Raw genomic sequence first — 56,902 nt, 5'->3', positions numbered from 1 at the left:
TGAACAGCCCGCCGCGATCGGCGGCATGTGCCATTTGATACGCGTCCGCGATGTCATGCATATTGAGGGCAAAATTGCGGTGGTTGTTTTCCAGCGCCATCATTCGGGCATTTGCCGGCAGGTAAAACGCCAGCATGAGAATCAGCGCTGTCAGGCCAATCTGGATGATCATGCCGGCATCCTTTGCCGGTGCCTCGCCAAATCCGGCCTGCATCGAGAGCCAGGGCAATACGCCAAAAGCGGATAACAGTGTGGCTGAAACGGCCAATAAGGCCGCCAAAAAGATCAGGAAAAAAGTCAGTCTTAAAAAGGCATTCTGAAATTGCAATGTAATACTGTGGAGGGCGGCCATGATCGTCGAACTCCTTCTCAAACCGGTACACACCGGGCCAAAGCGGAAGGTAACCTAACGATTGCGTACGATCCGCTGCGGACCCGAAAACTACAAAACACTGCTGCTCGAAATATAAAGATGATACTTAGATTTGTGTTTTCAATCAATTAGGTCTGAGCTTTTCGTGAAGTGGATGTCATCTCTGTAATATGGCCAAGCACGATCGACGCCAAAATGCAGGCCGTGAACAGGTAGAGACCCCATGCGGTCTCAACGGTGGCGTATGAGATGCCCTTGGCCAAAGTGATGTAAAGCGCGATCAGGAAAATGTCGGCCATGGCCAGCTTGCCGAGGATGTTGAGCGCAGGTTGGACGCGGGCATCCAGCAGGTTCCATTGGATCAGCGCGGTGCCGATGGTTTTGATGTAGGGCGCGAAGAGGGCGAAGATGGTGACGATCAGCGCGAGGAAGACGTCGGATTTCCACAAGGATTGCAGCCCGGTGATGACACTGATTTCGCTGAGGCCGAAGATCGGCAGGAATCCTGCGCGCATTAGTGGGGCGAACCACGCGATGGGGTAGAGGATCAGGAGGGAGAGGGTGGCGAGGCGGAGGGGCATGACTGGGCGTCTAGGTAAGATTTCGAAATTTGCGGCGATGATTTGATATGGTTACCTTAAACCAGCACTCGCCACTGAGTTATTTTTAGACGGGGAGGAATGATGTCGGGTTTTGTGGCCTTCAAGTCAATTGTCGATCCATCGGACTGTGATTTTCTGGGGCATATGAACGTGTCCAAGTATTTTGCGGCATGTTCGGATTCCGTTTTTGCGTTGCAGGCAGAGTTGGGGCTGACGTCCGAAGACATGCGGTCGGGAAGAAAGCTATCCTTTGCGGTGGTCTATGCAGAAAGCAATTTCCTTGCGGAATTGAGTGCCGGCGAGGCGATCCAAATGGAAAGCGAAATCCTGAAAGTAGGAACGAAGTCCATGACTTTCAGCCACAAATTAGTTCGAGTGATGGACGGTGAAACGACATTTTCGACGGTTTTCAAATGCGTCTTGCTCAACCTGCAGACAAGGCGCGCCGAAGCTATTCCTCAGGACGTTATCGAACGCTCGGCAAAGTGGCTGGCAAAGAGCGAAGATTAACGCACCGCCTCAATCGGCCCTTCTGCGCTCCCGCTGATGAACTGCTCCACGTAGGGATCACCAGACGCATCCATCTGGCCCACCGGGCCGGTCCACTGGATCACGCCTCCGTGCAGCATGGCGACGTTGTCGGCAATCGCGCGGACGGAACTCATGTCGTGGGTGATGGTCATCGCGGTGGCGCCCATCTCGGTCACGATTTCGCGGATCAGATCATTGATGACGCCGGACATGATCGGGTCAAGACCGGTGGTGGGTTCGTCGAAAAAGATGATCTCGGGCTCGGCGGCGATGGCGCGGGCAAGGCCCACGCGTTTTTGCATGCCGCCTGACAGTTCCGCCGGAAAGCGGTCGGCCACGTCGGATTTCAGGCCCACGCGGCGCAGTTTTTCGATGGCGATTTCGCGGGCTTCCTCAGTGGGACGTTTCAGAGAACCACGCAGCAGGCGGAAGGCGACGTTCTGCCAGACGGTCAGTGAATCAAACAGGGCCGCGCCCTGAAACAACATCCCGAACCGGGCCAGAAAGGCATCACGGTCGCCCTTGCTGGCGTCTTTACCGTCCACATAGATCATGCCGCTGTCGGGCTTGATCAGGCCCAGAATGCATTTCAACGCGACCGATTTTCCGGTGCCCGAACCGCCGATGATGACCATCGAGGTGCCCTTGGGGATCTCAAGGTTCATGCCTTGCAGCACGTGGTTGTCGCCAAAGGCCTTATGTACGTTCTCCATCCGGATCATAGTGAGAAGAATACCCCTGTGAGAACGAAGTTTGCGGCCAGGATCAGCACCGCCGCGGCCTCGACCGAACCCTTGGTGGCGCGTCCCACGCCCTGTGCACCACGCCCGGAATTCATGCCGTAGTAACAGCCCATGATGGCCGCGATCAGGCCAAAGGCCGCGCCTTTGACCAGCGACGAGACGATGTCGCGGGCTTCAAGGAAATCGACCGTGTTTTTCAGATAGGCGGCCGGGTTGAAGCCCAGATTTTGCGTGGCGACGGTGTAACCCCCGGCAATTCCGATGATGTCACCCACTGCCACCAAAGCCGGCACCGTGATCAGGGCGGCCAGAACGCGCGGGACGGTGAGGTATTTCATCGGATGCGTGGACAGCGTGACCAGCGCGTCGATCTGTTCGGTCACTTTCATCGTGGCGATTTCGGCCGCGATGGATGAGGTCACGCGCGCAGCAATCATAAGGCCGACCAGAACCGGGCCGAGCTCTCGCACCATGCCGATGGCGACGATCTGGGGCACCACCGCTTCGGCGTTGAAACGCGCGCCGCCAGCGTAGATCTGCAACGCCAGCGCACCGCCGGTGAAAATCGCGGTCAGGCCGACGACCGGCAGAGACAGCCAGCCGATGTTCAGCAGGGCCATGCCAAATTCGCGCGGATAGAAGGGGGGGCGCAGAATGTGCGAAATCGCATCAAGCGCGAACAGTGCCACCCGGCCAAAGGCCGCAAGCAGGCTAAGAACTGTGCGGCCCAGACCTCCGAGCGCGGTGAGCGGGTTCATTCCACATAGCCCCGCGAATAGCGATTGCCCATTGATGTGAGGATTTCATAGCCAATTGTCCCGGCAGCTTCGGCCAGATCATCGACGGTCTGATGGCCATTCAGGATACGCAGGCGTTCCGGGTCTTTGGGCAGGTCCGTGACGTCCACCGTGATCAGGTCCATCGAGATACGGCCAACAACCGGGCAGGGCTGATTGCCAGCGAAGGCGTCGATGCCGCCCCCGATGGCGCGATGCAGGCCGTCCGCATACCCGGCCGCGACGGTGGCGATACGGGACGGCCGGCGCGCTACCCAACTGTTGCCGTAACCAACGGTTTCGCCCACGGCCAATCTGCGCACTTGAATGACAGGCAGGTCGACGGTGACAACGGGTTTGGCATCCGCAAAGGGCAGGCCGCCATACAGGCCGATGCCCGGGCGGCAGAAATCGAAATGGAACTCGGGCCCCAAAAGCAAACCGCCGGTCGCAGCCAGAGAACGCGGCGCGGCGATACCGTCGGTCATCTCGCGGAAGGTTTTCAGCTGCTGCCGGTTCATCGGATGGTCCGGCTCGTCCGAGCAGGCCAGATGAGACATGACAACGGCTGGGTTCAGGGCCTCAGCCCTTGGGCGCAGTTCGGCCCAGTCGGCGGGTTCCAGACCCAGCCGGTTCATGCCACTGTCCAGCTGAATGCCAAAGGGATGGTCGGGTAGGGCCTCCATATGGCGCTGATACTGCTCGCCCGAGTTGATCAGCGGCGTCAGGTCGTTGGCGCGCAGAAGGTCTGTGTCGCCCTCCATATGGCCGGAAAAGACAAAGATCATCGGGCCGGGGCCGACCGCCTTGCGGACAGCGGCGCCTTCTTCTGCGGCCGCCACAAAAAACTTGTGAACGCCTTCCTCGGCCAGCGTATCGCTGACGGGCCCGGCACCCAGCCCATAGGCATCGGCCTTGACCACGGCGCCGGTTTCGACCCCGGTTTTCGCGTCGAGCGCCCGCCAATTCCTGGCGAGCGCCTGAAGATTGATCGTCAAACGTGCAGTACTCATGGCACTGTTCATGACATTGCGCCGTCCAAGGTCAAGAGGGAATGGCGCATTTACCTGTCGGTTTATGTTGGTGTTTGGTTTGTTGTTACGGAAAACTCCAAAAAACCAGAAGAAATGGCAGCATTCCGCCATGGTTGCATGTTTTGGGGATTGTCTTCACATCAACGTTAAAGCGATCCTGGGAACCGGATCGTTCGGTTCCGGTAAAGACCGGGCGCAACGTCAACTCATGAGGGAGCCATGGATTTTTCTACCGGTTTGACCCGGGACCCGTCAGAGATCATCCGTCTTTTTGCAGACGTTTTTTCCGCATCGGAAGGGCCAGAGGAGGGGGCGGCAATAGGTGAATTCGTACGTGAATTGCTCAACAGCACGCCGCCTGAAGATATCCTGGTGTGCACGGCTCAACACGATCACGAGCTGCTTGGCTGTGCCATCTTTTCCCGGATGACGTTTTCGCAGGATACGCGCAATGTGTTCATCCTGTCGCCGATGGCCGTGCAAACGGGCAGGCAAAAAACAGGTATTGGACAGGCGCTGATTTCCCATGGTCTGGATCGCTTGCGGGCCGCAGGTGTGGACGTGGCACTGACCTATGGCGACCCGGCCTATTATTGCAAATCGGGTTTTGTGCAGATCACCGAGGATACTGCCCAGCCACCGCTGAAACTCAGCCATCCGCACGGCTGGTTGGGACAGGCGCTGGACGGTTTTGACCTGAAACCGCTGAAAGGCCCGTCGCGATGCGTTTCCGCGCTGAACAATCCATTGCTGTGGTAGGCGGGATCGGTTTTTTCGCTTTGGTCGATGGCCTCGGATCTAGAGCCTAGAACAGAGCCTCATCTATGATCGCCTTGCTGTTCCGGACATGTCGGGCCACCAGCTTTTTCTGTCGCCTTCCGCTGGGGATATAAAAGGCAGGGTCCATATCCTTATTGCAGTCGAGACCCGGAAAAATCTGCAACAGCTCGTGCAACGCTTCGGGCGGAAGGGATTTGAGGGCTTCGGGGCCGGTGAACAGGCTTTCACTTGGCGCGCCTTCGGCAAAAAGAACCACGTGACGGTCACAGACAACGTGATGATAAACCACCTGCGTCGCATCGTAATCCACGTAAACGCCCGGCAGGTCTGTCAGCCGTATGGCCGAGACCAAAACGTCCCTTGTGTCGAACATGCGCTGCGCGATGTCCGATCGGACCAGCATTCGGTGCTGTCGCGAAACCGTCAGGTCTCGGCGGGGCAGGCCGTGCCCCAGGGCGCCGGCCGTGATGCGGACTGGGCGCAGTTCGGGTGACTTCAACAGATCGGCCTGGCGCAGGGACCGGGACAGAACAAGCCGAACGGTGGCCGCGCTGCCTCCGGTCGTCATCACTTTGTCACCGGGGCGGATATCCTGAACGCTGATTTCGCCACGGTCCGTCAGGATCAGGGTGTCCGAAACAAAACAGGGTGCGCCGGGGCTGGGATTGGGATCTTCAACAAAGTTCACCCCGTCCTTCGATGACAGAGACGCGGTATCGTCCGTGCCGTTGCTGCCGATCTGGGTCGAGGTCTGGCCGCTGGCCGGTCCCTGTGTCGCAGTAACCTGCGAGTCAAAGGATACAAAGCTGAGAACCGAACCATTGTCCGAAAGTGAGACCGCCCCAAACCGGTTGATGCGCGCCGAAATCACGTAATAGTCGAACCCGCCCACGGTGGTCATCGTTCCGTTGTCGACATCCGTCGAACTGCGCACCGAGCCATTGGGGTTGTAAACATCGACCTGCAAGCCGGTGACGTCGGTTCCGGTCGGAACCCGGATTTCAATGAAATCTCCGTCCGGAGCAAAGTTCGGGCCGTTGCGATATCTTATTTCCGATATGATCGCGGGCAAATCAGTGGGTCTCCGGGCGGGTTTGGCGCGTTGGGTTGAACGTCACCGTCACGTTAATACCGGGCAGGAAAAACACCAAAGGGCTTGGCGTTTCATATCTGGGGGAGGTGTTTTGTCCGCGATCAATAACCCTCGATTTCACCACCGTGTTGCCAGGGCTTGACCAGATTGCCAAAGCGGGTGAATTGGGCTTCGAACGACAACTCGACCGTACCGATGGGTCCGTGACGCTGTTTGCCGACAATGACTTCGGCCTTGCCGTGCAGACGTTCCATCGCCTGCTTCCACTCTTCCATCTTTTCCAGTTCGTGATCGCCGGGCTTTTCGCGCTCTTTGTAGTATTCCTCGCGGAACACAAACATCACAACGTCGGCGTCCTGCTCGATCGAGCCGGATTCGCGCAGGTCGGACAGCTGCGGGCGCTTGTCGTCGCGGTTTTCCACCTGGCGCGACAGCTGTGAAAGCGCAATGACCGGGATGTTCAGTTCCTTGGCGATGGCTTTCATGCCCATCGAAATCTCGGCGATTTCGTTTACCCGGTTGTCGGCCATGCCCCGGCAAAGCTGTAGATAGTCGATGACCAGCAAGTCCAGCCCGTGGGTCCGTTTCAACCGTCGTGCCCGGGCGGCGAGTTGCGAGATCGGCAAGGCAGGGGTGTCGTCAATAAACAGAGGACAGGCTTCCAGCTCTTTCGCCGCATCCACAAAACGACGGAACTCGGCCTCGGTCATGTCGCCCTGACGGATTTTGTGGCTGGAGATCTCCGAGGCTTCCGCCAGAACCCGGCCCGCAAGCTGTTCCGCGCTCATCTCGAGTGAGAAGAAGCCAACAACACCGCCATCGACCGCGCCTTCGCTGCCGTCGGGCTTTGTGCCACGCTTGTAGGCCTTGGCAACGTTGAAGGCGATGTTGGTCGCCAGCGAGGTTTTACCCATGGATGGCCGCCCGGCCAGAATGATCAGGTCGGACGGGTGCAAGCCACCCAATTGCTTGTCCAGATCGGCCAGACCGGTGGAAATCCCGGCCATGCCGCCGCCGCGTTGGTAGGCCTCGTTGGTGACGTTGACGGCTTCGGTAACTGCCTTGAGGAATGATTGGAAGCCTTGCTCGGTCTGGCCCTGCTCGGACAGCTGATACAGCTGCTGCTCGGCCTCGACGATCTGTTCTTTCGGCTCGCTCGAGACATCGACCCGCGCCGCCTTGTCCGAGATGTCGCGGCCCAGCCGGATCAGCTCGCGCCGGATGGCAAGGTCATAGATCATCTGGGCATAGTCGTGCACCGCGAATGCGCTGATCGAAGCGCCGGCCAGTTTGACCAGATAGGCGGGACCGCCCAGTTCCTTCAGGCCCTCATCCTCGGCCATGAATGATTTGAGCGTCACGGGCGAGGCGAGCGCATTCTTTGCAATACGGGCCGAGGCCACCTCGTAGATACGGGCATGGACCGGATCATAGAAATGTTCAGCCCCGATAATCGAGGCGACCCGGTCGTACAGGTCGTTATTGGTCAGGATCGCACCCAGAAGCTGTTGTTCGGCCTCAATGGAATGCGGCATGGTTTCGGCGTTCTGAATCTGTGCCGCTGCCTGCTCGATACTGCTGATCTCGTTCATTTTGTCCCCGCTGCCCGTTCCGAGGTTCTACACGCGAAACGTCACCGCAAGCTATCTGGAAATACCTGTGACTAACTTGGGGTAAAGCCTAGGGATAACTTTCCAGACCGCTTGGATGCCTGCATATGCATCGCTTATTATGTAGGAATTGTCGGAAAAGTCACCATATATCGTGGCGACCTGCCCGATTCTTTCGGGTTTATCCCCAATCCTTCCACAAGAGGTTTATGCTGGTTTATTGGCCTCTTGCCATCCGCGCGGGTCGTTCAGGAAAGCTTCGACACCCTCAAGTGTTTCCTGATCAAAGGCTTTTTGTGCCTTGGCCTCGGCCAGAACATCCCACCATGTGCAGAGCGAGTGGAGCTTGACGCCATGATCACCCAGCGTTTTCTCGGTCTCGGGGAAGATGCCGTAGTAGAAGATGACGGCTGTGTGCCCGCAGGTGGCACCGGTTTCGCGGATCGCATCGACAAAGGACAGTTTCGAGCCGCCATCAGTGGTCAGGTCTTCAACCAGCAACACACGCTCACCTTCGCTCATCGCCCCCTCGATTCGGGCGTTGCGGCCATAGCCCTTGGGTTTCTTGCGCACGTAGGTCATGGGCAGAGCCATGCGCTCGGCGACCATGGCGGCAAAGGGGATGCCCGCCGTTTCCCCGCCTGCGATGTTGTCGAATGCCTCAAAGCCAGCCTCCCGCATTACCGTGACGGTCAGGAAATCCATCAGGGTCGAGCGGATGCGCGGGTACGAGATCAGTTTGCGGCAGTCGATATAGGTCGGGCTGGGCAGCCCGCTGGCCAGCGTGAACGGTTCCCGCGAGTTGAAATGCACGGCCTTGATCTCCAGCAGCATCCGTGCAGTCAGGCGGGCGATTTCGGTGCTGTCGGGAAAAGAACTGGGGATCATGGCGCAAACCTCGGGGCTGAAAACACGTTGCGGGCTGATAGCCCGACCCTTGGGCCGGAGTCGAGAGGGATTGGACAAAAGAAAAGCGGACCCCCAAGAGGTCCGCTTTTGCCCATACGGGCGATGGGCAGCCAAGGTGGGCTTAACTGCTCATGTCATAGGCCCGCTCGCCATGTACCGAGAGGTCGAGGCCATTTGTCTCGGTCTCGGCGTCTACGCGAAGTGGCGTGATCTGTGCAACCAGTTTGACCAACACAAACGTGACAACTGCCGTAAAGGAACCCACGATAACGAGCCCGCCCAACTGAGCGGTCCAGGTTCCAAGGCCAAACAGGGCGATCATGAGCGTGCCGAAAATACCGCCGACACCATGCACGGCGAAGACATCCAGCGTGTCGTCGATATTCAGCTTGTTACGCACGATGCTGACGGCTTCCTGACACAGAACACCGGCCACCGCGCCAATGATCAGGGCCTGAACCGGACCGACGAAACCCGATGCAGGCGTGATCGAGGCCAGACCCGCGATTGTGCCGGTGACCAGACCGACCATCGAGGCCTTGCCAAAGCGGATACGCTCCCACAGGGCCCAGCTTAGCGATGCCGTAGCCGCGGACAGGTGCGTGACGGTCATGGCCATCGCCGCTCCGCCATCGGCGGCCAGTTGCGAACCACCGTTGAAACCGAACCAGCCGACCCACAGCATTGCGGCGCCGACCATGACATAACCGGGGTTGTGCGGCGGAGTGGTGCGGTTGCGACGCGGCCCGAGGATGATCGCAACAATCAGCGCTGCCAGACCAGCGGTTTCATGCACCACGATGCCGCCTGCAAAGTCGCGCACACCGATCTCGCCCAGAATGCCGCCATCAGCCAGCATCCCGCCACCCCAGATCCAGTGCACCACGGGCGCATAGCACAGCAGCATCCACAGCGCCGAAAAGGTCAGGACAAAGCCAAAGCCCACACGTTCGACATAAGCGCCCACGATCAACGCAGGGGTTATGATGGCAAAGGTCATCTGGAAGGCGAAGAACAGGATCTCGGGCAGGGTTCCGGCAAGGCTGTCCACATCGACGCCGTTGAGAAAGGCCTTGCCCAAACCACCCCAAAGCCCGCTTTCACCGGGTCCGAACGCGATGGAATACCCCGCGACCAGCCACAGGACGCTCATCAAACAGGCAATGGCAAAGCAATGCATGAAAACGCTGAGGACATTTCGGGCACGCACGAGCCCGCCATAGAACAGGGCGAGGCCTGGCAATGTCATGAAAAGGACCAAAGCGGTTGCTACGATGATCCAGGCTGTATCGGCTCCGTTCATGGGCCATTCTCCCTTCCGAATGAGTGCGCGGATCCGTGGAAACTGGGCACGGATCGGCGCTGCGTGAGCGGTGTGGGCTGTTTCAAGCCACCGTCGGTTGGAGAAAAAAGAGGCAAAGCGAAAAAAAGTGCCTGTTTTGGCAGCCTTTTTTCAACTGACTTCAAAAGAAGCGGTTTTTTTGGCCATGTGCTGAAAGTTTAGGCGTCTGCGGAAAGGGCCGTGTACAGCAGGGTCAAGGCGTGGTCACGCGCCGCGCGCCGCACGGCATCGCGACCGGGTGCGCCGAATTCGACGGTTTCAACATGCGTCGGCCGTCCCTTGACGGCCAAGCCGAAACAAACACGCCCTTCGGGTTTGAATTCGGACCCGCCCGGCCCGGCAATTCCCGTGATCGAGACGGCAAGTTGCGCCAGCGAGTTGCGCAGTGCGCCATCTGCCATTTCACGGGCCACCTGTTCGGAAACCGCACCGTGCGCGTTCAGCGTTTCGGCCCGAACGCCCAGCATGTCCTGTTTGGCCTCGTTGGTGTAGGTGACGAAACCCCGATCTACGACCGCAGAGCTGCCGGGAATATCGGTCAGGGCCGCAGCGACCATGCCTCCGGTGCAGCTTTCGGCGGTGGCGATTATCACGCCCTGCGCCTTGGCGCGGTCCAGCAGGTCTGTCACGTTCATAACCCCAGAACTCCGTGTGCGATACCTGCCAGAACCATCACTCCGATGGCTGCAAATATACCCGCAATCACGTCATCCAGCATCACGCCCATCGGATCGCCGCGGCGATCGGCCCAGCCGACAGGGCCGGGTTTGGTGATGTCGAACAGACGAAACAGGATGAACCCAGCAACCCAGCCGGGCCAGAGCGCGGTAATGTCGATTCCATGCGCCCAGGACGGATAGGAAATTGCCCAAAGCGCAATGAACTGGCCTGCGACCTCATCGATGACGATTTCAGATGGGTCGTGGTCATCCTGACCTTCGGTCATCACGCGTGTGGCCCACAGGCCGCCGACAAAAACCGCAACCGTTGCCAGGGCCAGCAACGGGAAACCACCCAGCATGTGCAATACCCAGGCCATTGGCAGGGCCACCAGCGATCCCCAGGTGCCCGGGGCAGGGCGCAAATAGCCAACGCCACCGACAGTCCCGATCATCTGTGCCGCGTTCATGCTTTCACCAGACATGCCGTGGCCAAAGAGGCGATGCCCTCGCTGCGGCCGGTGAAGCCCAGACGCTCGGACGTTGTCGCCTTGACCGAAACCTGATCTGCACGCAGGTCCATGATTTCAGACATTTTTTCTCGCATGGCTGGTGCATGAGGGCCAATCTTTGGATATTCGCAGACCAGCGTGCAATCGACGTTCGAGATACGGTATCCCATCTGCCCCGCCAGCTCGACCGCGTGGCGCAGGAAAATCTCGCTGGCGGCGCCTTTCCATTGCGGATCCGAAGGCGGGAAATGTTGCCCGATATCCCCCTGCGCCAGTGCGCCATAGATCGCATCGGTGACCGCGTGCATTCCGACATCGGCATCCGAATGGCCTTGCAGTCCGCGGTCATGTGGCACTTTCACACCGCAAAGGATCACATGATCCCCATCGCCAAAACGGTGCACATCGTACCCGTTGCCCAGCCTTACATCCATTTCCGTTCCCATTATGCGTTCCGCCCGGGCAAAATCCTCGGGTCGGGTGATTTTCAGATTGTCCGCATCGCCCGGTACGATGCAGACATCAAGCCCGGCGGCGCGGGCCACTTCGACATCATCCGCAGCGCCGCCCGGATGGGCGGCGTGGGCGGCGGTGACGGCGTCATAGTGAAACCCCTGCGGAGTTTGCGCGGCGAACAGGTTGCTGCGATCCTGCGTACCGGTCACGGCCTGTTCATGCCCAACCCACAGCGCATCGGTCACCGCCAGCCCGGGCGCCGCCGCCGGACATGTTTCCAGGGCGTTCAGAACGTCGGTGATGATGCGGGGTGTGACGCAAGGCCTTGCAACGTCGTGGATCAAAACGCGCTGTACGTTCCGGTCGGCCAGTGCAGCCAATCCATTGCGCACCGATCCCGCGCGATCCGTTCCGCCCGCAGCCAGGATCAGGTCGGTTTCACGGAATTCTTCCCATGCGACGCTGTCTTCGTCGGACAACACCAGAACAATGTGATCCACCTGTCCGCGAAAGCGCTCGATCGTCCAATCGGCCACCCGCCGGCCCGCAAGGCTGCGCCATTGCTTTGGCACGCCACCCCCGGCGCGCGACCCGCGACCGGCGGCAACTATGATGGCGGCAGTTGTCATATGTGCGCGCTCTCCTCGTGATGGGCATTGTTTAGGCGGCGGTGAATGCAGAGGCAATCACCCATGGCCATGTGATTAAAAAATGGGCAAATGATGATTTTGCGGGCTTGCTGCATGCCGATTTGTTGTTCATATGCGCAGAAACCGATATCAAATCCACAACTGCCCAAGGATTAAGCACGTTGACATTGCACCTTGCCGACAAAGAAATAGCACCGCCTGTTTTGCTGGCCCCCATGGCCGGAATCACCGACCGCCCGTTTCGCGATCTGGTGATGCGTTTCGGTGCGGGTATGGTCGTCAGTGAAATGGTCGCCAGTCAAGAGATGGTACAGGCCAAGCCCGGCGTGCGGGAACGGGCGGAACTGTCCGCGGATGTGGAAAACACCGCCGTGCAACTGGCCGGGCGCGAGGCCCATTGGATGGCCGAGGCGGCCCGTCAGTTGGCCGACCGTGGCGCGCGGGTGATCGACATCAACATGGGGTGCCCCGCCAAGAAGGTAACAAACGGTTATTCCGGCTCGGCCCTACTGAAAACGCCGGACCACGCGCTGGCACTGATCGAGGCCGTTGTGGGCGCGGTCGATCTGCCGGTGACGCTGAAAACCCGGCTGGGATGGGACGATAGTCTGTTGAACGCGCCCGACGTGGCACGCCGCGCTCAGGACGCGGGTATTCAGATGGTCACGATCCATGGCCGCACACGCTGTCAGTTCTACAAGGGTCACGCCGATTGGCAGGCGATCCGGGCGGTGAAAGAGGCCGTATCGATCCCGGTCATCGCGAACGGAGACATCGTGGACACTGACGCCGCCCGAACCGCGTTGCGCCAATCCGGCGCGGATGGGGTGATGGTCGGTCGTGGCGCCCAGGGCAAGCCCTGGGTGTTGGCGCAAATCTGTCACGACCTGTACGGGGCCGAGGCGCCCGAGATTCCGACCGGTCATGATCTGGTTGATATGGTTTGCGCGCATTATCAGTCGATGCTGGATTTCTATGGCGCTGATCTGGGTCTGCGTGTCGCCCGCAAGCACTTGGGATGGTACATGGACGAAGCCGCAACGCCTGCGCCCTTGCGCCGGGCGGTCCTGACGTCACGTGATCCGGCGGAAGTTCTGCGTCTGTTGGCAGATGCGCTCAGCGACACGGACGAGGTGGCGGCATGAATTCCGATGCCAGCATCTGGAACTCGCTGCCGGTTCCGGCGTTCATTATTGATGAACAGGATCGGATATCCGATGTGAATGCTGCGGGTGAGGGGTTTCTGAACGCGTCGCGCAAATCGGTGATCGGCCATCCGGTGTGGGATCAGATCGCCGTGGACGCGCCTTTGGAAGAGGCGTTCGAGCGCGCCCGCTGGCAGGGCACGCCATTGTTCGTGAATGATGTGGATGTGGGGTCGGGTAGCCGGGCGCCACTGCAATGCGCGTTGCAGATTGCGCCTTTGGTCGGGCATCCGGGCTCTATGATCATGATCATCTCGCCTCGTGAATTGGCAGGTCGGATGACGCGGGGGAATACGGTCAAATCCGCGGCACAATCCGCCATCGGCATGGCGGAAATGCTGGCGCACGAGATCAAGAATCCGCTGGCCGGGATCACCGGTGCGGCGCAGTTGCTCAGCATGAATATACCGCCACAAGACCTTGAACTGACTGACCTTATTGTTGCCGAAAGCCGCCGGATCGTGAAGTTGCTGGAACAGGTCGAGCAATTCGGGAACCTTCAGAAACCTGACTTCAAGCCGGTCAACATCCACGATGTGCTGGATCGCGCAAGACGGTCGGCATTGTTGGGATTTGGCGCTGACATGACGATCGTCGAAGACTATGACCCGTCGCTGCCGCTGGCTTACGGAGACCCGGATCAGATTCTGCAGGTGATCCTGAATCTGCTCAGGAACGCGTCCGAAGCGGCAGGACCGCAGGGCGGAACGATCCGCCTGCGGACCTATTTCGAACATTCCTTCCGGTTACGTCGCAGTGACGGGTCAGGGCATTCGCTGCCCTTGCAGATCGAGATCATCGATGATGGTCCGGGCCTGCCAGAAGACATCCGCGGCGACATTTTTGATCCCTTCGTATCCGGCAAGGAAAACGGCACCGGCCTGGGGCTGGCGCTGGTCAGCAAGATCATCTCGGACCATGACGGCTGGATTTCGGCCGAATCCGTGCCCGGGCGAACGGTATTCAAACTGTCGCTGCGCCGCGCGCCGCGAGACGCAATCGAGGACAAGAAGGAGAGCACCTGATGGATGGCACCGTACTGGTCGCGGACGACGATCGCACGATCCGCACTGTTCTGACACAGGCCCTGACGCGTGCCGGGTGCAAGGTGCATGCGACCTCATCACTGACCACGTTGATGCGCTGGGTCGGCGAGGGGAAAGGGGACGTGGTGATTTCCGACGTGGTCATGCCTGATGGAAACGGTCTTGAGATGCTGCCGAAGATTGCCGAAGACCGCCCCGGTTTGCCGGTGATCGTGATTTCCGCACAAAACACCATCATGACGGCGATTCAGGCGACAGAGGCGGATGCGTACGATTATCTGCCAAAACCCTTCGACCTGCCGGATCTGATGAAACGGACGGCGCGGGCGCTGGATCAGAAGCAACGCGCCCAGCCAGAGCCGGCCGTGGGCACAAGCGAGCGCCCAGAAGAGCTGCCACTGGTCGGGCGAACACCGGTGATGCAGGCCCTTTACCGGTTGGTCGCCCGGGTGATGAACACGGATCTCTCGGTCATGATTTCCGGGGAAAGCGGCACGGGCAAGTCACTGATTGCGCGAGCCATTCACGATTTTTCCGACCGTCGAACCTTGCCTTTTGTCACTGTCACCGCTGCCGAACTGCGCGATCTGGAAGGCCCGGCCCGTGTGATGGCGCGGGTTCGCGGCGGCACGCTGTTGATAGACGAAATCGCAGATATCGAAGATGAGGTTCAGGCGCGCATCGTCCGCATGATGGACACGCCGGGCGATCACGTTCCCCGTTTCATGGCCACCAGCCAGTCGGACCTGACCGAAGGGATGGAGAACGGGCGCATCCGTCAGGACCTTTACTATCGCTTGTGCGGGGCGACGATCCACGTTCCATCACTGCGCGAGAGGGTGGATGACATTCCGCTGCTGGCCGAGCATTTCCTGGCGCGGGAAGAGCGGGAAAACGGCACCAAGCGCTGGCTTAGCCCCGAGGCGGTGGAACTGGTGCGGCGCTATTCCTGGCCCGGGAACGTGCGGCAACTGGAAAATGCCGTGCGCCGGTTGGGTCTGACCAGCCGTGCTGATGAAATCACGAAAGCCGAAGTGGAAACGGTGCTTGGCAGCCAGCCAGAGGCGGAACCGGTCCTGAGCGGCGGTGAACGCGAAAAGCTTTCGACCTCGGTCGAGCGGCATCTGCGGAGGTATTTTGACCTGCACGGCAACATTCTGCCGCCCCCGGGCCTGTATCAACGCATATTGCGGGAAGTTGAGGCCCCACTGATCGAAATCGCGTTGGATGCAACTGGCGGAAATCAGGCGAAATGTGCCGATTTGCTGGGAATCAACCGAAATACGTTGCGAAAAAAGATTACGGATCTCGATATTCAGGTGACACGTCGACGCAAACTGATGTAATATCGCCACACAAACCGTGGCATCCCGGCATCTGTAGGGAAAAGATCACGATATATGGCGGTAAGCCGCGCAAGCGGCACATCAGGATGAGGGCAGACAGTGGCAACCCGAGCACAGAGCGGGATGATCCCATCGATCAGTCGATGGCGTAAATCACGGAAACTGCGCAATTTTGGCACGTTTGGCCTGGTTCTCATGGGGCCTGTTCTGGCGCTGGCCACTTACCTTGTCATCGGTCCTTTCGATCTTGGCGCGACGGCACCGACCTTGCGGCTGATTCTGTTGGCCGATCTCGTATACGTTCTGGTTGTTGCTGCACTTGTGCTTGGGCAGGTTGGCAGCTTGATTGCCGCACGTCGGGCCAAGTCGGCGGGTTCGCGCCTGCATTTGCGCCTGATCGGGGCGTTTACTCTGCTGGCGCTGGTTCCAACCGTGACCGTGGCGATTTTCGCCGGATTGACCGTCAATATCGGGCTTGAGGGCTGGTTTTCCGACCGCGTTCGCCAGGTTGTGGGATCTTCGCTGACGGCGGCAGAAGCGTATGAACAGGAACACCGCCGAGGGTTAACGCAAGACGCGTCTGTTCTTGCGCGATATCTGGACAACGCCCGATCGCTGGACTTCTATATCTCGGACGCTGAACTGCGCGAAGTTCTGGCGCAGGGGCAAGCTCAGATTCAACGGGGGCTGCGCGAAGCCTATGTCATCGACGGTGGTGGCGAAATCAAATCGCGCGGGGACCGGTCCTACCTGTTCAACTACGAAGCCCCAACCCCCGAGCAGATTGCAGAAGCCACCGACAAGGGCCTGCTGATCATCGCCGACTGGCCCAACAACGAGTTCCGCGCGCTGGTTCCTCTGAAGGCTTATCTGGATCGCTATCTCTATGTCAGCCGCGAGGTGGATGGGCAGTTGTTGACGCTGCTCGACGATACCAAGGAAACGGCACAGTTCTATCAGCAACTGGAAAGCGAACGGGGCAGGGTGCTGTTTGAGTTCGGCCTGTTGTATCTGGGCTTTGCGTTGATCCTGATCCTTGCGGCTATGTCCCTGGGCATGTGGTTTGCGGAACGGCTGTCGCGTCCCGTGGGGCGGTTGACCACCGCGGCGCAGCGGGTTGGGGCCGGTGATCTGAGCGTCCAGGTGATTGAAGAGGCCAGCGACGACGAAATCGCGATGCTGGGCCGGTATTTCAACCAGATGACCCGGCAGTTGAAAGGACAGCGCGATACGCTGTTGGAGAACACGCGGCAAATTGAAAGCCGGCGCCGTCTGTTCGATTCGGTGCTCAGTTCGGTCACTTCGGGTGTCGTTGGGGTGGACCCGGAAGGATGCATTACCTTCGTGAACCGTTCGGCCGAGCGGTTGCTGGATTGGACCGGGGGCGAGCAGCATCTGGCCATCGGCATTGCGGTGCCGGAATTTCTGCCCCTGTTTGAAAGTCTGAAGGACAGCGGGCAAGAGGCCGTTCAGGGCGAAATCAAAGTGACCCGCAAGGGACGGCTCGAGAACCTGTTGGTCCGCATGGCCATCCGTCGCGGAGAAGATGGCGGCCTGGAAGGCTATGTGGTTGCCTTCGATGACGTCACCGATCTGGTCAGCGCCCAACGGATGGCGGCCTGGGGTGACGTGGCCCGCCGCATCGCGCATGAGATCAAGAACCCTCTGACCCCGATCCAGCTGAGCGCGGAACGGATCAAGCGCAAGTTCTCGCGCAAACTGGATGAGGAAGACAGCAGCAGCCTGGATTCGATGACCAACGTGATTGTGCGGCAGACCAACGATCTGCGTCGCATCGTGGATGAATTCTCGAAATTTGCACGGATGCCCGAACCTGAACGCAGGGAAGAAAACCTTGTTGATCTGGTGCATGAGGCGGTCCTGCTGCAACAGGCCGGGCAGCCGGATGTGCACATTGATGCCGATCTGCCGCAACAGCCCATCATGGCCGATGTGGATGCAACCATGCTGAACCAGGCGCTTACCAACCTCATCAAGAATGCCGGGGAAGCAATTGTAACCCTTAAGGAAAAAGGGGCGCCCGACAACCTTCAGCCACAGATCAAAGTGGCGGTTACCAATGATGATGCGGGTACGGTCATAACCATTGCAGACAACGGGATCGGCCTGCCCGAGGATCGGGCACGGCTGTTTGAGCCCTATGTAACAACACGTGACGAAGGGACCGGGCTGGGCCTGCCCATCGTCAAGAAGATCATTGAAGAGCATGGCGGCGCGCTGACCCTCGAGGATGCGCCCGTATTTGACGGACAGGACCATTTTGGCGCGATGGCCGTGATCCGATTGCCGGGGGTTACTGTGTCCCAAACGGCAGCGCCACAGAAGCAGGCAATTAGAACCAACAAACTGAAAGCAGGCCAAAGATGAGTGACATTCTGATCGTAGATGATGAACGCGATATTCGCGAGCTGGTGTCCGACATTCTGGAGGACGAAGGCTATTCAACCCGGCTGGCGGCCAACTCGGACGAGTGCATGGCGTCGATCAACTCTGAACCGCCGGGGTTGTTGATCCTGGATATCTGGCTGAAAGACAGCCGAATGGATGGCATCGACATCCTGAAAGCGGTGAAACGCGACAACCCGGATGTGCCGGTGGTGATCATTTCGGGCCACGGCAACATTGAAATCGCCGTCGCCGCAATCAAGCAGGGCGCCTATGATTTTATCGAAAAGCCGTTCAACATAGACCAGTTGATGGTGGTGATCCGCCGCGCGATGGAGACCTCTCGCCTGCGTCGCGAGAATGCGTCTCTGAAGCGGAAAGAAGTCAACAATTCCGACATGATCGGCAAATCCGCCGCGTTCCGCGCCATGCAGGGGCAGTTGGACAAGGTGACCAAGTCGAATGGCCGCGTGATGCTCAGCGGCCCAGCTGGGTCCGGCAAAGAGATTGCAGCACGGTACATCCATGCCCATTCAAATCGCGCCAACGCGCCATTTGTCACGGTAAACTGCGCCGGGATCGAACCCGAACGTGTGGAAGAGGTGCTGTTTGGCCGGGAATCGGCAGAACGCGGCGTGGAATCGGGTTTGCTGGAAGAGGCGCATGGAGGCGTGGTCTATTTTGACGAAGTTGCCGACATGCCCCTTGGGACACAATCAAAAATCCTGCGGGTGCTGGTGGATCAGCAGTTCCAGCGTGTCGGTGGCAGTGACAAGGTGCGCGTGGACCTTCGCGTGATCTCGTCAACAAGCAAGGATCTTGACGAAGAAATCGCGGCTGAACGGTTCCGCGAAGAGCTGTACCACCGTCTGAACGTCGTGCCGATTGCCGTGCCGTCACTGGAAGATCGGCGTGAAGATATCCCGGTTCTGGCGCAGCACTTTATTGAGATGTGCAACGAAACTCAGGGTTTGCCGATCAGGGAACTTTCGGAAGAGGCTGTCGCGCTGTTGCAGACGATGACCTGGCCCGGCAACGTGCGCCAGCTCAAAAACCTGATCGAGCGGGTTCTGATCCTTGGCGATGGCTCCGGCCCGATTGAGGCGCGTGAGTTGCCCAACGAGGAAGAAAAGGCAGAAGATTCAGGTCGTGTCGTGTTGTCTGGCGCATTGGCCACCTTGCCGTTGCGCGAAGCCCGCGAGGCGTTCGAGCGAGAGTATCTGCTGACACAGATCAACCGGTTTGGCGGCAATATCAGCCGCACGGCCAGCTTTGTAGGCATGGAACGCAGTGCCCTGCATCGGAAGTTGAAATCGCTGGGCGTGGTGACTTCGAACAAATCCGGTGCGCGCGTGGCGCAAATCGATGAACCCGAACCGGCAGAATAATCTGCCGGTCGCACGGCCTCAGCCGGCCTGACCAGGTGTTATGATCTGAAATGAGCCGTCATCGAATTTCACAAAGCACGACGCGCTGTTGAGCGGTGGCAAAGTGGTTGTTCGCGTCGCGGGCACGCGTGATTTGACGTTCTGCTTGCACGGCGGCAGGCTGACGGGTCGAAACCCTTTCTGGGCCATGCATTGCGCTTCGACCGTGTTGCGCAGGCCCTGATTCACATCCACGGTATAAACACGGCCGGGCTGCCACCAGCCGGGTGATCGATAGCAACGACCCCTGCCATCGCAATATGTACGCCCCGGCCAGTAGGTTGGCGGGCTTTGGCGGATCTGATTGGCTACCGGCACCTCTTTGACCGCCTTCAGCTGGCACTGAGTGGTCTCTTTTTGCAGGCGCGATACGGTTTCACCTTCGCGGTAGTAAAGCGAAAGTGGTCCGCAAGAAGTCAGCACCATCAAAGGTAACAGCATGGGAAACAGCGTTTTCATATGCTTATCTTGCCGCAGCCGGGCTGCGATGACAATTCAATTGACCGCTCTGGGGGCATCTGTCATTCAATCCTTTCAGGCAGAAGGGCCAGAAGCATGAAGGTCATTATTTGCGGTGCGGGTCAGGTCGGCTGGCAGATCGCGCGGCATCTTTCGGGCGAGCTGAACGATGTTACCGTCGTGGACAACAATCCCGACCTGGTAAGGCGGGCGACTGAAACGCTTGATGTGCAGGGGATCGCCGGGTTTGCAAGTTATCCGGACGTGCTGGAACGGGCAGGGGCCCGTGACGCTGACATGATCATTGCCGCCACCCATTCGGATGAGGTGAACATGGTCACCTGCCAGATGGCGCATTCGGTCTTTTCGATCCAGCGCAAGATCGCGCGCCTGCGGTCGAAATCCTACCTCGAGGCGATCCACTCGGATCTGTACCGTCGTGATCATCTGCCGATTGATGTGGTGATCAGCCCCGAACGCGAAGTTGCCGCCGCCGCCATGCGCCGCCTGTCTGCCCCATCCGCCTTTGACACCGAGATTTTCATGGACGGCAAGGCGCAGCTTCTTGGGGTGCGGGTGGAAGAGGATTGCCCGATCGTGAATACACCGTTGCGGCAGCTGACGGATCTGTTCTCGACCCTCAGTTCCATCGTGGTTGGGGTGCGGCGCGAAGGCACGCTGTTTGCGCCCGAGTCCGAGGATCAGCTGTTCGTGGGCGACGAATGCTATGTCTTTACCAACGTCAAGGACGTGGATCGCACCATGGAGGTGTTCGGCAAGGCGCAGAAGCGGCAGGATCGCGTGGTGATCGTGGGCGGCGGAAATGTCGGGCTGGAAGTGGCCAGAACGCTGGAAGAACGAGAAAGCCGCGTGCGGGCCAAGATCATCGAACGCGACCGCCATTGCGCTGAACTCGCCGCCGAAGCTCTGGAACGGACGATCGTGCTGCATGGCGACGGGCTGGATGCCGGGTTGCTGAGCGAAGCGGGGATCGAGCGGGCCGATGCGATGCTGGCAGTTACGGATGACGACCGTACGAACATGCTGGCTGCGGTGCGTGCCAAGGCCGAAGGCTGCGCTCTGGCTATTGCATTGATCAACGATCCCAGCATGGTGGCCCTGATGGGGCCCTTGGGGATCGATGCTTATATCAACCCGCGAGCCACGACCGTCAGTTCGATCCTGCGGCACATCCGGCATGGACGGGTGCGTCAGGTCTATTCCATAGGGGACGCCGAGGCCGAGGTGATCGAGGCCGAGGTTCTGTCAACCTCGCCTATGGCCGGGCAACGTCTGCGCGATATCGACTTTCCCGAGGGGGTGCTTGTGGGCGCGGTCCGCAAGGGAGACGAGGTTTTGCGACCGACAGGCAGCCTGCGGATCGATGAAAAAGATGTGGTCGCAATCTTTGCCATGGCCAAGGACGTGCCAGAGGTTGAACGCCTGATGCAGGTTTCAATCGATTTCTTCTGATGGCGCATGCAGGGACACAACAGGTTGGATTGTTGCGGCGGTTGCCGTTGTTCCTGCTGATCTGGGGCATTGCATCCCTGACCATGTGGATTCCAGCGATCTATGCGTTGGCTCTGGACGATCACGACACGTCACGATCCTTTCTGTATTCCGGGATCCTGGGCTTGTTTCTGGTTGCGACCATCGCGATGGCGTCTTCCAACCGCATACCCCGGCGCGGCACGTTGGGGCAGTTGGCGGTGATGCTGGCCTGTTTCACGCTGCTGCCCATCTTTCTGGCGATCCCATTTCACGACGCGCTTGGAACGACCACCTTTCTGAACGCCTATTTCGATATGGTCAGTTCTCTGACGACCACGGGGGCGGACCTGTTTCCGGATCCGGCCCGCCTGACGGCCCCGTTGCATTTGTGGCGTGCCATGGTCGGTTGGATGGGCGGCCTGCTGATGTGGATCGCCGCTGCGGCGATCCTTGCTCCGCTGTCGCTTGGCGGGTTCGAGGTCACTGCCAAAGGCCAGCCGGGGCGCCCGGTGTCAGGGGTGGCACAGAGCGAGCGCGTGGACCCGCGAGGCCGTCTGATCCGTGTCGCCAGGACCCTGACACCAGTCTATGTCGGGCTGACGACCGTGATCTGGGTTCTTCTGTTGATTGCCGGTGAAGTCGGTCTGACGGCCGTGTGCCATGCGATGGCAGTGATGGCCACGTCCGGCATCTCTCCGGTCGGCGGCATGGAAGGGGCGCAGGCCGGGTTTACGGGCGAAGCCATCCTGTTTCTGTTCCTGTTCTTTGCTCTCTCGCGTCTGACTTTTTCGAAGGATACCGCGACAACAGGCTATTCCCGTCTGGATACGGACCCAGAGTTTCGCATCGGTCTGATGATTGTCCTTGCTGTCGCAATCCTGTTGTTCTTCCGGGTTGTCGCGGGCGTGACGGAAATCGGTGGTCAAATGGAACCAATGCAGGCGTTGCAAGTCATCTGGGGGATGCTGTTCACCGTTCTGGCTTTCCTGACGACGGCCGGATTCGAAAGCGCGAACTGGAACGACGCACAGCAACTGTCGGGTTTGGGAACGCCCGGTTTGCTGTTGATGGGGCTGGCATTGATCGGCGGAGGCGTCGCGACGACGGCCGGAGGGGTCAAGCTGTTGCGGGTCTTCGCGCTGTATCTGAATGGCGCACGAGAGATCGACCGCCTGATCTATCCCTCGTCCGTCAGCGGTGCAGGGGGTGGCAATCGCCGCATTCAAAGCGACGGGGCGTTCATCGCCTGGATCTTTCTGATGCTTTTTGCGCTGACCCTTGCGGTATTCAACCTATTGCTTGCGGCGATGGGGTCCGGGTTCGAACAGGCCATGGTGCTGAGCGTGGCCACGCTCAGCACGACGGGGCCGTTGATCGAGTTGGCCACCGACGTACCAATTCGCCTGATCGATCTTTCTGCCGGCGCCAAGCTGACGCTGTGCGCGGCCATGGTCATCGGGCGTCTGGAAACGCTGGCGATCATCGCCCTGATCACCCCGTCACTTTGGCGGGATTGAGCCGGGCACATCATGCGGCGGCTAACGCCTGATTTTTCATCTGGAATATCTGTGCGTAGCACTCCATACTCTGCCGGAGGGAGCGCGTTGGTCCGCAGCGCGTAGCAAGAACAATGGCGAGATTATAAAAATATGGCTTCGGACAGACAGAATCTTCAGGATGCCTTCCTGAACAATGTACGGAAAGCTAAGGTTCCGGTCACGATTTTCCTGATCAACGGTGTGAAATTGCAGGGTGTCATCACCTGGTTCGACAATTTCTGCGTATTGTTGCGCCGCGACGGACAGTCGCAGCTGGTCTACAAACACGCGATTTCGACCATCATGCCGTCACAGCCGATCAACCTGTATGAGGGCGAAGACGCCTCTTGATGGAACATGAGCGGGCGCGCACCCGGGCCTGGGTGCTGCATCCCGAAATCAAATCAGACGAACAGCGCCGTGTCCCCGAACCGGCGCTGGAAGAGGCGGTGGCACTGGCCGCCGCATTGCCCGATCTGGACGTGATCGGGTCAGAAGTCGTGCGACTTCAACGCGCGCAGGCCGGGTACTTGTTCGGCAGCGGCAAGATTGAAGAACTTGGCGAGCGTTTTCGCGACAACGAGGTTGAACTGGTTCTGATCGACGGGCCGGTGACCCCGGTGCAGCAGCGCAATCTGGAAAAGGCGTGGAAGGTCAAGATCCTCGATCGGACCGGGTTGATCCTTGAGATTTTCAGCGATCGCGCCCGCACGCGGGAAGGTGTGTTGCAGGTCGAGATGGCCGCGCTCAGCTATCAGCGGACGCGGCTGGTACGGGCGTGGACACACCTTGAACGTCAGCGCGGTGGTTTGGGATTTGTCGGCGGACCCGGCGAAACCCAGATCGAAGCCGACCGCCGCGCCATTGACGAGCAACTGGTACGCTTGCGGCGGCAGTTGCAGAAGGTGGTCAAGACCCGGACACTGCACCGGGCCGCCCGGGCCAAGGTGCCTTATCCAATCGTCGCACTCGTCGGGTATACGAACGCAGGGAAATCGACGCTGTTCAATCACCTGACCGGGGCCGAAGTGATGGCCAAGGACATGCTGTTCGCCACGCTGGATCCGACCATGCGCCGCGTACAGTTGCCCGACGGCCCCGAAGTGATCCTGTCGGACACGGTGGGCTTTATCTCGAACCTCCCGACCGAGCTTGTGGCGGCTTTCCGGGCCACGCTGGAAGAAGTCCTGGGGGCCGACCTGATCGTCCATGTGCGTGATATCAGCCACGAGGAAACAGAGGCGCAGGCGCAGGATGTCGAGGCGATCCTGACCTCGCTGGGCGTCGGCGAAGAGAGGCCTCGGCTTGAGGTCTGGAACAAGATAGACCTGCTGAGCGCCGATGAGCGCGAGGCAACGCTGGCGCGGGCGGACCGAGATCCTGAGATATTCGCGATTTCGGCTGTAACCGGGGAAGGCATCGCGCCGTTGCTGTCCGAGATTGCGATGCATCTGCAAGGTGCACGGCGTGAGGTGGTATTGGATCTGTCTTTCTCTGACGGGGACAAGCGGGCCTGGTTGTTCCGCCAGGATGTGGTGCGTACAGAAGAACAGACCGATGACGGTTTCCGCATCACGGTATTGTGGACCGATAAACAGGCGGCTCAGTTTGACTCGTTGTAGATTTGGGGACAGCGCTGTCCATGTCTGACAAGCCGGACCAAAGAGTGTTCCTGACCGGCCATATCGATGTGCCCGTGGACCGGCTGGAAGAGGTGCGCGCAGCGTTGCCGGACCATGTGAAACTGACCCGGGCGGAACAGGGCTGCATATCCTTCGACGTGATCGAGGATCAGACCCGTCCAGGTCGGTTCAACGTGTCAGAAGTGTTTACAGATCAGCAGGCTTTCGATGCACATCAGGCCCGGACACGGGCGTTTGACTGGTCGCGGGTCACTCAGGGGATACCGCGGGACTACAGGATAGAACGCGCATCCAGCGGACGGTGAGTCAGGCCCCGTCTATCTGCCGTTGATGGTCGTCCGCGTCGAACCAGCCCAACGAAGACTGTACAAGATAATCTGACGTCAGTTCCCACTCTTCCCAGCCGCGCGCTATGACGTGATTGCCGGTTACGGAATGGTGCCCTTCGCGGGTCCAGACGAATATGGCATGAGATCCGGCCCATCGCATCATGTCGCAACGCAGCTCGAGATCCGGAAAATCCGCGAAAAACCTCCGGGCCATGTCGGCGATCGCCGCGCGCCCCTCGATCAGGTCGCCCCGGTTGATGGTGACCTGCCCGTTTGACGCGAAGAAGCCGGCAACCGCGTCGGAGTCACCTGAGCTCCAGGCTATTGCGTAGTCTCGCGCGAGGTTATTCAGAGTATCCCGAATGCTGGCCATACTCGCCCCCTTTTGGTCCCACATGATCGGTGCCGTTATGTTAGGCGAATAAAGCTGTGGGTGCCACGATGCCCCCGCGAACAGGGCGGGGACTTGCCGAATAGGCGGATTATCGCGGGATCAGATTGGTTACCCCGACAGCCGCAGCGCGGGCCAGGTCAAGATCCAGTGACATGGGTATGTATTCGCCACGCCGCCACAGCTGCGCCTGATCGTCATAGTAACGCGACAGGAAATGACCCGATTGCCCGGTCGCTGTAATGAAGACCGAGCTGTTGGGGTCGGCAAAGTCATACACCCCGCGATACCCGGCGCCGTGCACATTCTGGAACGGATCAGGCCCTTCCCCCGATGTTCGGCCACGCAGCAATGTGTTGTCGCCGCCGCTGGTCGATTGGCGAATGTTCACAAAAAACCGCAATATTGGGACAGAGCCCAGCACGGGGTGATCATGCGTTGCCTGATGCGCGTCGCCCCAACGAAGGGATTCAAGCGCGCTGCCATATCGTTCAGAGATCCAGATCAGCGCGTCGTCCAGCGCAAGCCGCGCCATCTCGGTGCATGTCTCGACCGGTGCGCTTTGGATCACGTCGCACCAGACACCCGCGCCGTCAATGTCGCGATAGACCCGTTCGATGAACAGCGGTTCGACATGTTTGTATTCGCTGGCCAGAGGCCCAAGCTCGTCCGAGATCAGCCGGATTTGCAGCGCACGCAGCCAGGCCGCATAGATCAACGGCTCGGGCAGGTGTTCGTTCATCTCACCGTTCCAGTCCGCCAGCAGCGACAGTGCGATCTGGCGCTGGCGTTCCGGCGTTCCTTCCGGGGCCGAAGCCCCGGTGAACCACAGATCGGCACCGATCAGCGGCAGCAGGGACCGCGCGGTAAAGCTGACCGTGTCCAGCTGTGCCTCGATAAAGCTGTCGCGGGTATGCACCTCGCGCGATTGCATCAGGCGTTCCCAACGATGCACGCGCTGCGTATCGCCCCATTCATACGAGACGTGATCCGGGAAGGGGCGGTCGATGATCTTGTTGTTCGTGTTGCCCAGAACGCCGCCGACGGGGGCCACAAATTCCGGGTTGTCGGCATAGGGCAGGCGGCCTTGCCAGCGATTGGCCTCGATCCAGCCGGGCGAGGGGATGCGCCCCCTACTTTGATTTAGCAGATCACGCCGAGGCATGGCGCCGATCAGCTTCATCCCGATGGTCGTCTTGTCGACCAGCGACAGGTTCTGAGAAGGCGCGATGAACTGCTCACCGACCGCGATGGCCTGCTCCACGTTGTCGGCGTTCATCAGCGCCATGGACGCCGACATCGACGTGTCCTGCGGGCTGAGCGCCGTCCAGGACAGCGATGCCACATGGCCCGGCGGCGTGATGGTTTCCAGCTTGTAATCCGTGCCCGGCAGCACCGGCCCATTGTCCGTCCAGCGCAGGGTCAGCGTTACCGGAGCTTCCCCCTTGATCTCGATGATCGAAGGGCGGGTCTGGAATTCCTTGAAGCCGGTCGGGGTCAGGTATTCCTCGGGATTGTCAGGATTCAACTGCTCGATATGAACGTCCTGATCGTCAAGATACGAGGATGTCAGCCCCCATCCCAGCCGGTCGCTGCGTCCGGTCATGATGGCGGGCACACCGGGGATCGAAGCCCCGATGACACCGCCTTTTTCTAGGCCGAGATGTGCCAGGTACCAAATCCCGGGCGCAGTGAAACCCAAATGAGGGTCGTTGGCCAACAGGGTTCCGCCACTTGCAGAACGTGACGGCGCGGCGGTCCAGGCGTTTGAAGCTCCGGCCAGACCACGTTTGGGAAGGGGTGAAAGAGGTGTTTCGGGAATGTCCGTTCCCGCCGCATAACGCGGAAGATCTGGGAACAGGGTGGCATATTCGGGCAGCGCGGCAATGCCGGGTCCGGGAACGTCGGGCAGGATGTCGGCCAGACGTTCTGGGTTGTTCAGCATCAAGGACGTGCGCGCGCGCAGAACTTCATCGGTCAGGTGGCCTGACAGTTGCAGCGCCATCAGCTTGATTATTGCGATACTGTCACCCGGTTGCCAGGGCGAGACCGGAGCGTTGAACAGGAACATCTCGGGTGCGCCGCGACCCAGCGCCTCTTCGTTGATCTCGGTCAGGCGGGCATTGACCCCGGCGGAATAGGCACGCAAGGCGGCCTTGGTATAATCGTCCTGCACCTCGACTGATCGGTGGGCCAGCCCGTAAAGGTCCAACCTGCGCAGCAGCTTGTCGATGTGAAGCGTGCGCGGGCCAAAGACCTCGGACAGACGGCCTTGCGCGGTACGGCGCATGACCGTCATCTGCCACAGTCGATCCTGTGCGTGAGCATATCCCAATCCAAAGAACACATCGGGATCGGTCTGGCCCAGAATATGCGGTACGTTGGCGGTGTCGCGTACGATCTCGACCGGGGCGGTCAGACCTTCGACCTCAAGCGTTTGGTCATAGTCCGGCAGGGATTGGCTGGCCAGAAAATAGACAAGGCCCATTGCGGCGAGGATCAAAATGATCAGACCCGACGCGATGCGCACCAGCCAGCGGAAAACAAGACCCATTACTGCCCCTATTATTGTTCAGATGAATGTTGCGCAGAGACTAGAGGATGGTCGGTCCGACCGAAAGAGGAACGCGGCAAGAACCTGCGCGGGAAGGGGTGAAATCAAATGCCCCGCCGCAGTGTTGTGCTGCGACGGGGCCGTGTGTGGGGGAAGTGGTAATCCGGGTTATGGGATGATGCGGGTGTATTTCGTACCTTCGACGGTCGCGCCGAATTTTAGACCGGCCTGGCCAAAGACCACCGCCAGCACCGGCGAACGCAGTGTTGTCGTGTCCGTGGACAAGGAATTCCCTGTTGCGTCAACCACATATCCAATATCGGCACCGGCTGTCCATCCGCTGGAACGGCGGAAATCGTTCAGCGCATCCTCGGTCATGAAGAACAGGATATGCGCATATTGCTGCGCACCGATTTGCAGACCTGCGGTTCCGGAAATTGCAGAATAGTAATCGACCGTTGCGCCGTTGATGCGCAGCGCGCCTTGGCCGTAGGCACCGCCAAAGAAGATCAATCCGGCGTCGGTGATCAGGGGCATAACCAACATGCCGTTGGCTTTGTTCGCGATTTCCACGGTGTTGGGATACCGGCTGTACATTTCGGTCAGCGTGGCATCGACGCGGGCGTCGATCATGGACGAGTTTGAATTGCCGACGCCGTTGCCGCAGGCGGCGGTCAGGGACAGGCCTGCCATGCCCAAGGCAAAGCCGCGACGGTTCAGTCGGGGGGAGTTGGAACTGCTCATGGTTTTTTTCTCTGTAACTGTGCCTGATGTGTCGGGTCATCCCGATCTTGCCGGCAAGGATACGCCGATTAGGGCGATGTGTCACGGGAAAGCTGCCCGCTCAAGGGGGCTTGTCGGCGAAAAATTGCGACTCTTCGGGGTTTTAGCCCTGCAGGATGCGGGCAACCTGAGGCGAAAAATAGGTCAGAATACCGTCACACCCGGCGCGCTTGAAGGCCAGCAGGCTTTCCAGCATCGCCTTTTCTGCGTCGATCCAGCCATTCTGGGCGGCTGCCTGGATCATCGCGTATTCGCCCGAGACTTGGTAGGCATAGGTGGGTGCACCAAAGCTGTCTTTCACACGACGGCAGATATCCAAATAGGGCATTCCGGGTTTGATCATCACCATGTCCGCGCCTTCGGTCAGATCGCGTTCGATCAGGCGCAGGGCTTCGTTCGAGTTGGCCGGGTCCATCTGATAGGTTTTCTTGTCACCGGTCAGCGCGCCCGAGGCACCCACGGCGTCGCGGAAGGGCCCATAAAAAGCGCTGGCGTATTTCGCGGCATAGCTGAGGATCATCACGTTGCGATGCCCGGCACCTTCCAATGCGCGGCGCATTTCCCCGATCCGGCCGTCCATCATGTCCGACGGTCCGATGATGTCGGCGCCGGCATCGGCCTGGGCAAGGGTCATCTTGACCAACGCTTCGATGGTCTGATCATTCACGATCTCGCCATCGACGACATAACCGTCATGACCATTGATATTGTACGGGTCCAGCGCCACGTCCGTCATCACCGCAATGTCGGGGGCTGCCGCCTTGATCGCCCGGATGGCCCGGTTCGACAGGTTGTCGGGGTTCCAGGCCTCGGCGCAATCCTCGGTCTTGAGCGCGGAATCCGTGTAGGGGAAGATGCATATCGCCGGGATTCCAAGCGCTTGCGCTTCGACGGCCGCTTTTGCAATCAGATCCACCGACCGGCGAACCACGCCCGGCATCGAGGGAACGGGTTCTTCAACCCCTTCGCCGTCGCGGACGAAAACGGGCCAGATCAGGTCGTCCGTGGTCAAGGTGTTCTCGCGCACAAGTCCGCGGATTGCCCGGGATTGACGGGCACGCCGAAAGCGGGTCATGGGATAGGGGGCAATGGTCGGTTTCATGGCGCGTTCTCCTTGAACATTCGTGCATTGGGTGGCATGAATTCACAAAGGTCTCAAGGGTATCAATGGACGCGGCAGCGTGGCCAATCCTCCCTGAGTGGTTTGAATAAAGGGTTGGGTTTGGACTGGTACTCTTCGATCTTTGAAGTCATCGACATGCGTAGCTTTTCGAATCTCTGGTTCTGGATCGTGCTGGCGGTTGTCTGGTCTTCGGCGAGTCACTGGGTAATGGGCATTCCCTACGATCTGGTTGTGCGTGCCCGACGCATTGGCGGGCAGGTCGAGATCGACCTACTGGACATCGTTCGCATACACACCAACCGGATCCTGTTGATCGTCGACATGTCAGGCACCATCCTGTTGGCATTCGGGTGTTTTCTGTTCACAGGGCTGGCCACGCTTGGGTTCTATTACGGCGTCGAATTCGCGCAGGCCGTGTTCCTTCTTCTGTTTCCACTGACGCTTGTTCTGGTGGTGAACATCGTGCACGCGCGACGATTGCGGCGGCAGGAACTGACGCTCGAGTCCGTTTCGAAAACCATTGCGCGCTGCCGGCTCTATACCCAGATCATAGGCATGATCTCGATACTGGTCACTTCGTTCTGGGGCATGTATCAGAACATCTCGATTGGCGTTCTGGGATAGCAAAATCTGAAAGGCGAGGCGATGAAGGCTCCGAACCACGTGACAGTTGGCGGCGCCCCCGAAGGGTTTGACGCGCAGCTTGTGCTGAACGAAATCGCCCGCAGCAACGGGCCGGTGGCCCATGTCGCGCGTGACGACAAGCGGATGGAGGCGATGCGCGCGGCGCTGGCCTTCTTTGCCCCTGACATGCCGGTCTTCGTGTTTCCGGGCTGGGATTGTCTGCCCTATGACAGGGTGTCCCCCAATGCCGACATTTCAGCGGCCCGCGTTGCCACGCTGGCGGCGCTGGTTCACCAGATGCCGCAGAAATACGTGTTGTTGACGACATTGAATGCGGCAACCCAACGCGTCCCGGCGCGAGACGTGCTGCGCGAAGCGGCGTTCACCGCCCGTGTCGATCAGCGCATAGATGAGGCCGCGCTACGCAACTTCCTGGTGCGCATGGGCTTCACGCAAAGCCCCACCGTGATGGAGCCGGGCGATTACGCCATTCGCGGCGGTATCATCGACATCTTCCCGCCGGGTGAATCGGGCCCCGTCCGTCTGGACCTGTTCGGAGACGTACTGGACGGCGCGCGCCGTTTTGATCCCGTGTCTCAGCGCACGACCGAAAAGCTGGACGTGGTTGAACTTGCGCCCGTTTCCGAGGTCATTCTGGATGATGCGGCCATCACGCGGTTCCGCCAGAACTACCGGATCGAATTCGGCGCAGCGGGCACGGATGATCCGCTCTACGAAGCGGTAAGCGCCGGTCGCAAGCATCAGGGTATCGAACACTGGCTGCCCTTCTTCCACGAGAAGCTTGAAACACTGTTTGATTATCTGCCGGATGCCACGATCACCGTCGATGATCAGGTTACACCGGCCAGATTGGCCCGATGGGAGACGATTGCCGATCAATACGAAACCCGGCGTCTAGCGCTGGAAAACCGATCCCGCATGGATACGGTCTATAAACCCACACCTCCGGGGCTGCTGTATCTGGATGAGGCCGCGTGGGAGGCGGCTGTCGCGGATCGGCGTGTCATGCAGTTCAGCCCCTTGCCACAGGCCTCGGGCCCGGGTGTCATCGATGCCGGCGGGCGGATCGGGCGCAACTTTGCTCCGGAACGTCAGCAGGAAAGCATCAGCCTGTTCGGTGCTCTGGCCAGCCACATCAGCGCCAAGCTTGACAAAGGTCCGGTGCTGATCGCGTCCTATTCAGAAGGTGCGCGCGAACGTCTGACCGGCCTGATCGAGGATGAAGGTCTGGCCGAGGCGATTCCCATTGCCAATGGAACGCGCATCGGAAAGCGCGGCCTGCACCTTGCCGTCTGGGCGCTGGAACACGGTTTTGAGACGCCAGACCTGACGGTGATCGCCGAACAGGACGTTCTGGGCGACAGGCTGATCCGCCAATCCAAAAAACGCCGCAAGGCCGAGAATTTCCTGACCGAGACCCAATCCCTGAGCCCCGGTGATCTGGTGGTGCATGTGGATCACGGCATTGGTCGATACATGGGGATGGAGGTCGTCACGGCCGCCGGTGCCGCCCATGAATGCCTGCTGCTGGAATATGCCGAGCAGGCAAAGTTGTACCTACCGGTCGAAAACATCGAACTGCTGTCGAAATACGGCCATGACGAAGGGCTCTTGGATCGACTCGGCGGTGGCGCCTGGCAGGCCAAGAAGGCCAAGCTGAAAGAGCGCATTCGCGAGATGGCGGACAAGCTGATCCGCATCGCGGCGGAACGTGCTTTGCGTAAAGCCCCCGTTATGGACCCTCCGCCGCACGCGTGGGAGGAGTTCAGCGCGCGTTTCCCCTATCAGGAAACCGATGACCAGTTGCGCGCCATCTCGGATGTGATGGAAGACATGCATTCTGGTGCCCCCATGGATCGCCTGATCTGCGGCGACGTCGGTTTTGGCAAGACCGAGGTGGCGATGCGCGCCGCCTTTGTCGCCGCCATGTCCGGCGTGCAGGTTGCGGTCGTGGCACCGACAACACTGCTTGCCCGACAGCATGCGGCAAGCTTCAGGGAACGGTTTCGCGGCTTCCCTCTGGAAGTGCGGCAATTGTCGCGCTTCGTCTCGGCCAAAGAGGCGCAGCAGACACGTGAGGGGCTGGCCAAGGGCACGGTCGATATCGTGATCGGGACCCATGCGCTGTTGGCCAAGAACATACGGTTTCACAATCTGGGTCTACTGGTCATCGACGAAGAACAACATTTCGGCGTGGGACACAAGGAACGGCTGAAGCAACTGCGCAGTGACATCCATGTTCTCACCCTGACCGCAACCCCGATTCCGCGAACCTTGCAATTGTCGCTGACCGGGGTGCGCGATCTGTCGATCATCGGCACACCGCCCATCGACCGCTTGGCGATCAGAACCTATGTCAGCGAATTCGACGCGGTCACGATTCGAGAGGCGCTGCTGCGCGAACACTATCGCGGCGGGCAAAGTTTCTACGTGGTTCCGCGCATCTCGGACCTGCCCGAGATCGAGGAGTTCCTGAAAAACCAGCTGCCGGAACTGACCTATGTGGTTGCACATGGCCAGATGGCGGCGGGTGAACTCGATGACCGAATGAACGCGTTTTATGACGGTAAGTATGATGTGCTGCTGGCGACGACAATTGTGGAAAGCGGTTTGGACATTCCAACGGCGAACACGATGGTCGTGCACCGCGCCGATATGTTCGGTCTTGCGCAGCTCTACCAGATCCGGGGCCGGGTGGGGCGATCCAAAACCCGTGCCTATGCCTATCTGACCACCAAGCCACGGCAGAAACTGACGGCTACGGCCGAGAAACGTCTGCGGGTTCTGGGCTCGCTGGATACGCTGGGCGCCGGGTTCACTCTGGCCAGCCAGGACCTCGACATTCGGGGCGCTGGCAATCTGCTGGGCGAAGAGCAGTCTGGCCAGATGCGCGATGTGGGCTACGAGCTTTATCAATCCATGCTGGAAGAAGCGATTGCCAAGATCAAGGCCGGCGAGATGGAGGGCCTGTCAGATGCCGACGACCAATGGGCCCCACAGATCAATCTGGGCGTCCCGGTTCTGATTCCCGATGATTACGTGCCCGATCTGGATGTTCGTCTCGGCCTCTACCGCCGCCTGTCGTCGCTGTCGACCAAGGTTGAGCTGGAAGGCTTTGCCGCAGAGTTGATCGATCGTTTCGGCAAATTGCCGAAAGAGGTGAATACCCTGATGCTGGTCGTGCGCATCAAGGCCATGTGCAAACGGGCGGGCATCGCCAAGCTGGACGGAGGCCCGAAAGGCGCGACGATCCAGTTCCACAATGACAAGTTCGCATCCCCTCAGGGATTGGTCGAATTCATTCAGAACCAGCGCGGCATGGCCAAGGTCAAGGATAACAAGATCGTCGTACGCCGGGATTGGAAGAAAGACAGCGACAAGATCAAAGGGGCCTTTGCGATTGCCCGCGACCTTGCTGAAAAAGTGGTCGCGGAAAAGAAGAAGACCAAGGCTGGTTGATAGGCAGGATGGGGCTCTGCCCCCGATGCGCGTTCCGCGCATCTCCCCCGGGATATTTAGGGCCAGATGAAGTCACGGATCCCAGCTTCATCTGGCTGAAAATATCCCCGCCGGAGGCATCGCGCGGCAGCGCGATACCGCCTATACATGCATCGCAGCCTGCGCGCAGAAGCAAGACGCTGCAACCGCCCGATCAGCGCGGGCCAGAGCCAGATCCAGGCGTTGTTTGACCTGTCGGATTTCAACATCTTCCCCGCGGGCTTTGAGACAATCGTACAGCCCCTTCAGGCTCCAGACGTTGTCTGGATGGATCGAAGCGCGACTGAGCGAGCCGCCTAGGCCAAGATCTTCGCGATAGACGGCCTCTGCTTCTGCCGCATGACCTTGTTCGAACAGCAATGCGCCAAGCGCGTGGCGGGTGGGCTGCATCCAGCCCCAGGGCTCGTCATAGGGCAAGGTGTCGTCCAATTGGACCGAGCGGCGCAGATGGGCAAAGGCGATCTCGAAATTGCCCTTTCGGTATTCGATCTCACCGCGCAGCATCTCCCCCGCGATTTCCAGCAGGTCGATCACACGATTGTTGTGCAACCGGCGTGTTTCCGGAACGCATTCCCTGGCTGCCAGAAACAGGTTCTCTTCCGCTTCGGCATGGACAACGTCACCGGTTGCGGCATGTGCGATGGCGCGGGCGTAATGGGTCGTGGTCGTCAGGGTGTGGTAGAGATCCGGATCGGAGGGCAGCTCCAGCGCCTTGGCCTCTTCCCAGCGGCCAAAGCGGATCAGGATGTGCGGTCCCATGGACATGTAGCTTTCGAAGTAGTCCGCCATTGGGGGGCTTTCGATGCGTAGCATCTCCTCTGGCGTTGTATCCCACAAACCCTGATTGGCGCGCAGGGCAGGTTCGATCTGACCCAGAAACAGCGCGCCGTAGATGGCGAAGTGATAGTTGTGTTGGCGGTATCCGGTGTAGATATTGAACGCGCCTTCGCGTTCGTAATACTTCAGATCCGCATCCGAGGCTTTTTCGTTCCACTGCACCACATTGTGATAATGGCCGCACAGCACGTCAATATGTGTTGGCATATGCACCAGGTGCCCCGCATCGGGCACCAATGTGCGCAGGACATCACCGGCTTTCAGAGCTTTTTCCGGCGTGGGCGACATCTCCATCAGGTGAACATAAAGATGCAGCAGGCCGGGATGTGACATGGCGGCCGGATCGTTAGCCATGACCCATTCCAACGCCTCTTGTGCTTCAAGCGTTGCAGCGCCTTCTGCCGGTTGACCTGTTTGCAGGTCCCACATTTTCCAGGGTGTCAGGTTCAAAAGCGCCTCGACGTAGATCGTGCGCAGGTCCGCATGATCGCGGTGCGCGGCGAAGGCTGCGCGCATCGCTTCGGCAAAATCGTGGTCCCACCGGTGCATGTCCTCTGCCGGATCTCTCTGCGGATAGCGCGCAGGGAGGGCTCGGATCAGAGCTTGCTCGACGGGCGTACAGCCGCCCGCCAATCGAAGGGCGTTTTGCATGGCATCATAAGCCAGCGCCAGCGCCTTGCGGCGACCCCGCTCGTCCTGCAAGTCCCATGGAAGGTTGTAATTCGGTCCCGCCGCGTAGGCGACGCCCCAATATGCCATGGCGCATTGGGGGTCATGTTCGGCTGCGCGCTGGAAACAAACCACGGCTTCTTCGTGATTGTACCCATAGGTCCAGTTCAGGCCGCGGTCGAACCACAGCTGAGCCTCGGGAACGGAGGTCGTTACCGGACAGGAATAGCTGCCCAGATCATAGTATTCACGCATCAGAAGCCCTCCGCTTGGTTCAGGACGAGGGTAGCGTGTTTCTGACGAGTCGCACAGATCAGGCTGGCAGACGTTCTTCAACGCGGCCCATGTGCAGCATAAGCCCGAAGGCCAGAATGCACATGCTCAGGATGCCGAAGGTCAAAGGCGCGATCGAACCGTCGAACAACAACCCGATCGGGGCGGCGATGGCAGCGGCCAGCACCGTCGATATCGATCCGATGACCGAGGCTGCCATTCCGGCAATATGTCCCATCGGCTCCATCGCGATGGCGTTCAGGTTGCCCAGCGTCACGCCGGCCATGAAAAACACCATGGTTTGCCAGAACACAAACAGCGCGAATGAGGCGTCTGGCGAAAGATGCGCGGCGTTCAGGGTCATGACAAAGGTGGTAATCACGATTTGCCCCCCCAGCGCCCATGTCACCATCCGGCGCATGCCCACACGCACCACTAGTGCCGCGTTCAGCAAACTGGCCGACCCGGACATCAGCGCCACGAACCCGAACCAGAACGGAAAGCTTTCGGCGCGGTCATGGATAACGTCATAAACGGGCTGAACCATTGTCAGCATGGTGAACAGCACCCCCATGCACAGGGTCTGAACCATGATCGAAAGGCGCACGGTCGGATGCGAGAACATTTCTTTCGTGGCCGAGAACATCAACGGAATGCGGAAGGGACGACGGTTTTCACGGGCCAGAGATTCCGGCAACCGAACGCCCATCCAGGAAATGATGATCAACGCAAACAGAATGAAAGACACAAAGATCCCGCGCCATCCGAACAAAGCGATCACACCGGCGCCCAGCATCGGTGCCGCCGCGGGTACCAACGTGAAAATCATCATCGCGATTGAGATGATCCGCGCCATTTCGCGGCCTGAATACAAGTCGCGAATGATCGCCATGGCCACCACGCGCGGACCTGCGGCGCCCAGGCCCTGAACCACACGTGCAATCAAGACCAGTTCCAGTGAAGAACTGGCCCATGCGACAGCAGACGCCGCAATGTACAAAGCCGCGCCGCCGTAAATGACCGGCTTGCGTCCCAGCGCATCCGAAAGCGGGCCTGTGAAAAACGTGCCGATCCCCATGCCCAACACAAATGACGTCAGGATCAGTTGGGCACGGTTAACGTCATCGGGGCTGAGCTGCGCGCCGATCTCGGGCAGCGCAGGCAGCATTGAATCGATCGAAAACGCGATGGTGGCGAACATCATTGCAATCAGCGCAATGAATTCCGCCTTCGACATGCGATTGGCCATGAAGACCTCCTAACCCGTTCGCGCTATCACGGCGGGTCGGCATAGGCCAGACTGGAAATTTGCACAGACCTCTGTGCTATTCTGCAGGGGAAGCCTCAAGTTGAGACATGATTTCAGTGATCACTTTCTCCCACATTTCAGGAGGTTGGGCACCAGGAACTGCGTGTTGATTGGCGACAATGAAGGTCGGGACCGAGCTCACACCCATTTGGCGGGAATGAGCATCGCGGCTGCGGATATCCTCGCGGTCGGCGTCTGATTTCAGCAGCTTCATGACCACGGCGGCGTCCATTCCGGCGCTGTCTGCGATATCGGCCAAGACTTCGTGGTCGCCGATGTCGCGACCCTGCACGAAATAGGCGTCGAACAGCGCGTCGACGACGGCATTCTGCTTGCCTTCGATGCCAGCCCAATGGATCAGGCGATGCGCATCCAGCGTGTTGGGGGTTCGTTTCATGGCCTCGAAGTTGATGTTCAGACCGGCCTTTTCGGCATGTTCCACCACCGGCGCATAGGCGCGAACAGCGCCGTCCTTGCCGCCGAACTTGCGCTCGAGATATTCGCGCCGATCCATTCCTGCATCCGGCATGTCAGGATTCAACTGGAACGGATGCCATTCAATGACAAAGGGGTGGTCGGGTACGTTGGCCAGCGCCTTGTCCAGTTGAGTCTTGCCGATATAGCACCACGGGCAGATCGGATCGGACAGGATGTCGAGCTTGACGGTCTGGGTCATTTTGTTGGTGCCTCGAAATAGGCCGGCAGCGCCCGGCGCAGGAGTTTGCCGTTTCCGCCGGTCGGCAGGGCGGGCAGATGGATGAAGGCGCGTGGTTGTTTGTAACGCGCCAGGTTGGCTTCGACATAGGTGCGCAAGGCCGCATCGTCCAGCTTTTCCGGGCCCGTATAGAAGGCCGCTATCACAAATGTGTCCGGTTTGACCTCGACCGCGGCGGCGCCGACCTGAGTGATGCCCGGAAAGCGGGACAGGGCGGCTTCGACCTCGACCGGGGACACGCGATAGCCACCCGCGTTCATCATATCGTCGTCGCGGCCCAGATAGCTGATCTGACCATCCACGGCCATGGCGCCCTGATCGCCGGTCAAAAACCACTCTCCCTGTATCCGTGTTTCAACCTCATCGGGTGCGTTGAGATAGGTCAGCATCAAACCGGGGTCAGTGCGGTGAATGGCGATAGTGCCTTCTTGGCCCTTTGGCACCGGACCGTCCGGACCAAGGATCGCCACACGACGCCCCGGTTGCGGTTGTCCTAATGCGTCGCTGCGCGCGGGGTGATCCGGGCTGGAAGAAATGAAGGTAGAGCATTCGGACATGCCATAGGCTTCGAACAACTCGGTGCCGGTGGCCTTTCGCCATTGTTCGTGCAGCGTGCGCGACAGTTTCTCACCCGCGCACAAGCCGTGGCGCAGGTCTGGCAGCTCCATTCGATCGCACCCTTGCACCATCTTGCGATAGACCCCGGGGGCCGCTGCAAAGATCGTTGCGCCATGCTGGCGCAGCAGGGCAGGCAGGGCCGTGATTTCGGTGCCGGGCGCGGGGATCAGGGCAGTTGCGCCCATGGTCCATGGATCCATCAGGCCGGTGCCCAGCGTATAGGTCCAGTTGAATGCTCCGGCGTGACACAGCCGGTCGGTCTCGCGCAGACCATACCAGCCATCAACCATCATCTGCCGCGCCCAGATTGCCCGGTGGGCATGGGCCACGGCACGAGGCTTGCCCGAGGTTCCAGAGGTATAGACGACATAGGCCATACGTTCCGGATCGCCCATGTCAAATTCTGCCGGGGGCAGGCATCGCATCGCTTTCAGCGCGTCCAGCCCGATCTGCTTGGAATGCGAGGCGCAGGCAACGCCCGGATCACGCAGAATCACCGCCGGAGAAAGCTCGTCGATCATTTTGGCGGTTTCGGGTTCCGTCAGTTGTGACGATGTCGGCACCGGCACGATGCCCACGGCAATTGCCCCCAGATAGGCAATCGGGAAATCCACCGTGTTTCCCAGCCGCATCAGGGCGATATCACCGGGTTTCAACCCGGCCCGCAGCAATCCCGTGCCTGTGCCCAGCACAGCCGCTTTCAGATCGCGATAGGTCCAGTCCTGCGCGCCGTTCGGGCGCAATATCGACAAAGCCACTTTATCCTGCGCGTGATCGGCACGGCCCAGAACATGGGCTGCCAGATTGAATGGCGTGGGGCAGGGTGCGGGCGACCCCTGATCGAAGATTGACAACATGGCCTCTGGCTATCGCGCCGCCTGCCGCGTTGCAAGCGTGGCTGGCCGGGCCTATAGAAGGGTCATGAGCACTCAAGACCCCAAATCTCTGATCCGAATTGCCCGCGACTCTGGCGACCATACCGAAGTCGAACCGCTGGACCTTGGCGCACGTGTGCGAGAGCTGCGCAAAGCGCGGGAATGGACATTGGAACAGGCCGCCAGTCAGGCCGGATTGGCACGCTCGACCCTCAGCAAGATTGAAAACGGGCAGATGTCGCCGACTTACGACGCGCTCAAGAAGCTTGCGACCGGGCTGGAGATTTCTGTTCCTCAACTGTTTACGCCGCCCCAACGCGATCAGGTGATCGGACGCATGGCGATCACCCGTGTGGGCGACGGCACGGCTCATGCCACCACAACCTATGAGCATGAGTTGCTGGCCGAAACCCTGACCAAGAAACAGATGCTGCCCTATCGTGCGCGGGTCCGCGCAAGATCAATGGATGAATTTGACGGCTGGGTGCGCCATGACGGCGAAGAATTCATGTATGTGCTGACCGGTGTCGTCAAGCTTTACACCGAGTTTTACGAGCCGGTTGAGATGCGCAGAGGGGACAGCGCGTATTACGATGGCAGCATGGGCCACAACGTGATTTCCGTCAGTGACGAAGACGCGACGATCCTTTGGGTTACATCACTTGCCTAAAGCGGTTCTGCTGAATTCCCGGTTCAGCCCTTCGGTGAACAGGAAATCTTCGACCTCTTCATGCGCCTCATTTATCGTAAGTTGGTGACGTTCGGCCAAATAGGCTTCAAACCCTTTTCGATCCTTCAACACGCGCATCATGTCCTTGTCACGCAGGTTCGGAAAACGCCGCTTTGCGCGTTCGCATGCCGCATTCCAGTCGTTCGTAAGATCGGTCCAGTTCATCATCAATGAGCTTCCCTTAGCAACGATTAGGACTGCTCTCCCCCGCTTCAGAGTACGGATAGGGTGCCGTAACGTAAGACATGACAAAATGTCGCAGTGCTGGACCTCTCCTTCTTGAGGGGAAAAATGCCCGCTGCGAAGTTTCCGCAACGGGCCGGCGGGCCTACATTTGGTGTGAGTGGTGGCGGGCCCGGTTGTTCTGTAATCCGCAGCGCCAGATTGTCCCGGCAGGCAGAGTGGCGGGGTCATCGCCAGCCTGTTATTAAGCCTAAATGCGCAAAATATATGCATATTTTCCAGATAAATAAAACTGTTTGTGGGTGTTTCTTTCCGGATCGCTTGCATGTGACGATGTTGGTCGCTGATTACGATGCTTCCAATGCGGCCAAACGATATCTTGTGTGGGATGGCAATGTGCTGAAATTTGCCGATTGGTGGAATTTTCCTGAGCGCTATTTGTATGAAACAGCTGGAACTTCAAGCTTCCGTCTTTCGGAAACTTCAATTGGAAAGACCAGCCGAATTCACATGTAGAACGGCTGGTCTTGGGTTTGCGCCTTTTACCGGGCGTCGTACCACCAGACTTCGGGCATGTATTGCGGACCGTCGCCATAGATGGGCAGGGTTTCCGGGTGCTTCAGCTCTTTGACATGAGCAATACGCCCGATGTCAAAGCTCCAGATCGGGATGACATAGCGGCCTGCCGTCAATACCCGGTCCAGCGCGCGGGTGGCCGCGGTAAAGTCCTGGCGGGTTTTTGAGGCCAGCATGGCATCGATCATGGCATCAACTGCGGGCGAAGATACGCCCATCAGGTTGCGAGTGCCGGGCGCATTGGCAGTTTCGCTGCCCCAATAAAGACGCTGCTCATTGCCGGGAGACAGGGAAAGCGCCCGGCGGAACGTCGTGACGTCAAAGTCCAGTTCAGACGTGCGCCCGACATATTGGGCATTGTCGACCTGTTCCGTCGTGACCCGGATGCCAAGACGTTCCAGCGCGCGGGAATAGATCTCGACCACGGTTGCCATCTCGCTGTCACCCTGTTGAAGCAGGAAAGTCATCTGAAAGGCATCACCATTTGCATTGCGCAGCACGCCATCCTGAACGGTCCATCCCGCCTCGGCCAATAGTCCGGCGGCCTTGCGGAGGTTTGCCCGGTTCCGGGCCGACCCGTCGCCTTTCGGCAGTTCATACCCTTCCAGCGTGCCGGGCAACAGGATGTCAGCGAAAGGAAGCAACAGGTCTTTTACCTGCCCCTGGGCCGGGCCGGGCTGCATCGCAAGGTCGGAGCCCGAGAAATAAGACGTGATCCTTGGTTGCGCACCACCGGTTACCGTATCGTTGATGAAATCGAAGTTGAACGCGAGCATCAGCGCTTCGCGCACGCGCCAGTCGTCGAACGGAGCCTTTCGTGTGTTCATCACGAATCCGGTCATTCCCGAAGGTTTTCCATGCGGAATTTCGGTCTTGATGACATCGCCGCGCTGCACGGCGGGAAAGTTGTATTGCGTGTCCCATTTGTCGGCGTTGAATTCACGCACGGCTGACAGCTCTCCGGCCTTGAAAGCTTCGAACAAGACGCTGCCGTCGCCGTAGAATTCGATCCGCAGCTCATCAAGGTTCATGGTGCCGCGGCGAAACGGGATGTCGTTCCCCCAATAGTCCGGATTGCGTCGCAGATTCACAAAGCGTCCCGCTTCATAGCTTTCGATCACATAGGGGCCGGTTCCAATCGGCACATCATGCAGTTGTGCATCCGCGAAATCCTTGCCCTCCCATTGCGCCTTTTTCAGGATCGGGCGCATCCCGGCCAGCAGCGCAAGCTCTCGGTCGGGTTCATTGAACGTGATCCGCACCGAACGCGGGCCGGTTTGTTCGATACTGTCGATCTTGCCCCAAAGACCGCGATAGCGCAGATGCCCCTGCGTGCCCAACGTTTCGTAAGACCAGATAACATCATCGATCGTGACCGGACTGCCGTCGGAAAACCGCGCCTCCTCCCGCAGGGTGAATTCGACCCAGGACCGGTCTGGATCGGTCTCAACTGATTCGGCTAACAGCCCGTAAAGTGTGAAAGGTTCGTCCCATGACCGCCCCATCAGGCTTTCATGGGTCCAGAAAGGCAATTGCCATGGCGAGGTGCCTTTTTGCAAAAACGGGTTCAGGCTGTTAAAGCCGCCCGTGTTTCCGAACACCGCTTTGCCGCCTTTGGGGGCATCCGGGTTGGCGTATGGGAGGGACACAAAATCCGGTGGTAGGGCCGGGTCCCCATACATAGCTATGCCATGAGACGATTCTGCATGGGCGACAGAGATCACGAAAATGGTGGCGATTCCCGCCACAAGTGATCGAAACGGACGGAGAAAATCCGGGCTCATTTTGGAAACAATCCTGCTCTGGCCTTATTTTGTTGGTATTCACCGTAGTGATGATTTTTCTTATTATCAAACTTTTAGCTTGGACCAAGGCGCAGAATTGCTTATAAAGGTTGCACTGCTCGATAGGTTTCTTGCCTGTATGAAACCTGCCTCAATAACTTAACGCCCGCTTCGTGCGGGCGTTTTTTTTGCCTGTGGAAGTCTCAGGCCGGTATTCCCATCCCACATGTTTCCCCGTTTTCTTTGCAGGTGCAGCATGGCATGGTGCGCCTGATCAACGCTTAAGGGAGAATGGACATGAGCCTGTCCGGCAAAACGGCAATCATCACGGGATCAAATTCGGGCATCGGCCTGGGCGTCGCACGCGAGCTGGCCAAGGCCGGTGCCGATGTGGTTCTGAATTCCTTTACCGATCGCGATGAAGATCACGCGCTGGCCGCGCAGATTGCGAAAGAGACCGGAACCAATGCGCGCTACATCAAGGCCGACATGTCCAAGGGCGAGGAATGCCGATCCTTGATCGAACAGGCGGGGTCTTGTGACATTCTGGTGAACAATGCCGGGATTCAGCATGTCTCACCGATCGACAAATTCCCGGTTGATAAATGGGATGCGATTATCGCAATCAACATGAACTCGGCCTTTCACACCACGGCGGCCGCGTTGCCAATGATGCGCAAGGCGGGTTGGGGACGTGTGGTGAACATCGCCTCGGCCCACGGTCTGACGGCATCCCCTTTCAAGGCGGCATATGTTGCGGCCAAGCACGGTGTGGTTGGAATGACCAAGACCGTAGCGCTGGAAACAGCGCAGGAGCCGATCACCTGCAACGCCATCTGCCCGGGATATGTGCTGACGCCGCTGGTCGAGTCCCAGATTCCCGACACGATGAAAGAATACAACATGAGCCGTGAAGACGTTGTGAAGAACGTTCTTTTGGAACGGCAACCGTCCAAGGAATTCGCCACGGTCGAGCAACTGGGTGGAACGACTATCTTTCTGTGTTCGGACGCGGCCGCTCAGATCACCGGAACCACAATTTCCGTCGATGGTGGCTGGACCGCGCTTTGAGGTTTTGCGGGGGCGCTGCCCCCACACCCCCAGAGTATTTTGAAAAAGATGAAGGGGTTGCGGCATGAAGCGGATCAATCTGGCTTTGCAGGGGGGTGGGGCGCATGGGGCGTTCACCTGGGGTGTGCTCGACCGGCTGCTGGACGAGGAAGACATCGAAGTCGCTGCCATTACCGGAACTTCCGCAGGGGCGCTGAACGGTGCGGCCTACAAGTCTGGTATGGTTCATTCCGGGCGCGAAGGTGCACGGGCGCGCCTGGACGGGTTGTGGAAGCGCATGGGCGCTATTGGCGACATGCGCTTTGCCAACTGGTTTCGCGGCCTTGAACCGGCGGCCATTGCGCAGGCGATGGAATATTCGGTGCCGTTTTCGATCGGGGATGCCTGGTCGCGGATGGTGTCGCCCTATGCGTACGGGCCGTTCTACAGCAACCCTTTGAAGCCGGTGGTGGACAGGTTCAATTTCGACGAGGTGTGCGCAGATGAAGGCCCGCGCCTGTTTGTGTGTGCCACTTGCGTACGCAGCGGCAAGATCCGCGTCTTTACCGGCGACGAAATCAGCACCGACGCCATCCTGGCCTCGGCCTGTTTGCCGACCCTGTTCAAGGCGGTTGAGATTTTCAATCCGAAGACAAACCGGACCGAAGCCTATTGGGACGGAGGGTATACCGGCAATCCGGCGCTCTATCCGCTGTTCAACGTTGATTTGCCGGATGACGTGGTGATCGTGAACATCAATCCGCTGGAGCGCGACGAGGTTCCGATCACGCCGCAGCAAATCCAGAACCGGATCAACGAGATCAGCTTCAACTCATCCCTGTTTCGCGAGTTGCGGGCGATCAGCTTTGTCCAGCGGTTGTTGAAAGAAGGCAAGCTGACGGCCGGAGAGATGAGCCGCGTGCTGGTTCACATGATTGCAGATAACGAGTTGATGAACAGCCTGTCTGTTGCCACCAAAACCGTGCCCAATCCGGTCATTCTGCATAAGTTGAAACAGGCCGGACGGAACGCCGCAGACGGTTTTCTTGCCAACCATAAGGACGATTTGGGTCAGACCAGCACAATTGATCTGCCTGCGATGTTCAGCTGATCACTCGGGAGGCTGTGTCGGGTCTTTTCCATTCGGGTATACAAGCCCCGCCGAAATCACCAGTTTGGCGGCGTCTTCGATGCTCATGTCCAGCAGGATCACGTCTTCTGCGGGGAAGAACAGCAGAAACCCAGATGTCGGGTTAGGTGTTGTGGGTACGAACACGCTCAACAGCTCGCCTCCGGTTTCGGCGCGTTGGCTGACCTCACCCTTGGCGCTGGTCGAGACAAAGCCGATGGCCCAGATCCCGCGACGCGGGTACTGGATCAGGCAGGCTTTTTCAAAAGAACGCTCCGTCTGGGCAAACACCGTTTCCGAGATTTGCTTGATCCCGGAATAGACCGAGCGCACGACGGGCATCCGATCAACAACGCTTTCGGCGAAGTGGATCAGGGAACGGCCCAGAATGCCCTTGGCGATCCAGCCGACCAGAACGGTGAAGATCAGGAAGATCACCACACCCACACCGCGCAGGTTGATGCCCACGTATTGTTCGGGCTGGAACTGTTGGGGCACCAGCGGCAGGACCGCGCTGTCTATCCAGCCGACCACCGACCAGATCAGCCAGACCGTCAACCAGACAGGCGCAATGACCACGATGCCCGTCAAAAAGGACGCGCGCAGCCGTGAAAGCATGCCCGGGCGGCGGTGAGGCTCTTCGTCGAAGGGTGTATTCATTGCGGTTCCGAATGGTTTCCGGATTTAGGTAGTCAATCCACGGCCTTGGTACAATAGGTTAACGTCACCTCTGTTTGACGAGCGCTTGCGCGATCTTGGCCGCCAAACGCGCATTGTTTCGAACAAGGGCGATGTTGGCGACCAATGACCGGCCTTCGGTCTTTTCAAAGATACGTTGCAGCAGATAGGGGGTCACGGCTTTGCCGGTGATGCGATGGGCATCTGCATCTGACTGGGCTTCGGCGATGATGGGGGCCAATTCCTCGGCCGGGATTTGATCGGCGGCTGGAATCGGGTTCGCCACCAACTGCCCGCCGGGCAGACCCAGCGCGCGGCGGGTCGTGTGGGCTTTGGCGATGGCATCGACACTGTCCATGCGCAGGGGCGCGTTTAAGGGCGACTTTGCCGACCAGAACGCAGGAAACTCGTCCTGGCCATGTGCGATCACAGGCACGCCCAGGGTTTCCAGAACCTCAAGCGTTTTGGCGAGGTCCAGGATGGCCTTCGCCCCGGCTGCGACGACGGTCACTGGCGTATGCCCAAGTTCGTGCAGATCGGCAGAGATGTCGAAGGTGGTCTCGGCCCCCTGATGCACGCCGCCGATACCGCCGGTGGCAAAAACCTCGATCCCGGCATAATGCGCGGCGATCATCGTGGCAGCGACCGTGGTGGCTCCGGTACCACCGGTCGAGATGCACGCCGCCATGTCCGCGCGCGAGATCTTGGCAACGCCTTGGGCCTGACCCAGCCATTGCAGCTGATCCTGCTCTAGCCCGACATGCAATTTGCCTTCGATCACGGCCATGGTTGCAGGAACCGCACCCGCATCGCGGATGTCCTGTTCGACCTGTGCCGCGACTTCGATGTTCTGCGGATAGGGCATCCCATGGGTGATGATGGTGCTTTCCAGCGCGACGATGGGCAGGCCCGCGTCTTTGGCGGTGCGGACCTCGGCAGAGTATTGGATGTCGATCACAGTGGGGTTTCTCCGGAAACGTAGGTTGCAGCGGCGTGCAGAGCGCGGGTCAGAGCCTCGTCACTGGATGCACCGCCGGATTCTGAGGCGATATGGGCCGCCATGAAGGTATCCCCGGCACCGGTCACGCGGGTGACCAGGACGGCAGGGGGTGTTTGCGTCAGGATTTCTGTCGAGCTGCCGATGGTTGCCGAATTGCCGCCGTCGGTGACCAGCACACGCAGCGCGCCGCGATCCAGAAGGCCTTTGGCCGCGGATTCGGAATCGGTGAACTCGCGCTGACACAGGATACCGGCCTCTTCGAGGTTCACGTACAGTGTGGCGCGGGCGTGTTTCAGGAACGGCAGCAGTCGTTCGGCCTTGCCCGGCGATGCCGGTGCCACGCGCAGATCCGCACGCGCAAAAGCAGGGCTTTGGGCAATTTCTTCCAGCAGGTCCAGTGTCAGATTGCCATCCAGTGCGATCGGGCCCTCAAATGGTGCATTCTCATAGCCCAGAGGCCCGTGCATCAAGGGATGCAGTATTTTAGCGCCTGCGGCCTCCAGCGAATGCGCGTCGGCAATCGCCGCGATCAACCCGTTCGCACCTTCGACGGCCATATAGCGGTCTGTCGGCAAATCCTGCGACCGATAGATGTGATCCGTCACCATGCCGAGGCGCGAACAGGCATGGACAAGCTCGTCGCCTTCGGGATCGCGGCCAATGGCGGTCAGCAGGGTGGGTGTCATGCCGAACCGAACCAGTGTCATGGCAATGTTCATCGCAACGCCGCCGGGCAGGCGGGTGATCCGGCCCGGCACGTCCGAGCCCTGTCGCATGGCGCTGGCCGATCGGCCGATCACGTCCCACAGGACCGAGCCGATGCACAGGATATTGGTGTTCTGAGTCATAGGGGACGTCATGCCGCAGCGGTGTTGCCCGTGCAAGCCGGAACGTCATCGCAACAAGAGATTCCCGACCGGCCTGGGTCGATATCGCCTTTGGGCTTGCGATCCGTGGTCTTCGCGGGAACAATCAAAAGCAATGATTGGTGATTATATTTTCCTGTTGGAGCGTTTCGTATGAATGGCCCTGTCTTCCGTGCCATCCTCCGAGCCCTCAATACCTGCGCCCTGAGTTTTATCGTTCTTCTGACCTTGCATCCGGGATCCGTAAAGGCGCAAACGGCCCCGCCGACGGTCATTGATTTCTGGGTCAAGGATGACACTCTGTTTCTTGAGGTGAAACTGAACGCCGAGGCCATGCTGGTCGGTACCGATCCGACACAACCCGACGCTTATTCCGGCAATTCAAAGTACCGATCTCTGCGGCGAATGGTGTCGTCGGAACTGGAACCGCAGATCAGAAATTTCGTTCAGGTCTTGAAGCAGAACCTTGTGGTCGAAGCGCCTGAACGCCTGGACCTGTCTTATGAAGGTGCGCGCATTCCCGTTGTGGGGGATGTGGAAAAAGTGCGTGTTTCCAAATTGTTGTTGACCGCACATTTGTCGGATCAGGCATCGAACCTGCGCCTGACCTGGCCGTTGCAAGGCGGGTCGGTCGTGCTTCGCCAGCAAAAGGTTGTGGCCCCGTATACTGGCTTTCTGGCGGCCGGAGAAATCAGCCCGTTGATCCCGTTGCAGGGGGGGGCGTCGTTGACGACCGAGCAGACATTGCAGACGTTTTTGGCAAAGGGGATCAGCCGGTTTGTTCAAAGCCCCCTCAAGCCAACCATCGTTGTTCTGACGCTCGTGATGCTGACGCTGAGCCTGCGGCCTGTGATGTCTCAGGTGGCGTTTTTGGCAGCAGGGGTTTTTGTCGGGCTCGGGTTGGACATGTACGGCGTGTTGGACCTGCCGGAAAGCTTGCAGGATCAGGCCTTGGTGGCTTCGATCATCATTCTGGCGCTATGGAACCTGGTGGCCCGGCACTTGCAGGTCTGGCGCCTGCTGGCCGTGTTTGCCGCAGGCTGTGTTTACGGATTGGCGCTGGCTTCGGATTTGACAAAGATCGGGGTGCCGCCCGATCATCTGGCCCCGGCTGTTTTGGGGTTTGGCGTCGGAAATCTACTGCCTGTCGGCTTTGTGGCTGTTGTGGCCTTTGCCTGCGCGCTTTTGGTTGCAGGCGGGTCACACAGAAAACGAGGCCGGATTTCGGTTCTGGCCTCGATGCTGATCGCCGGGATCGGCGTGTATTGGATGGCTGAACCCTGGTTGCTGGCTTAAGACATTGCCGCCCTCAGCCTGTCCAGCGCACCCAGCGGGTCGTCATCGCCCCAGATCTCGCCCCCGATGCCGAAGAAATCGGTGCAGGGGGCCAGATCGCCGATCAGTTCGGGCGTCAGGCCGCCTTCGGCCACGACCGGGACTTCGATCATCTCGGACCACCATTGGAACAGATCCTTTTCGGCGCGGGTTCCGTCGCCCAACGTGGCGGTGCCCACGGGGCCAAAGGCCACATAATCCGCGCCATGTTCACCCGCCGTCATGCCGTCATGGCTGGACGCGCCGCAGAAGCTTCCGACGATCGCGTCCGCACCCAGTTCCTTACGCGCGGCACGGACCGAACGTGCGCCGTCATCCAGGTGCACCCCGTCCAGCCCCAGACGTTGCGCCAGTAGCACGTGGTTCGAGATAACGATGGCCACGTCGCGGGCGTGGGCAACCTCGCGGCAGGCATCAGCAGCACGGGCGATGCTGTCTTCGTCGTTGCCAGCCAGCGCCAGGCGGATGCAGGCGATCTCGGCCCCGTCCAGAACCGATGCCAGTTTGGCGGGGAACGTGCTCAGCTCGATGGTCGGAGGCGTGATCAGGTAAATCTGCGGCTGCTCGGGGGTGTCCATGGGCGCGTCCTTCGGCTTTTGGTCTTTGGCGCGGTTTAGCGGATTGCGGCGGGGAAGCAAACTTTTATGGCTGAGACCACGCAAATTCCAGCCCCAGCGCCTTGCCCTGCAAGAGCCTGCCGATTACAGCAGGCCAAGTTTTCATAAGGTGAACCATGCCCAGCGACAAATCCCAGCCTTCCTTCGTGCTTGTTCGCCCGCAGATGGGTGAGAATATCGGTGCCGCGGCCCGGGCGATGTGGAACTTTGGACTGGACCGGATGCGCATCGTGGCGCCTCGCGACGGCTGGCCAAACCCCAAGGCAGTGGCCATGTCCAGCGGTGCGGGCCGGTTGCTGGACGAAGCGCAGCTGTTTGACGATCTGGCCGGATCGCTGGCCGACAGCACCTTTGTCTTCGCCACCACTGCTCGGCAACGCGGGTTGACCAAACCCGTCTACAGCCCCGAGCGTGCCATGCAGATCGCCGCCGAAAAGGTCGCGGCGGGTGAAAAGGTTGCGGTTCTGTTCGGCCCCGAACGCGCAGGGTTGGAGAACGAAGACATCGCCAAGGCAAACGCAATCATCTCGGTGCCCGTGAACCCGGAATACGCGTCGCTGAACCTGGGCCAATGCGTCTTGCTGACCGCTTACGAGTGGATGCGCCAGACCGGCGACGTGGTTCATGAATCCACCGATCTGGGCAAGGGGGACTGGGCCACGGGGATCGAGGTCGAGAAACTGGTCGAACACTACGAGGACCGGCTGGAAGAGGCCGGGTTCTTCTATCCTCCCGAAAAGGCCGAGGGTATGAAGATCAACCTGCGCAACCTGTGGTCGCGGATGCGGATGACGCGGGCCGACGTGCAGATGCTGCACGGGATCATGCGGCAGATGGTCCGCTGGAAAGACAAAGGCTGAGGCTGGACCTATCTTCCACCAAGCCCTAGCTTGCGACGAAATCAGGACATGAGGACAGCATGAGCGGTAAGCGCAGCATCTTCGAAGAGGTCTCGGAAACCGAAAAACAACAGGCTGTTCAACCCGGTATGATCGACCGGGGGCGTGGCGGTGCGCGCAAGGCAATCCGTGCCTGGCTGATGATCCTGTTCGCTTTGGTCGTGGTGATGATCGCTGTCGGCGGTCTGACGCGGCTGACTGACAGCGGGCTGTCGATTACTGAATGGCGCCCAATCACCGGAGCCGTTCCACCGTTGAGCGAGGCAGACTGGCAGGCCGAGTTCGACAAGTACAAGCAGATTGACCAGTGGCGCATTCAGAACCAGTGGATGCAGCTGAGCGACTTCAAAACCATCTATTGGTGGGAATGGGGGCATCGCCAACTGGGCCGCGTGATAGGGCTGGTCTGGGCCATCGGTTTCCTGAGCTTCCTCGTGGCCCGCAAGATACCCACGGGTTGGACCGGCAAGCTGCTGATCCCCGGCCTTCTGGGCGGTGTGCAGGGTGCTGTCGGCTGGTGGATGGTCGCATCGGGTGTGACGCAGGGCGAGGGGATGACCGCCGTCGCCAGCTATCGCCTGGCCACCCATCTGGGGCTGGCATTCGTAATTCTCGGGTTCCTCGCCTGGTATATTTTCGAGCTTGGCCGGGAAGAACGTGACCTGATGCAGGCGCGTCGCATGAAGGAAGCGAAACTGTTCTCGTTGTGCACCGGCCTGATGCATTTCGCCTTTTTGCAAATACTCATTGGCGCGCTTGTCGCCGGGATCGACGCTGGACGGTCTTATACCGATTGGCCGCTGATCGGCGGGCAGCTGCTGCCGCCGGACGCCACCGCGTTGGAGCCGATGTGGCGCAATTTCTTCGAAAGCCCGGGGCTTGTGCAGTTTATTCACCGCTGCGCAGGTTACCTGTTGTTCATCTTTGCTATTGTCGTCTGGCGCCGCGGCAGCGCCAGCGCGCATCCTCAGACGCGCTTCGCCTTCAACGCGGCTTTCGCGGCCCTGTCGTTGCAAGTTGTCGTCGGCATTGTGACCGTCGTCTACGGAGCACCGTGGCAGATCGCCATCTTCCACCAGTTCATGGCCGTCGTCGTCTGGACCCTGATCTTGCGCGCGCGGTTCCTGACTGCTTATCCAATCGCAACATCTGTGCGCGGAGTAAAATAACATGACCGCTTTCGACGAACTGATGGCTTTTCAGCGTGAAACCTCGGCACTGGGCCAAATCGCTGGGCGATTGGGTTGGGATCAGGAAACCGTCATGCCGCGCGGGGCCTCGCCTCAACGCGCCGAGGAAATGGCGGCGATCGAGGCCGTCCTGCACGCGCGCCGATCGGATCCGCGCGTGGCAGAGTGGCTGGATCAGGCCGCGCCTCAGGATGAAGTCGGAAAGGCGCAGCTGCGGGAAATCCGGCGCGCCTATGATCGGGCGGTCAAGGTGCCCGCTGATCTGGCCACGGCGATTGCCCGGACCACGTCCGCCGCACAGGGAACATGGGCACAGGCGCGCGCGGACGAAGATGTCTCGGCCTTCCTTCCTGTACTGGAAGAGGTCGTATCGCTGAAGCGTCAGGAAGGCGAGGCGCTGGCACAGGGCGGAGACGTCTATGACGCCATGGTCGAGGATTATGAACCCTGTACGACTGGCGCTCAGATCGCGGCCATTTTCGATGAGATGCGCCCACGTCTTGTGGCCTTGCGCGCGGCCGTTCTGGAACGCCCTGAACCTGCCGCGCTGACCGGAAGCTTTGACGAGCTGACCCAGATGCGGCTTACGCAAAAACTGGCGGTCGCCTTCGGCTATGGCCTCAACAACGGCCGTGTCGACAAGGCGGTTCACCCGTTCAGCTCGGGTTCGGGCCTGGATGTGCGTATCACAACGCGAACCAGCGAAACGGACCCGTTCAACTGCTTTTATTCCACCATTCACGAGGTCGGCCACGCGGCTTACGAACAGGGGATCGACCGCGACTACCTGCTGACGCCGCTGGGGCGCGGCGTGTCCATGGGTGTGCATGAAAGCCAAAGCCGGATCTATGAAAACCAGCTTGGCCGTTCGCGTGCGTTTACGGGATGGTTGTTCGATCAGATGAAAGACGCATTCGGCGATTTCGGAATTGCCGATGCAGATGCTTTCTACGCTACCGTCAACCGGGTTCACAACGGCTATATCCGCACCGAAGCTGATGAAGTGCAATATAATCTGCACATCATGCTTCGGTTCGATCTAGAGCGCGCTTTGATGGCCGGGGACTTGCAGGTCAGCGAGCTGGAAGCGGCGTGGAATGACCGGTTCAAGGCCGACTTCGGTTATGCGGTCGACAAACCGTCGAACGGCTGTTTGCAGGATGTGCACTGGTCGGTTGGACTGTTCGGTTACTTCCCGACCTATTCGCTGGGCAATGTCTATGCAGGATGTCTGTATCAGGCACTGCGCGGCGCAGTTCCTGAACTGGATGAGCAACTGGCAGAAGGTGACACAACAGGCGCAACCGCTTGGCTGCGCGAACACGTCCAGCAACATGGCGGGCTTTATGCGCCACGCGAGATTATCCAGAGGGCGAGTGGAGTAGAGCCGGGGCCCGAACCTTTGCTGGACTATCTAGAACAGAAGTTCAGCGGATTGTACGGGCTGTGACGTCATGAATCGGTAGCCGATTGGTAAGGTTTCTTGCCATATACGCTGCAACATTGGCTTTGGCTTGAATACTCAAACCAGCGCGACGTGCAAAAAGTTTTCACACCTGTAACAAGCACAGGAATTCGGGCGCGCGGGTATTTCATGTATGGTTTCTGGGTGACAACCCAATGTCTTGCGTCCGAAGGGCGAATGACCATGTTCAACCGTGATTTTTCTTCATGGATCTCGCGGAACGGCGCAACGGGTGCTTCAGAGTGTGTTTCCTGTCACACCGGTACTTGAACGCCGGTAGGCCAGCGTCGTTCCGACCACGCTGGAAATTGAGCACCAGAATGGCCGGGGCACAGGCTGGGTTTGGAGTGACTCTCACGATAGGCGCGATGTTTCTGAATTCATTGCCAAATACGCTTGAGGAGGTGTTGGCACGATTCCCCATTGATCTGGCACAGATCGTAACCACCGGCCATTCCCGCGGCGAACCGGAAAAGTGCGCATCAACAGATTTCGACATGTATTGCCGCCATGGCTACGACAGCAGAGGTTCCCTTCGCCATACCCGGTTCTGATTGGTCTGATCCAGGATTTATAGGCGCCGTGGAAGCCACGCTAAAGTTCAGGGCTTCTGCGAGTTTTCAAGAGGACCAAGTTTTTTGAGCAAGAAGGCTATGATCAGCGCATTCCTAGGGACTGTGAGGCCGGTTTGAATATTTCGGTTATCGGCTATGAAATCGGGCATGGCGTTCCAAATGGCTGCAGCGATGTGATGCTTGACTGGTTTGAAGCGGTGAATGCTTTGGGCCAGAGCGCTGCTAGCACAAATCCGATCACGTGAAGATCGATAGGAGCCTGCGATATATGAAAGTCAGATTGTTTTTTGATTTCACACTGAACGCTGATTTTGGGTGGCGCGTCCTTTCATTCTGCCCAAACACTTGCCGAACAAACATGCACAGATTGACCTAAACCACTGGCACCAGTTCAATCCGGGTCGCTACGGCTGCAAAGAACAAAACGCTGCCGACCAACACAAATACGTGCCAGATCGTATTGTGGAACGGCAGCCAATCCAGCAGGTAGAAGGCGACCCCGGCCGTGTACACGAGCCCTCCGGCAATCATCAGCGTGACGATTGTGGGGGACAGGTCTGCCAACATGGATTGCCCGGCCCAGACCACCGCCCAACCCATCAATAGGTATAACGCAAGCCCGAACCAGCGGAACCGGTTTGGGTCCAGCATCTTGAGAACCGACCCAAGCGTTGCCGAGGACCACAACCCGAGCAACAGCCCGGGGGGCTGAGCACCGGACAACAGTAGAAACGGCGTATACGTCCCTGCGATCTTGACGTAGATGCCAGAATGATCAAGCCGTTGCAGAAACCCGCGCCATTCCTCGCTTTCGATCATGTTGTACAACGCAGAAAACGTCAGCATGAGTATCAACGTCACCCCGTAAACCGACGCGCCCAGTACCGCAGATTGATCATACCGGTAATTGATGGTCATCGTGATCAGCAGGGGAACCGCAATCAACGCACTCGAGACACCGAGCACATGGACCACCCCGTCGCTGATACGTTCTGTGCGGCTGTAAGCTGGTCGGATATGTGCAAAAGACCACATATAAAAAAGCTAGGCGTCAGAATGGCTTTGGGCAAGCGGATCATCCCGAGAGCTATCGATATCGTGATCCAGAATGACAAAACGCCCGCAGGGCGAGCGTTTTGTTTCAGATCCGTAATTGAGCGTGAGGGCTATTCTTCGGTTTCCTCATCACCCTGATCGGCGATCCGGGCGACGCTGACGACCTCTTCGCCCTTGCCGGTGTTGAACACCTTGACCCCGCCGGCACTGCGGGACCGGAACGAGATGCCGTCGACCGGAACCCGGATCGACTGACCCTTGGAGGTGGCCAACATGATCTGGTCGTCGATTTCGACCGGGAACGAGGCCACCAGCGGGCCACCCCGCATCGCCTTGTCCATTGCCATCACGCCCATGCCGCCACGACCACGCACCGGATAGTCATGCGACGAGCTGAGCTTGCCCGATCCTTTGGCCGTGATGGTCAGGATCAGGTTCTCGGCCGCCGACATCTCGGCATAGCGTTCCTGCGGCAGGATGCTGTCGGCATTGCCGCCATCCTCGTCGGCTTCGGTGTCATCGGTCACGCCGGCCATCAGGCGACGCATCTTCAGATAGGCGGCGCGCTCGTCCGGGGTGGCCTCGAAATGGCGGATCACCGACATCGAGACCACGCGGTCGCCCGCGTTCAACCGGATGCCGCGCACGCCGGTCGATTTGCGCCCCTTGAACACCCGCACGTCGGTTGTGGAGAAACGGATCGCCCGGCCGGAATTGGTGACCAGCATCACATCGTCATCGTCCGAGCAGATGCGCGCGTTGACCAGTTCCACGCCCTCGGGCAGGTCCATCGCGATCTTGCCGTTGCGCTTGACGTTGGTGAAGTCGCTCAGCGCGTTGCGGCGCACGTCGCCGGCGCTGGTGGCGAAGACGATCTGAAGGTTTTCCCATTCCTCATCCGGCACATCGACCGGCATGATCGCCGCAATGGAAACGCCGGCGGGAATCGGCAGGATGTTGACAATCGCCTTGCCCTTGCCGGTGCGCCCCGACTGGGGCAGGCGCCAGGTCTTGAGTTTGTAGACCATCCCGTCGGTGGTGAAGAACAGAAGCTGGGTGTGCGTATTGGCCACGAAGAGGGTGGTAACCACGTCCTCCTCCTTGGTCTGCATGCCCGACAGCCCCTTGCCACCCCGCTTTTGCGCGCGGAAATCGGCAAGCGGCGTGCGCTTGATATAGCCGCCCGAAGTCACGGTCACGACCATGTCTTCGCGCTCGATCAGGTCCTCGTCTTCCATGTCGCCCGACCAGTCGACGATCTCGGTGCGGCGCGGTACCGCGAATTGTTCGCGGACGCTGCGCAGTTCATCAGCGATGATGCCCATTATGCGTTCGCGCGAGGACAGGATATCCAGGTATTCCTTGATCTTTGCGGCCAGGTCTTCCAGCTCGTCCGTGACCTCTTTGACGCCCAGTTGCGTCAGGCGTTGCAGGCGCAGGTCAAGGATGGCGCGTGCCTGAACCTCGGTCAGGTTATAGGTGCCGTCGTCGTTCATCTTGGACAGCGGATCGTCGATCAGGCGCAGATAATCCGCGATGTCGGCGGCCGGCCAGCGCCGGGTCATCAGCTTTTCGCGCGCCTCGGCCGCGTCGGCCGAAGACCGGATCGTGGCCACGACCTCGTCAACGTTCGAGACCGCCACGGCCAGACCGCAGAGGATATGGCTGCGTTCCCGCGCCTTGCGCAGGTCAAAGGCGGTGCGGCGGGCAACGACATCTTCGCGGAAATCGATGAAGCTGGTCAGGAAACGGCGCAGGGTCAGCTGCTCGGGGCGGCCGCCGTTCAGCGCCAGCATGTTGCAGCCGAACGAGGTCTGCATCGGCGTGAAGCGGTACAGCTGGTTCAGCACCACCTCGGGCGTTGCGTCGCGTTTCAGCTCGACCACCACCCGTACGCCGTTGCGGTCGGATTCGTCCTGAACGTGGCTGACACCTTCGATGCGCTTTTCGCGCACCGCTTCGGCGATCTTTTCGATCATCGAGGCCTTGTTCACCTGATAGGGGATTTCATCCACGATGATGGCATAGCGATCCTTGCGCAGCTCCTCGACGCGGGTCTTGGCGCGGATGATGACGCTGCCGCGGCCTTCCAGATAGGCCTTGCGCGCGCCGGAACGGCCCAGCATCACGCCGCCGGTGGGGAAATCGGGGCCGGGGACGTATTCGATCAACTGCTCGGACGTCAGGTCCGGGTCGTCGATCAGGGCCAGCGTCGCGTTAACCACTTCGCCTAAGTTGTGCGGCGGGATGTTGGTGGCCATGCCCACCGCGATACCGCCGGCGCCGTTGACCAGCATGTTGGGGAACCGCGCGGGCAGGACGGTGGGTTCCTTGTCCTTGCCATCGTAGTTGTCCTGGAAATCGACCGTCTCTTTCTCGATATCCGCCAGTAGGGCGGCGGCGGGCTTGTCCATCCGCACTTCGGTGTAACGCATGGCCGCCGGGTTGTCGCCGTCCATCGAGCCGAAGTTGCCCTGACCATCCAGCAGTGGCAGCGACATCGAAAAATCCTGCGC

52 protein-coding genes (2 of these 52 cut by a window edge) are annotated in these 56,902 nt (G+C 59.4%); 23 read left to right on the top strand and 29 right to left on the bottom strand.

What is annotated here, in order from left to right; all coding sequences use genetic code 11:
• Positions 1-172: the beginning of a DNA repair protein gene (locus tag GOW56_RS02775; protein ID WP_254447141.1), read on the bottom strand. 431 nt of this gene lie to the left of the window's left edge; only the first 172 of its 603 coding nucleotides appear in the window; its start codon is at positions 170-172; the stop codon falls past the left edge of the window.
• Between GOW56_RS02775 and GOW56_RS21710 the strand changes: the two genes are divergently transcribed.
• On the top strand, positions 165-320 hold the full coding sequence (locus GOW56_RS21710; protein WP_254447140.1) for a hypothetical protein: 156 nt from the start codon (positions 165-167) through the stop codon (positions 318-320). The two genes, GOW56_RS02775 and GOW56_RS21710, sit on opposite strands and share 8 nt — an antisense overlap.
• A 181-nt stretch (positions 321-501) precedes the next feature.
• On the opposite strand, the gene GOW56_RS02770 is transcribed toward GOW56_RS21710, so the two are convergent.
• On the bottom strand, positions 502-954 hold the full coding sequence (locus GOW56_RS02770; protein ID WP_152458166.1) for a paraquat-inducible protein A: 453 nt from the start codon (positions 952-954) through the stop codon (positions 502-504).
• Positions 955-1,056: 102 nt separating this feature from the next.
• Here GOW56_RS02770 and GOW56_RS02765 point away from each other — a divergent pair, with 102 nt between their 5' ends.
• Complete coding sequence (locus GOW56_RS02765) at positions 1,057-1,485, top strand: thioesterase family protein (RefSeq protein WP_171115623.1); 429 nt, start codon at positions 1,057-1,059, stop codon at positions 1,483-1,485.
• On the opposite strand, the gene GOW56_RS02760 is transcribed toward GOW56_RS02765, so the two are convergent.
• From GOW56_RS02760 to alr, 3 genes are read right to left on the bottom strand one after another with little or no spacing between them, the layout of a single operon-like run.
• Positions 1,482-2,228, bottom strand: a complete 747-nt coding sequence (locus GOW56_RS02760) for an ABC transporter ATP-binding protein (protein ID WP_171167850.1) — start codon at positions 2,226-2,228, stop codon at positions 1,482-1,484. The genes GOW56_RS02765 and GOW56_RS02760 overlap by 4 nt on opposite strands.
• Complete coding sequence (locus GOW56_RS02755) at positions 2,225-3,007, bottom strand: ABC transporter permease (protein ID WP_171167852.1); 783 nt, start codon at positions 3,005-3,007, stop codon at positions 2,225-2,227. Before GOW56_RS02755 ends, GOW56_RS02760 begins: the two co-directional genes overlap by 4 nt.
• Complete coding sequence (alr, locus tag GOW56_RS02750) at positions 3,004-4,038, bottom strand: alanine racemase (protein ID WP_171167853.1); 1,035 nt, start codon at positions 4,036-4,038, stop codon at positions 3,004-3,006. Before alr ends, GOW56_RS02755 begins: the two co-directional genes overlap by 4 nt.
• A 240-nt stretch (positions 4,039-4,278) precedes the next feature.
• On the opposite strand from alr, the gene GOW56_RS02745 reads away from it, so the two are divergent.
• Complete coding sequence (locus tag GOW56_RS02745) at positions 4,279-4,818, top strand: GNAT family N-acetyltransferase (RefSeq protein WP_171204865.1); 540 nt, start codon at positions 4,279-4,281, stop codon at positions 4,816-4,818.
• A gap of 46 nt (positions 4,819-4,864) precedes the next feature.
• Here the strand turns inward: GOW56_RS02745 and GOW56_RS02740 are convergent, their stop codons facing one another.
• The 7 genes from GOW56_RS02740 to GOW56_RS02710 form a co-directional block, all read right to left on the bottom strand.
• Positions 4,865-5,911, bottom strand: a complete 1,047-nt coding sequence (locus tag GOW56_RS02740) for a Hint domain-containing protein (protein ID WP_171204864.1) — start codon at positions 5,909-5,911, stop codon at positions 4,865-4,867.
• 122 nt (positions 5,912-6,033) lie between these two features.
• Positions 6,034-7,524 (bottom strand): replicative DNA helicase, encoded by a 1,491-nt coding sequence (locus GOW56_RS02735; RefSeq protein WP_171204863.1) that lies wholly within the window; start codon positions 7,522-7,524, stop codon positions 6,034-6,036.
• 225 nt (positions 7,525-7,749) lie between these two features.
• A complete protein-coding gene (locus GOW56_RS02730) occupies positions 7,750-8,430 on the bottom strand; it encodes an orotate phosphoribosyltransferase (RefSeq protein WP_171115637.1) in 681 nt (226 codons plus the stop codon).
• Positions 8,431-8,572: 142 nt separating this feature from the next.
• Positions 8,573-9,754: an ammonium transporter gene (locus tag GOW56_RS02725; RefSeq protein ID WP_171204862.1), complete on the bottom strand. Its 1,182-nt coding sequence runs from the start codon at positions 9,752-9,754 to the stop codon at positions 8,573-8,575.
• Positions 9,755-9,951: 197 nt separating this feature from the next.
• Positions 9,952-10,428: a CinA family protein gene (locus tag GOW56_RS02720; RefSeq protein ID WP_171204861.1), complete on the bottom strand. Its 477-nt coding sequence runs from the start codon at positions 10,426-10,428 to the stop codon at positions 9,952-9,954.
• Positions 10,425-10,922, bottom strand: coding sequence for a phosphatidylglycerophosphatase A (locus GOW56_RS02715; RefSeq protein WP_171205028.1), 498 nt, complete (start codon positions 10,920-10,922; stop codon positions 10,425-10,427). Before GOW56_RS02715 ends, GOW56_RS02720 begins: the two co-directional genes overlap by 4 nt.
• Positions 10,919-12,049 (bottom strand): bifunctional 2-C-methyl-D-erythritol 4-phosphate cytidylyltransferase/2-C-methyl-D-erythritol 2,4-cyclodiphosphate synthase, encoded by a 1,131-nt coding sequence (locus GOW56_RS02710; RefSeq protein WP_171204860.1) that lies wholly within the window; start codon positions 12,047-12,049, stop codon positions 10,919-10,921. Before GOW56_RS02710 ends, GOW56_RS02715 begins: the two co-directional genes overlap by 4 nt.
• A 182-nt stretch (positions 12,050-12,231) precedes the next feature.
• Between GOW56_RS02710 and dusB the strand changes: the two genes are divergently transcribed.
• The 5 genes from dusB (at position 12,232) to GOW56_RS02685 (ending at position 19,461) form a co-directional block, all read left to right on the top strand.
• The gene (gene dusB / locus GOW56_RS02705) at positions 12,232-13,215 is read left to right on the top strand and encodes a tRNA dihydrouridine synthase DusB (RefSeq protein ID WP_256368119.1); all 984 of its coding nucleotides are present in this window, start codon (positions 12,232-12,234) and stop codon (positions 13,213-13,215) included.
• Positions 13,212-14,300 (top strand): nitrogen regulation protein NR(II), encoded by a 1,089-nt coding sequence (locus GOW56_RS02700; RefSeq protein WP_152458153.1) that lies wholly within the window; start codon positions 13,212-13,214, stop codon positions 14,298-14,300. Before dusB ends, GOW56_RS02700 begins: the two co-directional genes overlap by 4 nt.
• A complete protein-coding gene (locus tag GOW56_RS02695; RefSeq protein ID WP_171167875.1) occupies positions 14,300-15,667 on the top strand; it encodes a response regulator in 1,368 nt (455 codons plus the stop codon). Before GOW56_RS02700 ends, GOW56_RS02695 begins: the two co-directional genes overlap by 1 nt.
• 123 nt (positions 15,668-15,790) lie before the next feature.
• Positions 15,791-18,055 (top strand): PAS domain-containing sensor histidine kinase, encoded by a 2,265-nt coding sequence (locus GOW56_RS02690; protein ID WP_171116529.1) that lies wholly within the window; start codon positions 15,791-15,793, stop codon positions 18,053-18,055.
• Positions 18,052-19,461, top strand: a complete 1,410-nt coding sequence (locus GOW56_RS02685; protein ID WP_152458151.1) for a sigma-54 dependent transcriptional regulator — start codon at positions 18,052-18,054, stop codon at positions 19,459-19,461. The genes GOW56_RS02690 and GOW56_RS02685 overlap by 4 nt, the downstream gene beginning before the upstream one ends.
• Before the next feature lie 18 nt (positions 19,462-19,479).
• Here GOW56_RS02685 and GOW56_RS02680 read toward each other — a convergent pair whose 3' ends face one another.
• Positions 19,480-19,959: a hypothetical protein gene (locus GOW56_RS02680; protein WP_171167879.1), complete on the bottom strand. Its 480-nt coding sequence runs from the start codon at positions 19,957-19,959 to the stop codon at positions 19,480-19,482.
• A gap of 96 nt (positions 19,960-20,055) precedes the next feature.
• On the opposite strand from GOW56_RS02680, the gene trkA reads away from it, so the two are divergent.
• From trkA to GOW56_RS02655, 5 genes are all read left to right on the top strand, one after another.
• On the top strand, positions 20,056-21,432 hold the full coding sequence (gene trkA / locus GOW56_RS02675; RefSeq protein WP_152458149.1) for a Trk system potassium transporter TrkA: 1,377 nt from the start codon (positions 20,056-20,058) through the stop codon (positions 21,430-21,432).
• Positions 21,432-22,970 (top strand): TrkH family potassium uptake protein, encoded by a 1,539-nt coding sequence (locus GOW56_RS02670; RefSeq protein WP_171167880.1) that lies wholly within the window; start codon positions 21,432-21,434, stop codon positions 22,968-22,970. The genes trkA and GOW56_RS02670 overlap by 1 nt, the downstream gene beginning before the upstream one ends.
• A 132-nt stretch (positions 22,971-23,102) precedes the next feature.
• Positions 23,103-23,342: an RNA chaperone Hfq gene (hfq, locus tag GOW56_RS02665; RefSeq protein ID WP_005982826.1), complete on the top strand. Its 240-nt coding sequence runs from the start codon at positions 23,103-23,105 to the stop codon at positions 23,340-23,342.
• The gene (gene hflX / locus GOW56_RS02660; protein ID WP_171115657.1) at positions 23,342-24,613 is read left to right on the top strand and encodes a GTPase HflX; all 1,272 of its coding nucleotides are present in this window, start codon (positions 23,342-23,344) and stop codon (positions 24,611-24,613) included. The genes hfq and hflX overlap by 1 nt, the downstream gene beginning before the upstream one ends.
• A 20-nt stretch (positions 24,614-24,633) precedes the next feature.
• A complete protein-coding gene (locus tag GOW56_RS02655) occupies positions 24,634-24,939 on the top strand; it encodes a putative quinol monooxygenase (RefSeq protein ID WP_171167881.1) in 306 nt (101 codons plus the stop codon).
• Position 24,940: 1 nt separating this feature from the next.
• On the opposite strand, the gene GOW56_RS02650 is transcribed toward GOW56_RS02655, so the two are convergent.
• From GOW56_RS02650 to hemB, 4 genes are all read right to left on the bottom strand, one after another.
• Positions 24,941-25,336: a nuclear transport factor 2 family protein gene (locus GOW56_RS02650; RefSeq protein WP_171204858.1), complete on the bottom strand. Its 396-nt coding sequence runs from the start codon at positions 25,334-25,336 to the stop codon at positions 24,941-24,943.
• Positions 25,337-25,445: 109 nt separating this feature from the next.
• The gene (locus GOW56_RS02645) at positions 25,446-27,908 is read right to left on the bottom strand and encodes a penicillin acylase family protein (RefSeq protein ID WP_171115661.1); all 2,463 of its coding nucleotides are present in this window, start codon (positions 27,906-27,908) and stop codon (positions 25,446-25,448) included.
• A gap of 168 nt (positions 27,909-28,076) precedes the next feature.
• Positions 28,077-28,652: a YSC84-related protein gene (locus tag GOW56_RS02640; protein ID WP_170344102.1), complete on the bottom strand. Its 576-nt coding sequence runs from the start codon at positions 28,650-28,652 to the stop codon at positions 28,077-28,079.
• 142 nt (positions 28,653-28,794) lie between these two features.
• On the bottom strand, positions 28,795-29,793 hold the full coding sequence (gene hemB, locus GOW56_RS02635; RefSeq protein WP_171115665.1) for a porphobilinogen synthase: 999 nt from the start codon (positions 29,791-29,793) through the stop codon (positions 28,795-28,797).
• A 120-nt stretch (positions 29,794-29,913) separates the two neighbouring features.
• Between hemB and GOW56_RS02630 the strand changes: the two genes are divergently transcribed.
• Together GOW56_RS02630 and mfd are read left to right on the top strand one after the other, a co-directional pair.
• On the top strand, positions 29,914-30,438 hold the full coding sequence (locus tag GOW56_RS02630) for a component of SufBCD complex (RefSeq protein ID WP_152458141.1): 525 nt from the start codon (positions 29,914-29,916) through the stop codon (positions 30,436-30,438).
• Positions 30,439-30,459: 21 nt separating this feature from the next.
• Positions 30,460-33,918 carry a transcription-repair coupling factor gene (gene mfd, locus GOW56_RS02625; RefSeq protein WP_171204857.1) on the top strand — a complete coding sequence of 1,153 codons (3,459 nt, stop codon included), beginning with the start codon at positions 30,460-30,462 and terminating at the stop codon, positions 33,916-33,918.
• Positions 33,919-34,059: 141 nt separating this feature from the next.
• Here the strand turns inward: mfd and GOW56_RS02620 are convergent, their stop codons facing one another.
• The 4 genes from GOW56_RS02620 to GOW56_RS02605 form a co-directional block, all read right to left on the bottom strand.
• Positions 34,060-35,718, bottom strand: a complete 1,659-nt coding sequence (locus tag GOW56_RS02620) for a hypothetical protein (RefSeq protein ID WP_171204856.1) — start codon at positions 35,716-35,718, stop codon at positions 34,060-34,062.
• A 58-nt stretch (positions 35,719-35,776) separates the two neighbouring features.
• Complete coding sequence (locus GOW56_RS02615; protein ID WP_171204855.1) at positions 35,777-36,985, bottom strand: multidrug effflux MFS transporter; 1,209 nt, start codon at positions 36,983-36,985, stop codon at positions 35,777-35,779.
• A gap of 76 nt (positions 36,986-37,061) precedes the next feature.
• Positions 37,062-37,721, bottom strand: a complete 660-nt coding sequence (locus GOW56_RS02610; protein WP_171204854.1) for a DsbA family oxidoreductase — start codon at positions 37,719-37,721, stop codon at positions 37,062-37,064.
• Complete coding sequence (locus tag GOW56_RS02605; RefSeq protein ID WP_171204853.1) at positions 37,718-39,235, bottom strand: class I adenylate-forming enzyme family protein; 1,518 nt, start codon at positions 39,233-39,235, stop codon at positions 37,718-37,720. The genes GOW56_RS02610 and GOW56_RS02605 overlap by 4 nt, the downstream gene beginning before the upstream one ends.
• 64 nt (positions 39,236-39,299) lie before the next feature.
• On the opposite strand from GOW56_RS02605, the gene GOW56_RS02600 reads away from it, so the two are divergent.
• The gene (locus tag GOW56_RS02600) at positions 39,300-39,923 is read left to right on the top strand and encodes a helix-turn-helix domain-containing protein (protein WP_171167898.1); all 624 of its coding nucleotides are present in this window, start codon (positions 39,300-39,302) and stop codon (positions 39,921-39,923) included.
• On the opposite strand, the gene GOW56_RS02595 is transcribed toward GOW56_RS02600, so the two are convergent.
• On the bottom strand, positions 39,912-40,151 hold the full coding sequence (locus GOW56_RS02595; RefSeq protein ID WP_171167900.1) for a hypothetical protein: 240 nt from the start codon (positions 40,149-40,151) through the stop codon (positions 39,912-39,914). The genes GOW56_RS02600 and GOW56_RS02595 overlap by 12 nt on opposite strands.
• 123 nt (positions 40,152-40,274) lie before the next feature.
• Here GOW56_RS02595 and GOW56_RS02590 point away from each other — a divergent pair, with 123 nt between their 5' ends.
• Entirely contained in the window at positions 40,275-40,682 is a 408-nt protein-coding gene (locus GOW56_RS02590) for a hypothetical protein (protein WP_171204852.1), read from the top strand.
• A gap of 26 nt (positions 40,683-40,708) precedes the next feature.
• On the opposite strand, the gene GOW56_RS02585 is transcribed toward GOW56_RS02590, so the two are convergent.
• The gene (locus GOW56_RS02585; RefSeq protein WP_171204851.1) at positions 40,709-42,526 is read right to left on the bottom strand and encodes an extracellular solute-binding protein; all 1,818 of its coding nucleotides are present in this window, start codon (positions 42,524-42,526) and stop codon (positions 40,709-40,711) included.
• Between the two features lie 297 nt (positions 42,527-42,823).
• Between GOW56_RS02585 and GOW56_RS02580 the strand changes: the two genes are divergently transcribed.
• Both GOW56_RS02580 and GOW56_RS02575 read left to right on the top strand, forming a co-directional pair.
• Positions 42,824-43,597, top strand: coding sequence for a 3-hydroxybutyrate dehydrogenase (locus tag GOW56_RS02580; RefSeq protein WP_171204850.1), 774 nt, complete (start codon positions 42,824-42,826; stop codon positions 43,595-43,597).
• 64 nt (positions 43,598-43,661) lie between these two features.
• Entirely contained in the window at positions 43,662-44,687 is a 1,026-nt protein-coding gene (locus tag GOW56_RS02575) for a patatin-like phospholipase family protein (protein WP_171204849.1), read from the top strand.
• On the opposite strand, the gene GOW56_RS02570 is transcribed toward GOW56_RS02575, so the two are convergent.
• The 3 genes from GOW56_RS02570 to GOW56_RS02560 all read right to left on the bottom strand — a co-directional run bounded on the left by GOW56_RS02570 (position 44,688) and on the right by GOW56_RS02560 (position 47,231).
• The gene (locus GOW56_RS02570; protein ID WP_152458130.1) at positions 44,688-45,365 is read right to left on the bottom strand and encodes a DUF502 domain-containing protein; all 678 of its coding nucleotides are present in this window, start codon (positions 45,363-45,365) and stop codon (positions 44,688-44,690) included.
• 64 nt (positions 45,366-45,429) lie between these two features.
• A complete protein-coding gene (locus GOW56_RS02565) occupies positions 45,430-46,341 on the bottom strand; it encodes a pseudouridine-5'-phosphate glycosidase (RefSeq protein WP_171204848.1) in 912 nt (303 codons plus the stop codon).
• Positions 46,338-47,231 (bottom strand): PfkB family carbohydrate kinase, encoded by an 894-nt coding sequence (locus GOW56_RS02560; protein ID WP_152458128.1) that lies wholly within the window; start codon positions 47,229-47,231, stop codon positions 46,338-46,340. The genes GOW56_RS02565 and GOW56_RS02560 overlap by 4 nt, the downstream gene beginning before the upstream one ends.
• A gap of 171 nt (positions 47,232-47,402) precedes the next feature.
• Between GOW56_RS02560 and GOW56_RS02555 the strand changes: the two genes are divergently transcribed.
• Positions 47,403-48,545 (top strand): HupE/UreJ family protein, encoded by a 1,143-nt coding sequence (locus GOW56_RS02555; protein WP_171204847.1) that lies wholly within the window; start codon positions 47,403-47,405, stop codon positions 48,543-48,545.
• Here GOW56_RS02555 and GOW56_RS02550 read toward each other — a convergent pair.
• Complete coding sequence (locus GOW56_RS02550) at positions 48,542-49,162, bottom strand: thiamine phosphate synthase (RefSeq protein WP_171204846.1); 621 nt, start codon at positions 49,160-49,162, stop codon at positions 48,542-48,544. The genes GOW56_RS02555 and GOW56_RS02550 overlap by 4 nt on opposite strands.
• A gap of 155 nt (positions 49,163-49,317) precedes the next feature.
• On the opposite strand from GOW56_RS02550, the gene GOW56_RS02545 reads away from it, so the two are divergent.
• Genes GOW56_RS02545 through GOW56_RS02535 form a run of 3 tightly spaced genes read left to right on the top strand, consistent with a single transcriptional unit; the run spans position 49,318 to position 52,740 of the window.
• Positions 49,318-50,061 carry an RNA methyltransferase gene (locus GOW56_RS02545; protein ID WP_170344120.1) on the top strand — a complete coding sequence of 248 codons (744 nt, stop codon included), beginning with the start codon at positions 49,318-49,320 and terminating at the stop codon, positions 50,059-50,061.
• Positions 50,062-50,120: 59 nt separating this feature from the next.
• Positions 50,121-51,269 carry a heme A synthase gene (gene ctaA, locus GOW56_RS02540; RefSeq protein WP_171204845.1) on the top strand — a complete coding sequence of 383 codons (1,149 nt, stop codon included), beginning with the start codon at positions 50,121-50,123 and terminating at the stop codon, positions 51,267-51,269.
• Between the two features lies 1 nt (position 51,270).
• A complete protein-coding gene (locus GOW56_RS02535; protein WP_171204844.1) occupies positions 51,271-52,740 on the top strand; it encodes a carboxypeptidase M32 in 1,470 nt (489 codons plus the stop codon).
• A gap of 962 nt (positions 52,741-53,702) precedes the next feature.
• Here GOW56_RS02535 and GOW56_RS02530 read toward each other — a convergent pair.
• Positions 53,703-54,365 carry a hemolysin III family protein gene (locus GOW56_RS02530; protein WP_171204843.1) on the bottom strand — a complete coding sequence of 221 codons (663 nt, stop codon included), beginning with the start codon at positions 54,363-54,365 and terminating at the stop codon, positions 53,703-53,705.
• Between the two features lie 131 nt (positions 54,366-54,496).
• Positions 54,497-56,902, bottom strand: partial view of a DNA gyrase subunit A gene (gyrA, locus tag GOW56_RS02525; protein ID WP_171204842.1) — the 3' portion only. The gene runs 321 nt beyond the window's last position; the window shows 2,406 of its 2,727 coding nt (coding positions 322-2,727); its start codon lies beyond the right edge, outside the window; its stop codon occupies positions 54,497-54,499.

Source organism: Ruegeria sp. HKCCA0235A (assembly GCF_013033235.1).
GTDB lineage: Bacteria > Pseudomonadota > Alphaproteobacteria > Rhodobacterales > Rhodobacteraceae > Ruegeria.
This window is presented reverse-complemented; position numbering and strand designations above follow the sequence as displayed.

What these genes read in the sequence shown, in the direction of transcription:
- GOW56_RS02550 (WP_171204846.1), bottom strand. Translation starts at nt 49,162, where the DNA reads ATGGACACCCCCGAGCAGCCGCAGATTTACCTGATCACGCCTCCGACC.
- hflX (WP_171115657.1), top strand. Translation starts at nt 23,342, where the DNA reads ATGGAACATGAGCGGGCGCGCACCCGGGCCTGGGTGCTGCATCCCGAA.
- GOW56_RS02730 (WP_171115637.1), bottom strand. Translation starts at nt 8,430, where the DNA reads ATGATCCCCAGTTCTTTTCCCGACAGCACCGAAATCGCCCGCCTGACT.
- GOW56_RS02605 (WP_171204853.1), bottom strand. Translation starts at nt 39,235, where the DNA reads ATGTTGTCAATCTTCGATCAGGGGTCGCCCGCACCCTGCCCCACGCCA.
- GOW56_RS02680 (WP_171167879.1), bottom strand. Translation starts at nt 19,959, where the DNA reads ATGAAAACGCTGTTTCCCATGCTGTTACCTTTGATGGTGCTGACTTCT.
- GOW56_RS02560 (WP_152458128.1), bottom strand. Translation starts at nt 47,231, where the DNA reads ATGACTCAGAACACCAATATCCTGTGCATCGGCTCGGTCCTGTGGGAC.
- alr (WP_171167853.1), bottom strand. Translation starts at nt 4,038, where the DNA reads ATGAGTACTGCACGTTTGACGATCAATCTTCAGGCGCTCGCCAGGAAT.
- GOW56_RS02710 (WP_171204860.1), bottom strand. Translation starts at nt 12,049, where the DNA reads ATGACAACTGCCGCCATCATAGTTGCCGCCGGTCGCGGGTCGCGCGCC.
- GOW56_RS02695 (WP_171167875.1), top strand. Translation starts at nt 14,300, where the DNA reads ATGGATGGCACCGTACTGGTCGCGGACGACGATCGCACGATCCGCACT.
- GOW56_RS02645 (WP_171115661.1), bottom strand. Translation starts at nt 27,908, where the DNA reads ATGGGTCTTGTTTTCCGCTGGCTGGTGCGCATCGCGTCGGGTCTGATC.
- hemB (WP_171115665.1), bottom strand. Translation starts at nt 29,793, where the DNA reads ATGAAACCGACCATTGCCCCCTATCCCATGACCCGCTTTCGGCGTGCC.
- GOW56_RS02690 (WP_171116529.1), top strand. Translation starts at nt 15,791, where the DNA reads ATGATCCCATCGATCAGTCGATGGCGTAAATCACGGAAACTGCGCAAT.
- GOW56_RS02720 (WP_171204861.1), bottom strand. Translation starts at nt 10,428, where the DNA reads ATGAACGTGACAGACCTGCTGGACCGCGCCAAGGCGCAGGGCGTGATA.
- GOW56_RS02530 (WP_171204843.1), bottom strand. Translation starts at nt 54,365, where the DNA reads ATGTGGTCTTTTGCACATATCCGACCAGCTTACAGCCGCACAGAACGT.
- GOW56_RS02590 (WP_171204852.1), top strand. Translation starts at nt 40,275, where the DNA reads ATGCCCGCTGCGAAGTTTCCGCAACGGGCCGGCGGGCCTACATTTGGT.
- GOW56_RS02670 (WP_171167880.1), top strand. Translation starts at nt 21,432, where the DNA reads ATGGCGCATGCAGGGACACAACAGGTTGGATTGTTGCGGCGGTTGCCG.
- ctaA (WP_171204845.1), top strand. Translation starts at nt 50,121, where the DNA reads ATGAGCGGTAAGCGCAGCATCTTCGAAGAGGTCTCGGAAACCGAAAAA.
- GOW56_RS02745 (WP_171204865.1), top strand. Translation starts at nt 4,279, where the DNA reads ATGGATTTTTCTACCGGTTTGACCCGGGACCCGTCAGAGATCATCCGT.
- GOW56_RS02570 (WP_152458130.1), bottom strand. Translation starts at nt 45,365, where the DNA reads ATGAATACACCCTTCGACGAAGAGCCTCACCGCCGCCCGGGCATGCTT.
- GOW56_RS02655 (WP_171167881.1), top strand. Translation starts at nt 24,634, where the DNA reads ATGTCTGACAAGCCGGACCAAAGAGTGTTCCTGACCGGCCATATCGAT.
- GOW56_RS02585 (WP_171204851.1), bottom strand. Translation starts at nt 42,526, where the DNA reads ATGAGCCCGGATTTTCTCCGTCCGTTTCGATCACTTGTGGCGGGAATC.
- GOW56_RS02610 (WP_171204854.1), bottom strand. Translation starts at nt 37,721, where the DNA reads ATGACCCAGACCGTCAAGCTCGACATCCTGTCCGATCCGATCTGCCCG.
- GOW56_RS02575 (WP_171204849.1), top strand. Translation starts at nt 43,662, where the DNA reads ATGAAGCGGATCAATCTGGCTTTGCAGGGGGGTGGGGCGCATGGGGCG.
- GOW56_RS02725 (WP_171204862.1), bottom strand. Translation starts at nt 9,754, where the DNA reads ATGAACGGAGCCGATACAGCCTGGATCATCGTAGCAACCGCTTTGGTC.
- GOW56_RS02640 (WP_170344102.1), bottom strand. Translation starts at nt 28,652, where the DNA reads ATGAGCAGTTCCAACTCCCCCCGACTGAACCGTCGCGGCTTTGCCTTG.
- GOW56_RS02760 (WP_171167850.1), bottom strand. Translation starts at nt 2,228, where the DNA reads ATGATCCGGATGGAGAACGTACATAAGGCCTTTGGCGACAACCACGTG.
- GOW56_RS02735 (WP_171204863.1), bottom strand. Translation starts at nt 7,524, where the DNA reads ATGAACGAGATCAGCAGTATCGAGCAGGCAGCGGCACAGATTCAGAAC.
- hfq (WP_005982826.1), top strand. Translation starts at nt 23,103, where the DNA reads ATGGCTTCGGACAGACAGAATCTTCAGGATGCCTTCCTGAACAATGTA.
- GOW56_RS02595 (WP_171167900.1), bottom strand. Translation starts at nt 40,151, where the DNA reads ATGATGAACTGGACCGATCTTACGAACGACTGGAATGCGGCATGCGAA.
- GOW56_RS02715 (WP_171205028.1), bottom strand. Translation starts at nt 10,922, where the DNA reads ATGAACGCGGCACAGATGATCGGGACTGTCGGTGGCGTTGGCTATTTG.
- GOW56_RS02765 (WP_171115623.1), top strand. Translation starts at nt 1,057, where the DNA reads ATGTCGGGTTTTGTGGCCTTCAAGTCAATTGTCGATCCATCGGACTGT.
- GOW56_RS02555 (WP_171204847.1), top strand. Translation starts at nt 47,403, where the DNA reads ATGAATGGCCCTGTCTTCCGTGCCATCCTCCGAGCCCTCAATACCTGC.
- GOW56_RS02600 (WP_171167898.1), top strand. Translation starts at nt 39,300, where the DNA reads ATGAGCACTCAAGACCCCAAATCTCTGATCCGAATTGCCCGCGACTCT.
- GOW56_RS02755 (WP_171167852.1), bottom strand. Translation starts at nt 3,007, where the DNA reads ATGAACCCGCTCACCGCGCTCGGAGGTCTGGGCCGCACAGTTCTTAGC.
- GOW56_RS02700 (WP_152458153.1), top strand. Translation starts at nt 13,212, where the DNA reads ATGAATTCCGATGCCAGCATCTGGAACTCGCTGCCGGTTCCGGCGTTC.
- GOW56_RS02545 (WP_170344120.1), top strand. Translation starts at nt 49,318, where the DNA reads ATGCCCAGCGACAAATCCCAGCCTTCCTTCGTGCTTGTTCGCCCGCAG.
- GOW56_RS21710 (WP_254447140.1), top strand. Translation starts at nt 165, where the DNA reads ATGATCATGCCGGCATCCTTTGCCGGTGCCTCGCCAAATCCGGCCTGC.
- GOW56_RS02650 (WP_171204858.1), bottom strand. Translation starts at nt 25,336, where the DNA reads ATGGCCAGCATTCGGGATACTCTGAATAACCTCGCGCGAGACTACGCA.
- GOW56_RS02615 (WP_171204855.1), bottom strand. Translation starts at nt 36,985, where the DNA reads ATGGCCAATCGCATGTCGAAGGCGGAATTCATTGCGCTGATTGCAATG.
- GOW56_RS02770 (WP_152458166.1), bottom strand. Translation starts at nt 954, where the DNA reads ATGCCCCTCCGCCTCGCCACCCTCTCCCTCCTGATCCTCTACCCCATC.
- GOW56_RS02535 (WP_171204844.1), top strand. Translation starts at nt 51,271, where the DNA reads ATGACCGCTTTCGACGAACTGATGGCTTTTCAGCGTGAAACCTCGGCA.
- GOW56_RS02685 (WP_152458151.1), top strand. Translation starts at nt 18,052, where the DNA reads ATGAGTGACATTCTGATCGTAGATGATGAACGCGATATTCGCGAGCTG.
- mfd (WP_171204857.1), top strand. Translation starts at nt 30,460, where the DNA reads ATGAAGGCTCCGAACCACGTGACAGTTGGCGGCGCCCCCGAAGGGTTT.
- trkA (WP_152458149.1), top strand. Translation starts at nt 20,056, where the DNA reads ATGAAGGTCATTATTTGCGGTGCGGGTCAGGTCGGCTGGCAGATCGCG.
- GOW56_RS02620 (WP_171204856.1), bottom strand. Translation starts at nt 35,718, where the DNA reads ATGCGTGAATACTATGATCTGGGCAGCTATTCCTGTCCGGTAACGACC.
- GOW56_RS02580 (WP_171204850.1), top strand. Translation starts at nt 42,824, where the DNA reads ATGAGCCTGTCCGGCAAAACGGCAATCATCACGGGATCAAATTCGGGC.